General features: G+C 60.0%; 58 protein-coding genes (1 of these 58 only partly in view). 26 read left to right on the top strand and 32 right to left on the bottom strand.

Going from position 1 to position 41629, the window contains the following annotated elements:
* Positions 1 to 1007, bottom strand: a 1007-nt coding sequence (locus BFQ04_RS11235) for a ribonucleotide-diphosphate reductase subunit beta (protein WP_065950881.1), incomplete at its 3' end; no start/stop codon positions are given.
* Between the two features lie 302 nt (positions 1008 to 1309).
* Here BFQ04_RS11235 and BFQ04_RS11230 point away from each other — a divergent pair.
* The 3 genes from BFQ04_RS11230 to BFQ04_RS11220 all read left to right on the top strand — a co-directional run bounded on the left by BFQ04_RS11230 (position 1310) and on the right by BFQ04_RS11220 (position 3110).
* Complete coding sequence (locus BFQ04_RS11230) at positions 1310 to 1828, top strand: sigma-70 family RNA polymerase sigma factor (RefSeq protein WP_065950880.1); 519 nt, start codon at positions 1310 to 1312, stop codon at positions 1826 to 1828.
* Positions 1825 to 2733, top strand: coding sequence for a FecR domain-containing protein (locus tag BFQ04_RS11225; protein ID WP_065950879.1), 909 nt, complete (start codon positions 1825 to 1827; stop codon positions 2731 to 2733). Before BFQ04_RS11230 ends, BFQ04_RS11225 begins: the two co-directional genes overlap by 4 nt.
* Before the next feature lie 161 nt (positions 2734 to 2894).
* Positions 2895 to 3110, top strand: coding sequence for a TOBE domain-containing protein (locus BFQ04_RS11220; RefSeq protein ID WP_057725249.1), 216 nt, complete (start codon positions 2895 to 2897; stop codon positions 3108 to 3110).
* A gap of 20 nt (positions 3111 to 3130) precedes the next feature.
* On the opposite strand, the gene BFQ04_RS11215 is transcribed toward BFQ04_RS11220, so the two are convergent.
* Both BFQ04_RS11215 and BFQ04_RS11210 read right to left on the bottom strand, forming a co-directional pair.
* Positions 3131 to 3778 carry a hypothetical protein gene (locus BFQ04_RS11215; protein ID WP_065950878.1) on the bottom strand — a complete coding sequence of 216 codons (648 nt, stop codon included), beginning with the start codon at positions 3776 to 3778 and terminating at the stop codon, positions 3131 to 3133.
* 123 nt (positions 3779 to 3901) lie between these two features.
* Positions 3902 to 5047: a MalY/PatB family protein gene (locus BFQ04_RS11210; protein ID WP_065950877.1), complete on the bottom strand. Its 1146-nt coding sequence runs from the start codon at positions 5045 to 5047 to the stop codon at positions 3902 to 3904.
* 190 nt (positions 5048 to 5237) lie between these two features.
* On the opposite strand from BFQ04_RS11210, the gene ggt reads away from it, so the two are divergent.
* Together ggt and xth are read left to right on the top strand one after the other, a co-directional pair.
* Positions 5238 to 6962: a gamma-glutamyltransferase gene (ggt, locus tag BFQ04_RS11205; RefSeq protein WP_065950876.1), complete on the top strand. Its 1725-nt coding sequence runs from the start codon at positions 5238 to 5240 to the stop codon at positions 6960 to 6962.
* 75 nt (positions 6963 to 7037) lie between these two features.
* Positions 7038 to 7832: an exodeoxyribonuclease III gene (xth, locus tag BFQ04_RS11200; RefSeq protein WP_065950875.1), complete on the top strand. Its 795-nt coding sequence runs from the start codon at positions 7038 to 7040 to the stop codon at positions 7830 to 7832.
* Here the strand turns inward: xth and BFQ04_RS11195 are convergent.
* From BFQ04_RS11195 to BFQ04_RS11185, 3 genes are all read right to left on the bottom strand, one after another.
* A complete protein-coding gene (locus BFQ04_RS11195; RefSeq protein WP_065950874.1) occupies positions 7829 to 8365 on the bottom strand; it encodes an AAA family ATPase in 537 nt (178 codons plus the stop codon). The genes xth and BFQ04_RS11195 overlap by 4 nt on opposite strands.
* On the bottom strand, positions 8362 to 8925 hold the full coding sequence (gene pnuC, locus BFQ04_RS11190; protein ID WP_065950873.1) for a nicotinamide riboside transporter PnuC: 564 nt from the start codon (positions 8923 to 8925) through the stop codon (positions 8362 to 8364). The genes BFQ04_RS11195 and pnuC overlap by 4 nt, the downstream gene beginning before the upstream one ends.
* Before the next feature lie 241 nt (positions 8926 to 9166).
* A complete protein-coding gene (locus BFQ04_RS11185) occupies positions 9167 to 10801 on the bottom strand; it encodes a methyl-accepting chemotaxis protein (protein ID WP_065950872.1) in 1635 nt (544 codons plus the stop codon).
* A 228-nt stretch (positions 10802 to 11029) separates the two neighbouring features.
* Between BFQ04_RS11185 and BFQ04_RS11180 the strand changes: the two genes are divergently transcribed.
* Both BFQ04_RS11180 and BFQ04_RS11175 read left to right on the top strand, forming a co-directional pair.
* Entirely contained in the window at positions 11030 to 11860 is an 831-nt protein-coding gene (locus tag BFQ04_RS11180; protein WP_065950871.1) for an undecaprenyl-diphosphate phosphatase, read from the top strand.
* On the top strand, positions 11857 to 12240 hold the full coding sequence (locus tag BFQ04_RS11175) for a DUF1294 domain-containing protein (RefSeq protein ID WP_065950870.1): 384 nt from the start codon (positions 11857 to 11859) through the stop codon (positions 12238 to 12240). The genes BFQ04_RS11180 and BFQ04_RS11175 overlap by 4 nt, the downstream gene beginning before the upstream one ends.
* Here BFQ04_RS11175 and BFQ04_RS11170 read toward each other — a convergent pair.
* Together BFQ04_RS11170 and BFQ04_RS11165 are read right to left on the bottom strand one after the other, a co-directional pair.
* A complete protein-coding gene (locus tag BFQ04_RS11170) occupies positions 12223 to 12585 on the bottom strand; it encodes an MmcQ/YjbR family DNA-binding protein (protein WP_065950869.1) in 363 nt (120 codons plus the stop codon). The two genes, BFQ04_RS11175 and BFQ04_RS11170, sit on opposite strands and share 18 nt — an antisense overlap.
* A complete protein-coding gene (locus tag BFQ04_RS11165) occupies positions 12582 to 13490 on the bottom strand; it encodes a LysR substrate-binding domain-containing protein (RefSeq protein WP_065950868.1) in 909 nt (302 codons plus the stop codon). Before BFQ04_RS11165 ends, BFQ04_RS11170 begins: the two co-directional genes overlap by 4 nt.
* Before the next feature lie 125 nt (positions 13491 to 13615).
* Here BFQ04_RS11165 and BFQ04_RS11160 point away from each other — a divergent pair, with 125 nt between their 5' ends.
* Together BFQ04_RS11160 and BFQ04_RS11155 are read left to right on the top strand one after the other, a co-directional pair.
* Positions 13616 to 14227: an FMN-dependent NADH-azoreductase gene (locus BFQ04_RS11160; RefSeq protein WP_065950867.1), complete on the top strand. Its 612-nt coding sequence runs from the start codon at positions 13616 to 13618 to the stop codon at positions 14225 to 14227.
* A gap of 190 nt (positions 14228 to 14417) precedes the next feature.
* The gene (locus tag BFQ04_RS11155) at positions 14418 to 15458 is read left to right on the top strand and encodes an alpha/beta hydrolase family protein (protein WP_065950866.1); all 1041 of its coding nucleotides are present in this window, start codon (positions 14418 to 14420) and stop codon (positions 15456 to 15458) included.
* Here the strand turns inward: BFQ04_RS11155 and BFQ04_RS11150 are convergent.
* From BFQ04_RS11150 to BFQ04_RS11130, 6 genes are all read right to left on the bottom strand, one after another.
* Positions 15452 to 16624, bottom strand: coding sequence for an MFS transporter (locus BFQ04_RS11150; RefSeq protein WP_065950865.1), 1173 nt, complete (start codon positions 16622 to 16624; stop codon positions 15452 to 15454). The two genes, BFQ04_RS11155 and BFQ04_RS11150, sit on opposite strands and share 7 nt — an antisense overlap.
* A 217-nt stretch (positions 16625 to 16841) precedes the next feature.
* Positions 16842 to 18428 carry an ABC-F family ATPase gene (locus BFQ04_RS11145; protein WP_082632055.1) on the bottom strand — a complete coding sequence of 529 codons (1587 nt, stop codon included), beginning with the start codon at positions 18426 to 18428 and terminating at the stop codon, positions 16842 to 16844.
* 20 nt (positions 18429 to 18448) lie between these two features.
* The gene (locus tag BFQ04_RS11140; RefSeq protein WP_256544578.1) at positions 18449 to 19573 is read right to left on the bottom strand and encodes a tyrosine-type recombinase/integrase; all 1125 of its coding nucleotides are present in this window, start codon (positions 19571 to 19573) and stop codon (positions 18449 to 18451) included.
* Positions 19483 to 19827 (bottom strand): hypothetical protein, encoded by a 345-nt coding sequence (locus tag BFQ04_RS29980; protein WP_256544577.1) that lies wholly within the window; start codon positions 19825 to 19827, stop codon positions 19483 to 19485. The genes BFQ04_RS11140 and BFQ04_RS29980 overlap by 91 nt, the downstream gene beginning before the upstream one ends.
* A 2-nt stretch (positions 19828 to 19829) precedes the next feature.
* Complete coding sequence (locus BFQ04_RS11135; protein ID WP_065950863.1) at positions 19830 to 20051, bottom strand: hypothetical protein; 222 nt, start codon at positions 20049 to 20051, stop codon at positions 19830 to 19832.
* 45 nt (positions 20052 to 20096) lie between these two features.
* Positions 20097 to 20429, bottom strand: a complete 333-nt coding sequence (locus BFQ04_RS11130) for a hypothetical protein (protein WP_065950862.1) — start codon at positions 20427 to 20429, stop codon at positions 20097 to 20099.
* Positions 20430 to 20589: 160 nt separating this feature from the next.
* Between BFQ04_RS11130 and BFQ04_RS11125 the strand changes: the two genes are divergently transcribed.
* Positions 20590 to 20910, top strand: coding sequence for a hypothetical protein (locus BFQ04_RS11125; protein WP_065950886.1), 321 nt, complete (start codon positions 20590 to 20592; stop codon positions 20908 to 20910).
* A gap of 64 nt (positions 20911 to 20974) precedes the next feature.
* On the opposite strand, the gene BFQ04_RS11120 is transcribed toward BFQ04_RS11125, so the two are convergent.
* The 3 genes from BFQ04_RS11120 to BFQ04_RS11110 are packed head-to-tail and all read right to left on the bottom strand — an operon-like array spanning position 20975 to position 22667.
* Positions 20975 to 21658 (bottom strand): hypothetical protein, encoded by a 684-nt coding sequence (locus BFQ04_RS11120; RefSeq protein WP_065950861.1) that lies wholly within the window; start codon positions 21656 to 21658, stop codon positions 20975 to 20977.
* On the bottom strand, positions 21655 to 22221 hold the full coding sequence (locus tag BFQ04_RS11115; protein WP_065950860.1) for a hypothetical protein: 567 nt from the start codon (positions 22219 to 22221) through the stop codon (positions 21655 to 21657). The genes BFQ04_RS11120 and BFQ04_RS11115 overlap by 4 nt, the downstream gene beginning before the upstream one ends.
* Positions 22221 to 22667: a hypothetical protein gene (locus tag BFQ04_RS11110; protein ID WP_065950859.1), complete on the bottom strand. Its 447-nt coding sequence runs from the start codon at positions 22665 to 22667 to the stop codon at positions 22221 to 22223. The genes BFQ04_RS11115 and BFQ04_RS11110 overlap by 1 nt, the downstream gene beginning before the upstream one ends.
* Positions 22668 to 23138: 471 nt before the next feature.
* Here BFQ04_RS11110 and BFQ04_RS11105 point away from each other — a divergent pair, with 471 nt between their 5' ends.
* Positions 23139 to 23336 (top strand): hypothetical protein, encoded by a 198-nt coding sequence (locus BFQ04_RS11105; RefSeq protein ID WP_083217963.1) that lies wholly within the window; start codon positions 23139 to 23141, stop codon positions 23334 to 23336.
* A 403-nt stretch (positions 23337 to 23739) separates the two neighbouring features.
* Here BFQ04_RS11105 and BFQ04_RS11095 read toward each other — a convergent pair whose 3' ends face one another.
* Positions 23740 to 25902 carry a DNA cytosine methyltransferase gene (locus BFQ04_RS11095; RefSeq protein WP_065950856.1) on the bottom strand — a complete coding sequence of 721 codons (2163 nt, stop codon included), beginning with the start codon at positions 25900 to 25902 and terminating at the stop codon, positions 23740 to 23742.
* Between the two features lie 44 nt (positions 25903 to 25946).
* Between BFQ04_RS11095 and BFQ04_RS11090 the strand changes: the two genes are divergently transcribed.
* The gene (locus tag BFQ04_RS11090; RefSeq protein ID WP_065950855.1) at positions 25947 to 26594 is read left to right on the top strand and encodes a hypothetical protein; all 648 of its coding nucleotides are present in this window, start codon (positions 25947 to 25949) and stop codon (positions 26592 to 26594) included.
* A gap of 76 nt (positions 26595 to 26670) precedes the next feature.
* Here BFQ04_RS11090 and BFQ04_RS11085 read toward each other — a convergent pair whose 3' ends face one another.
* The 14 genes from BFQ04_RS11085 to BFQ04_RS11025 all read right to left on the bottom strand — a co-directional run bounded on the left by BFQ04_RS11085 (position 26671) and on the right by BFQ04_RS11025 (position 35054).
* Positions 26671 to 27231 (bottom strand): hypothetical protein, encoded by a 561-nt coding sequence (locus BFQ04_RS11085; RefSeq protein WP_065950854.1) that lies wholly within the window; start codon positions 27229 to 27231, stop codon positions 26671 to 26673.
* Positions 27232 to 27586: 355 nt separating this feature from the next.
* Complete coding sequence (locus BFQ04_RS11080; protein ID WP_065950853.1) at positions 27587 to 27913, bottom strand: hypothetical protein; 327 nt, start codon at positions 27911 to 27913, stop codon at positions 27587 to 27589.
* A 69-nt stretch (positions 27914 to 27982) separates the two neighbouring features.
* Positions 27983 to 28384, bottom strand: a complete 402-nt coding sequence (locus BFQ04_RS11075) for a hypothetical protein (protein ID WP_065950852.1) — start codon at positions 28382 to 28384, stop codon at positions 27983 to 27985.
* Positions 28381 to 30006 carry a YqaJ viral recombinase family protein gene (locus BFQ04_RS11070; protein WP_065950851.1) on the bottom strand — a complete coding sequence of 542 codons (1626 nt, stop codon included), beginning with the start codon at positions 30004 to 30006 and terminating at the stop codon, positions 28381 to 28383. Before BFQ04_RS11070 ends, BFQ04_RS11075 begins: the two co-directional genes overlap by 4 nt.
* On the bottom strand, positions 30003 to 30788 hold the full coding sequence (bet, locus tag BFQ04_RS11065; protein ID WP_371914496.1) for a phage recombination protein Bet: 786 nt from the start codon (positions 30786 to 30788) through the stop codon (positions 30003 to 30005). The genes BFQ04_RS11070 and bet overlap by 4 nt, the downstream gene beginning before the upstream one ends.
* Before the next feature lie 174 nt (positions 30789 to 30962).
* Positions 30963 to 31217 (bottom strand): hypothetical protein, encoded by a 255-nt coding sequence (locus tag BFQ04_RS11060; RefSeq protein WP_065950850.1) that lies wholly within the window; start codon positions 31215 to 31217, stop codon positions 30963 to 30965.
* Complete coding sequence (locus BFQ04_RS11055; RefSeq protein ID WP_065950849.1) at positions 31214 to 31417, bottom strand: hypothetical protein; 204 nt, start codon at positions 31415 to 31417, stop codon at positions 31214 to 31216. Before BFQ04_RS11055 ends, BFQ04_RS11060 begins: the two co-directional genes overlap by 4 nt.
* Entirely contained in the window at positions 31414 to 31605 is a 192-nt protein-coding gene (locus BFQ04_RS11050; protein WP_065950848.1) for a hypothetical protein, read from the bottom strand. The genes BFQ04_RS11055 and BFQ04_RS11050 overlap by 4 nt, the downstream gene beginning before the upstream one ends.
* Positions 31602 to 32039: a hypothetical protein gene (locus BFQ04_RS11045; protein ID WP_065950847.1), complete on the bottom strand. Its 438-nt coding sequence runs from the start codon at positions 32037 to 32039 to the stop codon at positions 31602 to 31604. Before BFQ04_RS11045 ends, BFQ04_RS11050 begins: the two co-directional genes overlap by 4 nt.
* A gap of 19 nt (positions 32040 to 32058) precedes the next feature.
* Positions 32059 to 32298 carry a DUF551 domain-containing protein gene (locus tag BFQ04_RS11040; protein ID WP_065950846.1) on the bottom strand — a complete coding sequence of 80 codons (240 nt, stop codon included), beginning with the start codon at positions 32296 to 32298 and terminating at the stop codon, positions 32059 to 32061.
* Positions 32295 to 32471, bottom strand: coding sequence for a hypothetical protein (locus tag BFQ04_RS29655; protein WP_175413277.1), 177 nt, complete (start codon positions 32469 to 32471; stop codon positions 32295 to 32297). Before BFQ04_RS29655 ends, BFQ04_RS11040 begins: the two co-directional genes overlap by 4 nt.
* 21 nt (positions 32472 to 32492) lie before the next feature.
* Complete coding sequence (locus tag BFQ04_RS11035) at positions 32493 to 32735, bottom strand: hypothetical protein (RefSeq protein WP_065950845.1); 243 nt, start codon at positions 32733 to 32735, stop codon at positions 32493 to 32495.
* A 259-nt stretch (positions 32736 to 32994) separates the two neighbouring features.
* Positions 32995 to 33501 carry a hypothetical protein gene (locus tag BFQ04_RS11030; protein ID WP_139111919.1) on the bottom strand — a complete coding sequence of 169 codons (507 nt, stop codon included), beginning with the start codon at positions 33499 to 33501 and terminating at the stop codon, positions 32995 to 32997.
* An 815-nt stretch (positions 33502 to 34316) separates the two neighbouring features.
* The gene (locus tag BFQ04_RS11025; protein WP_083217962.1) at positions 34317 to 35054 is read right to left on the bottom strand and encodes a S24 family peptidase; all 738 of its coding nucleotides are present in this window, start codon (positions 35052 to 35054) and stop codon (positions 34317 to 34319) included.
* A gap of 83 nt (positions 35055 to 35137) precedes the next feature.
* Between BFQ04_RS11025 and BFQ04_RS11020 the strand changes: the two genes are divergently transcribed.
* From BFQ04_RS11020 to BFQ04_RS10960, 14 genes are all read left to right on the top strand, one after another.
* Positions 35138 to 35377 (top strand): hypothetical protein, encoded by a 240-nt coding sequence (locus BFQ04_RS11020; RefSeq protein ID WP_065950843.1) that lies wholly within the window; start codon positions 35138 to 35140, stop codon positions 35375 to 35377.
* Between the two features lie 28 nt (positions 35378 to 35405).
* A complete protein-coding gene (locus tag BFQ04_RS11015; protein WP_034120602.1) occupies positions 35406 to 35606 on the top strand; it encodes a hypothetical protein in 201 nt (66 codons plus the stop codon).
* A 19-nt stretch (positions 35607 to 35625) separates the two neighbouring features.
* Complete coding sequence (locus tag BFQ04_RS11010) at positions 35626 to 35832, top strand: hypothetical protein (RefSeq protein WP_065950842.1); 207 nt, start codon at positions 35626 to 35628, stop codon at positions 35830 to 35832.
* An 88-nt stretch (positions 35833 to 35920) separates the two neighbouring features.
* Positions 35921 to 36721, top strand: coding sequence for a hypothetical protein (locus BFQ04_RS11005; protein ID WP_065950841.1), 801 nt, complete (start codon positions 35921 to 35923; stop codon positions 36719 to 36721).
* Complete coding sequence (locus BFQ04_RS11000; protein ID WP_065950840.1) at positions 36721 to 37518, top strand: hypothetical protein; 798 nt, start codon at positions 36721 to 36723, stop codon at positions 37516 to 37518. The genes BFQ04_RS11005 and BFQ04_RS11000 overlap by 1 nt, the downstream gene beginning before the upstream one ends.
* Entirely contained in the window at positions 37515 to 38315 is an 801-nt protein-coding gene (locus tag BFQ04_RS10995) for a replication protein P (protein ID WP_065950839.1), read from the top strand. Before BFQ04_RS11000 ends, BFQ04_RS10995 begins: the two co-directional genes overlap by 4 nt.
* Positions 38312 to 38869 (top strand): hypothetical protein, encoded by a 558-nt coding sequence (locus BFQ04_RS10990; protein ID WP_065950838.1) that lies wholly within the window; start codon positions 38312 to 38314, stop codon positions 38867 to 38869. The genes BFQ04_RS10995 and BFQ04_RS10990 overlap by 4 nt, the downstream gene beginning before the upstream one ends.
* Positions 38866 to 39069, top strand: a complete 204-nt coding sequence (locus BFQ04_RS10985; protein WP_065950837.1) for a hypothetical protein — start codon at positions 38866 to 38868, stop codon at positions 39067 to 39069. Before BFQ04_RS10990 ends, BFQ04_RS10985 begins: the two co-directional genes overlap by 4 nt.
* Complete coding sequence (locus tag BFQ04_RS10980) at positions 39066 to 39530, top strand: recombination protein NinB (protein WP_065950836.1); 465 nt, start codon at positions 39066 to 39068, stop codon at positions 39528 to 39530. Before BFQ04_RS10985 ends, BFQ04_RS10980 begins: the two co-directional genes overlap by 4 nt.
* Positions 39527 to 39844 carry a hypothetical protein gene (locus tag BFQ04_RS29250; protein WP_139111918.1) on the top strand — a complete coding sequence of 106 codons (318 nt, stop codon included), beginning with the start codon at positions 39527 to 39529 and terminating at the stop codon, positions 39842 to 39844. Before BFQ04_RS10980 ends, BFQ04_RS29250 begins: the two co-directional genes overlap by 4 nt.
* Complete coding sequence (locus tag BFQ04_RS10975; RefSeq protein ID WP_065950835.1) at positions 39841 to 40446, top strand: recombination protein NinG; 606 nt, start codon at positions 39841 to 39843, stop codon at positions 40444 to 40446. The genes BFQ04_RS29250 and BFQ04_RS10975 overlap by 4 nt, the downstream gene beginning before the upstream one ends.
* A complete protein-coding gene (locus BFQ04_RS10970; RefSeq protein ID WP_065950834.1) occupies positions 40443 to 41024 on the top strand; it encodes a hypothetical protein in 582 nt (193 codons plus the stop codon). The genes BFQ04_RS10975 and BFQ04_RS10970 overlap by 4 nt, the downstream gene beginning before the upstream one ends.
* Before the next feature lie 202 nt (positions 41025 to 41226).
* Complete coding sequence (locus BFQ04_RS10965; RefSeq protein ID WP_003175039.1) at positions 41227 to 41565, top strand: hypothetical protein; 339 nt, start codon at positions 41227 to 41229, stop codon at positions 41563 to 41565.
* On the top strand, positions 41562 to 41629 hold the beginning of the coding sequence (locus BFQ04_RS10960; RefSeq protein ID WP_065950833.1) for a hypothetical protein. Its footprint extends 277 nt past the window's final position; only the first 68 of its 345 coding nucleotides appear in the window; the start codon lies at positions 41562 to 41564; the stop codon falls past the right edge of the window. The genes BFQ04_RS10965 and BFQ04_RS10960 overlap by 4 nt, the downstream gene beginning before the upstream one ends.

Below are 41629 nucleotides of genomic sequence, written 5' to 3'. Positions count from 1 at the left end.
TCCAGCTGCGTCCCCTGCAGGATCATCTGCGTTGCTTCTTCCTTCATCTCGGCATCCCACAAGTGCGGGTTTTCGATTTTGATCTGGTTGATCACGTCGATACCGAAGTTCAGGTGCATCGATTCATCGCGCAGGATGTACTGGAACTGCTCGGCGACGCCGGTCATTTTGTTGCGGCGGCCCATGGACAGGATCTGGGTGAAGCCGCAGTAGAAGAAGATGCCTTCCAGGACGCAGTAGTAGGCGACCAGGTTGCGCAGCAATTCTTTGTCGGTGTCGACGGTGCCGGTTTCGAACTTCGGATCGGAGATCGAACGGGTGTACTTCAGGCCCCAGGCGGCTTTTTTCGCGACCGATGGAATCTCGTGGTACATGTTGAAGATCTCGCCTTCATCCATGGCCAACGATTCGATGCAGTACTGGTAGGCGTGGGTGTGGATCGCTTCTTCGAAGGCCTGGCGCAGGATGTACTGGCGGCACTCGGGGTTGGTGATCAGGCGGTACACGGCCAGCACCAGGTTGTTGGCGACCAGGGAGTCGGCGGTGGAGAAGAAGCCGAGGTTGCGCATGACGATGCGACGTTCGTCGTCGGTCAGGCCTTCGGGGTTTTTCCACAGGGCGATGTCGGCGGTCATGTTGACCTCTTGCGGCATCCAGTGGTTGGCGCAGCCGTCGAGATACTTTTGCCAGGCCCAGTCGTACTTGAAGGGCACGAGTTGGTTGAGGTCGGCGCGGCAGTTGATCATGCGCTTTTCGTCGACGGCGACGCGGGCGGAGGCGCCTTCGAGTTCGGCGAGGCCTTCGGCGACGTCGAGTTTGTCCAGTTCGGCCTTGGCGCGCGCGATGGCAGCGGAGTCATTGGCGGTGACGGCGCGCGCTTCGATGGCGGCGGCAGCGCCGGCCCCGTCGAGGCGGTCCATGTTGGCTTCGGTGGCGTGGCCGGCGTTGGCGCCTTTGACGACCGCTGCAACGCTGTCTTCGTTGTCGACTTCATCCCAACTCAGCATTGAAATACTCCTTCCTGATCTGTTCTGACGGTGTGCGGAACCGTCCAAAAAATATGCGGTTTGCAGGCTTCAGGCATTGAAATACTGCGCATAGTGTGGTCGGAAAATACCGATACTGCACACTATGTAGTGGTCTGTTCTGTTTGTGGGCACACTATATGGTGTGTAACAAGGTAGGTCAACGCGCAAGAAGATTGTCTGAATGTTTAAATATCGCGTTGAAAATATCGTGGTATAGCGCCTCAACATTAAATAGAATGAATCTCATTTGAGACTCAGTCGCGCCGCGCAGGTCGCTTGCCATGAATGATGCCGTTGTACCGACCCACGCCCCCGAACTGACCGTGTCGAGCCTGTACCGCGACCATCACAGCTGGCTGGAAAGCTGGCTGCGCCGGCGTTTGGGCAATGCCTGGGATGCCGCGGACCTGAGCCAGGATACGTTCCTGCGCGTGCTCGCCAGCGCGCAGCCAATCGGGCAGATGCAGGAGCCGAGGGCGTATCTGGTGACGGTCGGCAAGCGCTTGCTGGTCAATTTCCATCAGCGACGCAGCCTCGAACAGGCTTATCTGAATGCCTTGGCAAGCCTGCCGCAGGCCTGTGTGCCTTCACCAGAGCAACGCTGGTTGTTGCTGGAAACCTTGCACGCCCTGGACGACCTGCTTGAGGGGCTACCGATGCAGGTGCGCCGCGCTTTTCTGTGGAGCCAACTGGAAGGCCTGGGCTATCGGGAGATCGCCGCACGCCTCAACGTGTGCGAACGCACGGTAAAGCGCTACATGGCCCAGGCCTACGAACACTGCTTGCTGGTGAACCTGTGAACCGCGACGTTGCCCGCGCCGCCGCCCAATGGCTGGCGCTGCTGGAGTCAGGCGCGGCCACCGAGCGCGATCACGCCGCGTTGCAGCGCTGGCGTGACAGCCATCCCCAGCATGAGCAGACCTGGCAAAGCGCACAGGCCCTGCGCCAGCGTTTCAGCGACTTGCCCCAGGCCCTGGCGATGGCCAGCCTCGATCGCCCGCAACCCGGACGGCGTGCTGTGCTCAAGCGCGCGCTGGGGGTTGCGGCTGTGTTGCCGACGGCCTGGCTGCTCAGCCGGCAATTGCCCATCCAGACCTGGCGCGCCGATCTGCACACGGCCACGGGAGAGCGCAAGCGCTTGGCATTGGCTGACGGCGCCAGCATGCAACTCAATACCGCGACGGCGGTGGACGTCGACCCGGCGCAGCGGCGGATCACCCTGGTCGAGGGTGAGTTGGCGTTGAATGTACCTGCAGCGGCGGCGATAAGCGTACAGACGCGTTACGGCGAGCTGACAGTCAGCCAGGCTGAGGTATGTGTCCGGCAACTGGACACCGGCTGCCTGGTGTCGGTGCTCAAGGGGTCCGTCCGGGTACGCGGTCTGGATGGGCGAACGGCAACCTTGCAAGGAGGGCAGCAAGCGCCGTTGAAAAACAACGGGCTCGGCGCCTGGGTGGCGTTCGATGCGCTGCAACTGGGCTGGCGCGACGGTGTACTGACCGCGCAGAACCAGGCGCTGGGGGATTTCCTGCGGGAATTGACGCGTTATCGGCCGGGCGTGCTGCGCTGGGACCCTCGCCTGGAAACGCTGCGGGTCACCGGCAGTTTTCGTCTGGACGACACCGATCGCATCCTCGACTTGCTGGCTTCCAGCCTGGGGTTGCGCGTTCAGGCGCGGACCCGGTATTGGGTCACACTCTCTTGAAACGCTGACGTCGTAACTGCTGTTGAATGAACACTGCTGCTCATATATCCGTATCGAATAAATAAAGAGTTATATATTCCTTTTATTGTTCTTCTCGATGGCGCATTTTGAGGGCCTGCGCATTCGTGCGGATTGACCCAACAGCCAAAAGGAAAGCCGACATGACCATCAAAGCGATCAATGTGCGCAACCAGTTCAAGGGCACCATCAAGGAAATTCTGCTGGGTGAAGTGGTGTCGGAAATCGACGTGCAGACCGCGTCCGGCATCGTCACGTCGGTCATCACCACCCGTTCGGTGCGTGACCTGGAATTGAAAGTGGGCAGTGAAGTGATTGCCTTCGTGAAATCCACCGAAGTGTCCATCGCCAAGCTTTAAAAGGTGCTGGATGGGTACTGTCAGTCGACGCGATCAAACACTCTGGCGATATCTTCGCGACTCAGTACCCCTTTACCGGTTCCGTCCTGCAACTTGAATGTGCCATCGGCATTGATTGTGATGCCGGCGGAACCGGCCAGGGTCACTGCCGCGCCTGAGCGGCCGTTGAGCAGGTCGCGCAGCGGTTGCTCGCCGTGCAAGGTTTGTCCGATGGTCGTTGCCATGCCTTGCAGGGAGCTTGAGTTGATTCCGCCCACCAGGATGACGTGGCTGTTCTTGTCCAACGATGCCTGCAATGTTTGCATCAACCTTTGAGTCGTGCTGCTGCCAGGGTTCAGCCCCAGCTCCAGGTTGCTGCCGGTCAGGTGCATCAGGGTGCGTTCCTGGTAAGCAGACCCGTTCCACCCGGTAAGCACCGCCAAAGCAGAGCAGTCTGACAGACCACGGGTCGTGAGCGCGTCCCGGCCTTTATGCAGGGTCACTGACTGGCCCATTTCAACCTGCACCGTCTGGGTGCCTGCGCGTGCGTCGGGCGGGTTCGCCAGTGGGTGTTTCAACCCCGCCAAGCGCATGGGCCGCTGCGAGGCGTGGGTGTCAGCGGCGTGTAAGGCCGAGGCGGCTGATGCTGCAGGCTCGCGCAATACCGGGTTCGGCTTGAATGATTCCATGATTGGCACAGGGCCGATAGCGGGAGGGCGTGTCGATAGCATAGCGCGCAATGCTCCGAAGGTTTCAGACGCACAAGGGACTCCCCTGAGTGCTGAAAAAGCCTTTTACGGTTCCCGCCCCATTCAGCGGTTTTTCAGACTGCGCTCCATACGCTGCAAGCCCTCTTCCAGCATGGTCCTCGGGCAGCCGAAGTTCAGGCGCACAAACTGCTGGCTGTCATCGCCAAACTCGATCCCGGCACTCAACCCAACCTTGGCCTGTTCAAGGAAAAACTGTTGCGGGTCCTCCAGGCCCAGGGCGCTGCAATCGAGCCAGGCCAGGAAAGTGCCTTCTGGCGCATGCATCACCACGCCGGGCAGGCGGGTTTGCACGGCGTTGAGCAGGTAGTCCCGGTTACCTTGCAGGTAGTGCACCAGTGCCTGGAGCCAGTCGCCGCATGCGCTGTAGGCGGCGCGGGTGGCTTCCAGGCCCAGGGGGCTGACGCTGTCGACCATGCCGCAACGGGCCTGGTTGAAACGCTCGCGCATCCCGGCATTCTGGACCACCGCGAAACAGGTCTTCAGGCCGGCCACGTTATAAGCCTTGCTGGCCGACATCAGCGTAATGGTGCGCTGCGCAATCTCGGGGCTGAGGCTGGCGGTGGGAATATGGCGGCGGCCGTCAAAGCACAGCTCGGCGTGGATTTCATCGGAGATGATCAGCGCGCCGTTTTCCATGCACGCCTGCGCGATCGCCAGCAGCTCCTGGCGGGGGAAGACCTTGCCGAGCGGGTTGTGCGGGTTGCTCAGCAACAGCGCGCCGGCACCGGCCAAGGCATCGCGCATGGCCGCCAGCGGCGTGTGGTATCGGCCGTCAATCAGCTCGAAAGGCACTTCGATACGTGGCAGGTTCCAGTGGCCGGGCGCCAGGCGAATCGGGCGATAGTTAGGGGTTTGCAGCACCACCGGCTGGCCCGGCTGCACGAACGCGTGCAGCGCCATATTGAACCCCGGCTCGACGCCGGGCAGGAACAACAGCTCATCCGGCTCAACACGCCAAGCGTACTTGGCCCACAGGTCGGCGATGATCGCCTCGCGCACATCCGGGCCGGCGACACTGTAGCCGAGCACCTGCCGGTCGAGGCGCGCATGCAGGGCCTCTAGCACGGCGGGCGGGGCGGCGATGTCCATGTCGGCGATCCACATCGGCAACACGTCTTGCGGGTAGCGGTTCCACTTGATGCTGCCGGTGCCCAGGCGTGGGTGGATCGTGTCGAAATCAAAGCTCATGGGGGGCTCGTATCAGGGGGCGGATAAAGAGTGGCGCTGATTCTAGCGCCATTCGTTTCATAGGCCAGCGCTGAATATTGCGCAGCACCGTTCCATCACCGACAAGCTCTGTCATAAAAACGCCACTGCGCTGGGGATCGAATCAGGGAAGGGCTATTTTGGTGCATCTCAATCACTCGAGTAGTCACGGATGAAATACCAAGCCTTCAACCGCACCTTGATTGCCACTGCCCTGGTGTTGACGGTCAGTGGCGTGCACGCCGCTTCCCAGGCCCCGGTGGCCGGGGAAAATGGCATGGTGGTCACCGCCCAGCATTTGGCAACGCAGGTGGGCGTGGATGTGCTCAAGGCCGGCGGCAATGCGGTGGATGCGGCCGTTGCGGTCGGTTACGCACTGGCAGTGGTGTACCCGGCGGCCGGCAACCTGGGCGGCGGCGGTTTCATGACTGTGCAACTGGCGGACGGGCGCAAGACGTTCCTCGATTTCCGCGAAAAAGCCCCGCTGGCGGCCACTGCCAATATGTACCTGGATAAAGACGGCAACGTCATCGAGGGCTTGAGCACCAAGGGTCATCTGGCCGTCGCGGTGCCCGGCACTGTTTCCGGCATGGAGTTTGCCCTGAACACATACGGCACCCTCAAGCGCGCCCAGGTCATCGCCCCGGCGATCAAGTTGGCAGAACACGGCTTTGTCCTGGAGCAGGGCGATATCGACCTGTTGCACACCGCCACCGGTGAGTTTGAAAAAGATCAGGACATGCGCGCAATCTTCCTGCACAACGGGCAACCGCTGCAGGTCGGCCAGACGCTGATACAGAAGGACCTGGCCAGGACCCTCAAGGAAGTGTCCGCCAAGGGCAGCGATGGCTTCTATAAAGGTTGGGTGGCCAAGGCCCTGGTGGATTCCAGCCAGGCCGGCAAGGGCCTGATCACCCAGGCGGACCTGGACAAGTACAAACCCCGCGAATTGGCGCCCATCGAATGCGATTACCGTGGCTATCATGTGGTTTCGGCGCCGCCGCCAAGCTCCGGTGGCGTGGTGATCTGCCAGATCATGAATATCCTCGAAGGCTACCCGATGGCGGACCTGGGCTATCACTCGGCCCAGGGCTTGCACTACCAGATCGAAGCAATGCGCCACGCGTATGTGGACCGCAACAGCTACCTCGGCGACCCGGATTTCGTGAAGAATCCGATAGCGCATCTGCTGGATAAAAACTACGCGGCGAAACTGCGCGACGCGATCGAGCCGCACAAGGCCGGGGATTCCCAGGCGATCAAGCCGGGGGTATCGCCCCATGAAGGCAATAACACCACCCACTATTCCATCGTCGACACCTGGGGCAACGCGGTTTCCGTCACCTACACCCTCAACGACTGGTTTGGCGCGGGCGTGATGGCAAGCAAGACCGGGGTGATCCTCAACGATGAAATGGACGACTTTACCGCCAAGGTCGGCGTGCCGAACATGTACGGGCTGGTCCAGGGTGAAGCCAATGCCATCGCGCCGGGCAAGACGCCGTTGTCGTCGATGAGCCCGACCATCGTGACCAGGGATGGCAAGGTGGTCATGGTGGCGGGCACGCCGGGCGGCAGCCGCATTATCACCGCGACCTTGCTGACCCTCCTGAATGTCATCGACTACAAGATGAATATCCAGGAGGCCGTGGACGCGCCGCGCTTCCACCAGCAGTGGATGCCGCAAGCCACCAACCTTGAAACCTTTGCGGTCAGCCCGGATACCCGCAAGATCCTCGAAAGCTGGGGCCATACGTTCGCCGGTCCCCAGGATGCCAACCACGTGGCGGCCATCCTGGTGGGCGCTCCGGCCCTGGATGCCAAGCCGGTGGGCAACAACCGCTTCTATGGCGCGAATGACCCGCGTCGCAATACCGGGCTGTCGTTGGGGTACTGACACCGACCCGTTCGCGCATGGAACATCTGCGGCCTTTCCGGGCTCTACCCCAAGAGCCCCGAAAGGACCCCAGCCATGAAAGCGCTGAAAATCGCCACCTTCAACATCAACGGCATTCGTGCCCGGCTGCCTAACCTTCTGCACTGGCTGGCGCGCGAGCAGCCGGACATCGTTTGCCTGCAGGAACTCAAGGCGCCGGAGAGGCTGTTTCCCTATGCCGATTTCGAGGCGGCCGGCTACGGCGCGATCTGCCTGGGCCAGGCCTCGTGGAACGGGGTGGCGATTCTGGCCAGGGACGCGCAACCGCTGGAAAGCCGGCGCGGTCTGCCCGGCGACGACAGCGACGAGCAAAGCCGCTATATCGAAGCGGCCGTGCATGGCGTGTTGGTCGGTTGCCTGTATCTGCCTAACGGCAACCCGCAACCCGGACCAAAATTCGATTACAAACTGGCCTGGTTCGAACGCCTGATCGACTATGCACAGGCGTTGCAAGCCAGTGATCATCCGGTGCTGCTGGCCGGGGATTTCAATGTGGTGCCCACCGACCTGGACATCTATAACCCGCGCTCCTGGCTCAAGGACGCGTTGTTGCAACCCGAGAGCCGGGCCTGCTATCAGCGCCTGCTGGAACAGGGTTGGACCGACGCGGTGCGGCATTTGTACCCTGAAGAGCGGGTGTATACGTTCTGGGATTATTTCCGCCAGCACTGGCAGAAGAATTCAGGGCTGCGCATCGACCATCTGTTGCTCAACCCCGCGCTCAAGCCCTATCTGAAGAATGCCGGCGTCGATGCCTGGGTGCGCAACGAAGCGCATGCCAGCGACCATGCACCCACCTGGATTGAGCTCGGCACGCGCAAGAAGCGTTAATCGGTCGTTGCAGACGCGAGCAAGCGCTCGACGGCGGCAAACGCCGCCTCCCGGCGCGCGTGCCAATCACCCCTGATCACCGCCACCGGCTGGTGCTGCACGTGCATCCAGTCCAGGCTGGCCTGGAAGAACGCCCGGCGGTCTGCCAGTTGCGGTTGGCAGCGCTGGCCGTCGGCGCTCCATTCCACGTCTTCCGGGGACAGCAGCAGATGCAGGTCGTAGTGACGGGCCAGCAGTTCGCTGTCGAGCCAGCCTGGGTAATCGCCAAACAGCGTCTGGCTCCAGAGCCGGTTGGTCAGCAGGTGGGTGTCGAGGATCAGCAGCGCCGGGCACTTGGCGCGCGCCGCATCCTCCCAGGCCAACTGGCCCCGGGCGATCGCCGGGATATCCGCCAGGCAGGTATCGCGTTGATGTGCGTCGATGAAAGTGCGCACGTATTCCCCCACCATGAGCCCGCCGAAGTGCGCATGAAGCTGCGCCGCCAGCCAGCTTTTACCGCTCGATTCCGGGCCTGCCAGCACCACCACCTTCATGCGTGCAACGCCGGGTCGGCGCGCCATTCACGCCAGCCTTGCACGGCAATCATGGTAAACAGCGCATACAGCGCGGCGGTGAGGTAGAGGCCTTTGTAGAGGAACAGCCCGACGAAAATCACATCCACCGCGATCCACAATGGCCAGCACTGCACGCGCTTTTGTGCCATCCACAGCTGCGCCACCAGGCTGAAGCCGGTGAGGGCCGCGTCGAGCCAGGGCTGGGCGGCGTCGGTCCAGTGAGCCATGGCGGCGCCGAGCAGCAGGCTGCCGACAGCGCCCACCAACAGGCTGACCATGACCGCAGGCATTTCCAGGCGGCTAACCTGGCGTCCCTGCCTGACCGCGCCGGCGCGGGTCCATTGCCACCAGCCATAGAGTTGCAAGGCGGCATACACCACTTGCAGCAACATGTCGGAGTAGAGTTTTACGTCGTAGAACACCCAGGTGTAGAGCAATACCATCACCAGGCCGATGGGCCAGCACCATGGGTTCTGCTTGACCGTCAGCCATACGGCAATCACCCCCAGTGCGGCGGCGAACAGTTCAAGCCCGGACATGGCGGTTCCTTGGGGGAGTGGGAGAGGGCGGTGATTGTACCCAGAGGTGGCCAATCCTCAAAACACAGGCGGGCAAATGTGGGACGGGGCTTGCCCTGGCTTTTTGCAGGAGCGAGCTTGCTCGCGAAAAACTCACAGGCACCGCGTTCATTCAGGAAGCACGCGTTATCGTTGACGTTTTTCGCGAGCAAGCTCGCTCCTACAGGTTAGGGCTTGCCCCGTCCCACAATTTAACTCAGGGCTAGATGCGGAACTGACGCAACAACCCGTCAAGCTGCTCGCTCAAACCCCGCAACTGCGCGCTGGCCACGCTCGACTGCTCAGCCGCCAGCGCGGTGCTGTGGGACAGCCCGGCCGCCTGGGTGACGTTCTGGTTGATGTCTTCCACCACATGGGCCTGTTGCAGGGTGGCACTGGCAATCGAGGCATTCAGGCCGTTGAGATTATGCAGTGCCTGGCCGATGGCATTGAGGCTCGCACCGGCCAGGCCGGCTTGCTCGATGGTCAATTGCGAGGCGCTGTGACTGTCGCTGATCACCTTGACCGCCGCTTCCGAATGCCCTTGCAGGCGCTCGATCATCGCCTGGATTTCAGCCGTGGATTTTTGCGTGCGCTGGGCCAGCAGGCGTACTTCATCGGCCACTACTGCAAACCCACGGCCCTGCTCGCCGGCGCGCGCGGCTTCGATAGCGGCGTTGAGGGCGAGCAGATTGGTCTGGTCGGCAATCGAGCGAATCACTTCGAGCACGCCGCCGATCTGGGTGCTTTCGCTGGACAGGGTGCGGATCACCTCCACGGCCTGGCTGATGGTGCCCGAGAGCTGGTCGATCTGCTGCAGGCTGCTGTCGATGTTGACCTGGCCTTGCTGCGCCTGGGCCTGGGCATCGCGCATTTCGCTGGCGGCGTGCTCGGCATTCTTGGCCACGTCCTGCACGCCGTAGGTGACTTCATTGATGGCGGTGGCCACCAGTTCCATCTGTTGCGACTGCTGCTGGCTGCGGTCATGGGCCTGGCTGGCGTTGTGGCCCAACTCGGTCGACGACTCGCCCAGGGCGTTGGCGCACACCTGCAAATGGCCGACCACCTGGCGTAATTTGGCGGTGAAGGTATTGAAGTGCTCGGACAGTTGGGTGACCTCGTCGCGCCCATGAGTGTCGAGGCTGCGGGTCAGGTCGCTTTCGCCGCTGGCAATGTTGCCCATGGCATTTACCGCAGCCTGCAACGGCTGCACGATACTGCGCGCGATCAACAGCACCAGCAGGGTCATGACCAGCGCAATGGCCAGACCGATAGCGGAGGCTTTCCACACCTGGCCGGTGAACTCGGCCTGCACGTCGTCCACATAGACGCCCGAGCCGATGATCCAGCCCCAGGGTTCGAACAGTTGGATGTAAGAGGTTTTCTGCACCGGCGCATCGGCCCCCGGCTTTGGCCAGCGATAATTGACGATGCCGGCGCCCTTGGCCTTGGCCAGGCTCACGAATTCATTGAACACGGCAAACCCGTCCGGGTCGCGGATCGCCGAGAGGTTCTGGCCGTCCAGCTTGGGGTTGGCCGCATGCATGATCATCACGGGGGTGAGGTCGTTGATCCAGAAGTAGTCGTCGTGGTCATACCGCAGGCCGCGCACCGCGCTCAGGGCTTGTTGCTGCGCCGCCTCACGGGTGAGCACCCCGGTCTTTTCCAGGTTCTGGTAGTAGCCGAGTACGCCGCTGGCGGTTTGCACCACGTGCTGGGTCTGTTGGCGCTTGGCCTGGTAGAGGTCGTCATGGATCTGTTTGAGCATCAAGGCGCCCAAGGTCAGCAGCATCAGCACGGCGACTATCAGGATCAGCCAGAGGCGCCGGCTGATCGACATATTGCGCAAACTGTTCATCGTCCTGTCACTCCGAGCCTTTTATAATTGTGGGTGTTGCATCGACTTTTGCGGCTTGTCTGATAGGCTTTCGGCCCGGAATCGAAAAACCTGAGTACTGCCTGATTTTTCACGGAATTTTTGCAGTCCGGCATTGAGAATCAACGCCGGGCGCTGCAGTGTGCTCGTTGTCAGTGAACTTTAAAAAACACTAAGAGGCACGCCAGGCGCGTGACCTTTGGAGAAAGCATGGATTTTTGGACCGCCATACAGGCACTGATTCTTGGCGTGGTCGAGGGGCTGACGGAGTTTCTGCCGATCTCCAGCACCGGCCACCAGATCATCGTCGCCGACCTGATCAACTTCGGCGGCGAGCGTTTCGAGGCATTCAATATCATTATCCAGTTGGGCGCGATCCTCGCCGTGGTCTGGGAATTCCGGCGCAAGATCCTCGACGTGGTCATCGGCTTGCCCACCCAGCGCAACGCCCAGCGCTTCACCGTGAACCTGATCATCGCGGTGTTGCCGGCGGTGGTGCTGGGGGTGATTTTCGCTGACCTGATCAAGCATTACCTGTTCAACCCGATCACCGTGGCCACGGCCCTGGTGGTGGGCGGTGTGGTCATGTTGTGGGCGGAACGTCGCCAGCATGCGGTGCATGCGCAAACCGTCGACGAGATCACCTGGAAGGACGCGCTCAAGGTCGGCATGGCCCAGTGCCTGGCCATGATCCCGGGCACTTCACGCTCCGGCGCGACGATCATCGGCGGCCTGTTGTTCGGCTTGTCGCGCAAGACCGCCACCGAGTTTTCATTCTTCCTGGCCATGCCGACCATGGTCGGTGCAGCGCTGTACTCGGGCTATAAATACCGCGACCTGTTTCAGCCGGCGGACCTGCCGGTGTTCGCCATTGGCTTTGTCACCTCGTTCATCTTCGCGATGATCGCGGTCAAGGGCCTGCTCAAGTTCATCGCCAACCACAGCTACGCGGCCTTTGCCTGGTACCGCATTGCGTTCGGCCTGGTGATCCTGGCGACCTGGCAATTCGGCTGGATCGACTGGACCGCCGTCAAGCCATGAACATTCAGCACCCACGCTTGAAGACGTTGCTCTTCGTGCTGCTGTGCGCGGCGCCGTTGCTGGGTTCGGCGCTGCTGTGGCATCGCGGCGAGACCATGATCCCGCTGGCAGCCTACGGGGTGGTCAGCATGGTGGCGTTCTTTATGTACTGGAGCGACAAGCGCAAAGCGCAGACAGAGGGCCGGCGCATCCCGGAAAACATCCTGCACGCCGTCGAGCTGGCGGGCGGTTGGCCGGGGGCATTGATCGCGCAGCAAGTGTTCCGGCACAAAACACGCAAGGTGTCCTACCAGGTGCTGTTCTGGGTGATTGTGCTGTTGCACCAGGTGTTCTGGCTGGACCAGCTGTTTCTCGGCGGCACGCTACTGTCGATCCTCTAGCCACAACCCGACCTGCGTGCGCTTGGGCAGCTTGCCCACCACCAACTGGTGCGAGCGCTGCAACAAGCCACGCAGTTCGTCGGACCCAAGCGGGTAGGGCGTGTTCATGATGATCCACTGCGCACGTGCCAGGTACGGCGCCGGGTGGATGCCCGGCCGGTCGACGTGGCCGAGGAACAGTGCCTTGTCGACCTTGAACGCCAGCGACTCACCGCGCAAGTTCTGCAGGGCGAACATCTTGTTGCCGGCAATCGAGAACACGCGTACACCGCCCCATTTGTAGTCCTCGCGCGCTCCTGGCAGGCCCAGGCAGAATGCCGCGACTTGTGCTTCGCTCATGCTCATAACGTACGGTCTCCACAGCCTTTGAAGCCTTCTTCCAGGTAGTCGATCCAGGCCCGGATGGCCGGCAGCACGCCGCGCCGGTGCGGGTACACGGCCTGCAGCCAGCCGCCGGGTAGCGACCATTGCGGCAACAGTTGCACCAGCCGGCCGCTGGCCAGTTCCTCTTCGCAATACATCATCGGCAGCACCGTGAAGCCCACGCCCATGAGGGCGCTGGTCTTGCGTACGATAAAGTCCTCGATGCCCAGGCGGGCCTCCATGACCAGCTCATGGGCGTTGCCCTGGGGGTCGATGATGCGCTGGTGCACCATGCGGTCCGCCTCGAGTGCGCCCATGATCGGCAATTGCCTGAGGTCTTCCAGGGTCTCTACCCGACGGTCACGCAGAAGTGCCGGGCTGGCCACCAGCACGGTCTGGGCCTGGCGCAAGCGTTTGGTGACCAGCAACGGGTCTTCGTCGCCCAGTTCGCGTACGCGCAACGCCACGTCGATGCCTTCGGCCACCAGGTCGACGCGACGGTTGACCAGGGTCATGTCCAGTTGCACCAGCGGGTGCGCGGCGAGAAACCCGGCCACCAGTTCCGGCAGGATCTGCTGGGCCAGCCCGACCGGGCACGTGACGCGCAGGCGCCCTCGGGGCTCGGTGGACATGCTGGCCACGGCCTCGTCGGCCATCTCTGCCTCCAACAGCATGGCCTGACAGTGGCGTAAGTAACGCTCGCCGACGGCGGTCAGGGTCAGTTGCCGCGTGGTGCGTTGCAACAGGCGCGCGCCCAGGCGCTCCTCCAGCTCGGCAATGCGCCGCGACAGCCGCGACTTGGGAATCCCCAATAGACGCCCGGCGGCGGCGAAACCGCCGGCTTCGACGACTTTGGCAAAGTAATAGAGGTCATTGAGGTCTTGCATGCTCGGCCTATTGTCCTGTCAGTGGGACAAACTATCGCATTTAAGCTGGCTTATCGACTATTGGTTTCATGCGTAGCATCACCACCATCTGATCGCCCCTGTCGATCCCACCTCGGAGATCCACCATGAAACTACTGCATATCGATTCCAGCATTCTCGGCGACAACTCGGCGTCCCGTCAGCTCAGCGCTGGCGTGGTCAAGGCATGGCAAGCCGCCGAGCCGGGTGTGGAAGTGACGTACCGTGACCTGGCCAGCGAAGGGATCAACCACTTCTCCGGCGCGACCCTGGGCGCGTTGGGCACCGCCGCCGAACTGCGCGACGCGGCGCAAAAGCATGAAGCCGAACTGAGTGCATCGTCGCTGGCCGAATTCCTCGCCGCCGATGCCGTGGTGGTGGGTGCGCCAATGTACAACTTCACCATCCCGACCCAGCTCAAAGCCTGGATCGACCGCATCGCCGTCGCCGGCCAGACCTTCCGCTACACCGAAGCCGGTCCTGAAGGCCTGTGCGGCAACAAGAAAGTCATCATCGTCTCCACCGCTGGCGGCCTGCATGCCGGCCAGGCATCCGGTGCGGCCCATGAAGGCTACTTGAAGCTGCTGTTTGGCTTCCTCGGCATCACCGATATCGAAATCGTACGCGCCGAAGGCCTGGCCTATGGCGACGAAGTGCGCAGCAAAGCGTTGAGCGACGCCAATGTGCTGATCAGCGAGCAATTGTTCGCTGCCGCGTAAGGCTTGTGTAAATGTTCGCTTTGCCCGGTTTCAATCTGAAGCCGTGCGCCTAAACTCTGTATTCTGATCGCCTGAGCGCGAGCGGAGTACGGAGTTTTCCCGTTATGGCCCAGGTTATGCAGACGTGGGTTCAATACCCGGGAATTTTTAGACGGCCTGCCGGTTCTCATGCAGCAAAGGTGGACATCCCATGATGCGTCTCTGTGCTGTTTTGGTTCTTTCCCTGTGCAGCGGCCTGCTTTCAGTGCAGGCCGCGCCTGCGCCGCACCCGCATTGGAGTGTGGGCTTTCATCGCATGAGCATTCTCGACCCGCTGGATTCTCAGCCGATGAAGGCCATTGCGTTTTACCCGTCCACCGACGCCGAGCACACCACCACATTGGGCGGCGCCTACCATGTGGCTGCGGGCGAAGACGCCAAGGTTGCCATCGGCCGTTTCCCGATGCTGATGTTGTCTCACGGCAACACCGGCACGCCGCTGGCCCTGCATGACCTGGCCACCTCGCTGGCGCGCAAGGGCTTTGTGGTGGTGGCGGTGCTGCACCCCGGTGACAACTACAAGGACCACAGCCGCCTGGGCACCGTGAGCAATTTGTATGGTCGGCCGATCCAGATTTCCCAGGCGATCACAGCGGCGTTGAACGACCCGATGCTGTCGCCCTTCGTTGATATCGACCAGGTGGGCGTGATCGGCTATTCGGCCGGCGGCGAAACCGCGTTGATCCTGGCAGGTGCCAAACCGGATTTCGAGCGCTTGCGCCGCTATTGCCAGCAGCGCCCGGAGGACCGTGACGCCTGCACCACCAAAGGCGAGTTGGTGGTCGACCGCGACGACTTGCAGCCCCAGGCCGATCCGCGCATCCATGCGCTGATGCTGATGGCGCCGCTGAGCCTGATGTTCGGTCGTCACACCCTGGCCGACGTGCACGTGCCGGTGCTGCTCTACAGCGGCGATGGTGACCAATTGGTGGCCGTGGACAAGAACGCCGCCGCCCTGGCGCGTAAACTGCCGGAGCCGCCGGACTTCAAACTGCTGGCCGGGGCAGGGCACTTCGTGTTCATGGCGCCGTGTGACAGCGATCAATTGGCGACGATGCCGGCCATCTGTACCGATGCCGATGGCGTCGACCGTGAGGGCATCCACCGCGACCTGGTCTCCGAAGCCGGGCGCTTTTTCAGTCACACACTCGGCGAGGCGACGCGCGCCGGGCTACAGACCGCTGATCAGTAAGCGCGACGCTTGAGCTGCACGGTCAGTGCCAGCGCGGTCACTGACAGCAGCGCCGCGCAGAAGAAGATCCAGCCGTAGCCGAGGTTCAGTGCCACGGCGCCCATCAACGGCCCGGCAATCGCCAGGGCCAGGTCGAAAAACACCGCATACGCACTGAGCCCCGCGCCCCGGCTGCTGTCCGGCACACGCTTGATGGCTTCCACGCCAAGCGCCGGGTAGACCAGTGACAGACCGACGCCGGTCAACCCCGCGCCAATCAACGCCACGCCGGTCGACGGCGCCAACCACAGCAGCGTGAGGCCCAGGGTTTCGATGAGCATGCAGGCGATGGCGGCGGTAAAACCACCCACGCGGGTGATGGCGGAAATAAACACCAGGCGCGACAGAATGAAACATGCGCCGAACACCGTCAGGCAGTACGCCGCGCCGGTCCAGCCGCGATTCAGGTAATACAGGGTGATAAAGGTGGTCAGCGTGCCATAGCCAATCGAGGCCAGGCACAGGCTGGCGCCAAACGGTGCGATACGGCCGAACACCGCCCAGAACGGCAGGCGCTCGCCGCGCACCACCGGTACCGAAGGCTTATTGCGGATCAGCACCAGGCCCAGCGCGGCCAACCCTGCCAGTGCCAGGCCCAGGCTGGCGAAGCCGTAATCAGCCACCATCACCACCCCCAGCGGCGCGCCAATGGCGATAGCGCCGTAGGAGGCGATGCCGTTCCAGGAGATCGAGCGGGCCGTATGCTCGGTACCGACCGCGCCCATGCACCAGCTGATGGTGCCTACGCCAATCAGGCCCTGGGCCACGCCCAGCAACAGCCGACCAACGATCAGGATAGCCAGGCTCAGCGCCGGCACGTGCTCAAGCAGTACGGCGATAAACGTCAGTACCCCACTGATCAGAATACCGGCCAGGCCCAGCACAATCGCACGCTTGGTGCCGACGTTGTCCGACATGCGCCCGGCCATTGGCCGACTGAGCAAGGTGGCCAGGTACTGCGAACCGATGGTGACGCCGGCAATGACCGCACTGTAGCCCAGATGCTCGTGCACATAGCCTGGAATCACCGCAATCGGCAGGCCGATGCAGATAAACGCGATAAAGGTGTAGAAGACGATGGAGACGATCTGCAGCGTGATCGACAGGGAGGAGGGGGCGGCGGGCATGAATAGTCAATCGCTGGCGGGCGGTAGAAGCATCATGGCATATCCCGCACGACTGTAGGAGCGAGCTTGCTCGCGAAGAACGTCAACGATAATGCGGGTTGCCCGATTCTGCGCGGTGCTCTGAGGTTTTTCGCGAGCAGTAGTGTGCATGAAAAAAGCCCTGTCACAGGGACAGGGCTTTTTCTTGCAGCTTGCAGCTTGCAGCTGAGTGCTGCTCTTAGAACACCACACCCTGGCTGCGCAGGTAGTCGTCATAGGTGCCGCTGAAGTCGATCACGCCGCTGGCGCTCAGCTCGATGATGCGGGTGGCCAGGGACGATACGAACTCACGGTCGTGGCTGACGAAGATCAACGTGCCCGGGTAGTTCTCCAGCGCCAGGTTCAGCGCTTCGATGGATTCCATGTCCAAGTGGTTGGTCGGTTCGTCCATGATCAGCACGTTCGGCTTTTGCAGGATCAGCTTGCCGAACAGCATGCGACCTTGTTCACCACCGGAGATGACTTTTACCGACTTCTGGATTTCGTCGTTGGAGAACAGCATGCGGCCCAATGTGCCACGAATCATCTGCTCGCCCTGGGTCCACTGGCCCATCCAGTCGAACAGGGTGACGTCGTCTTCGAAGTCATGGGCGTGGTCCTGGGCGTAGTAACCCAGTTCCGCAGCGTCGGTCCACTTGATGCTGCCGGCGTCCGGGGTCAGTTCGTTGACCAGGGTGCGCAGCAGGGTGGTCTTGCCGATACCGTTCGGGCCGATGATCGCCACGCGCTCGCCGGCTTCAACCTGGAAGCTGAAGTCTTTGAACAACGGCTTGCCGTCAAAACCTTTGGCCATCTTCTCGACCATGACCGCCTGACGGTGCAGCTTTTTGTTCTGTTCGAAACGGATGAACGGGCTCACGCGGCTCGACGGCTTGACCTCGGCCAGTTGAATCTTGTCGATCGCCTTGGCACGGGAAGTGGCCTGCTTGGCTTTCGAGGCGTTGGCCGAGAAGCGGCTGACGAAGGATTGCAGCTCGGAGATCTGCGCCTTCTTCTTGGCGTTGTCCGACAGCAGTTGCTCGCGGGACTGGGTCGCCACGGTCATGTACTCGTCGTAGTTGCCCGGGAACAGGCGCAGCTCGCCGTAGTCCAGGTCAGCCATGTGGGTGCACACGCTGTTCAGGAAGTGACGGTCGTGAGAGATGATGATCATCAGGCTGGAGCGCTGGGTGAGGATGTTTTCCAGCCAGCGAATGGTGTTGATGTCCAGGTGGTTGGTCGGTTCGTCGAGCAACAGCACTTCCGGATCGGAGAACAGCGCCTGGGCCAGCAATACGCGCAGCTTCCAGCCGGGCGACACTTCGCTCATCGGGCCGAAATGCTGTTCCAGCGGAATACCCAGGCCCAGCAGCAGCTCACCGGCGCGGGATTCGGCGGTGTAACCGTCCATCTCGGCGAACTCGGTTTCCAGCTCGGCCACGGCCATGCCGTCTTCTTCACTCATTTCCGGCAGCGAGTAGATGCGGTCACGCTCGGCCTTGACCCTCCACAGCTCCTCGTGGCCCATGATCACGGTGTCGAGCACGGTGAATTGTTCGTAGGCGAACTGGTCCTGGCGCAGCTTGCCCAGGCGCACGTTCGGCTCCAGCATGACCTGGCCGCCGGACGGCTCGAGGTCGCCGCCGAGGATTTTCATGAAGGTCGACTTGCCGCAACCGTTGGCACCGATCAAACCATAGCGGTTGCCGGCGCCGAACTTGACCGAGACGTTCTCGAAGAGCGGCTTGGCGCCGAACTGCATGGTGATGTTAGCTGTGGAGATCAATTACTTTACCTATCAATAGCTTAGGGTGCGCTTATTTGAGCTGGGACCAATTTGGGACCAATCTGGAGCTTTTCCATTTCGCTCCAGTCCGAGCTTGAGTTGATCCAACGCGCATAAGTCGAGAGCAGCATCTGCACACTATGGCCGAGCTGCTGGGAAATGAAGGCGGGGTTCATGCCAGACATAATGCATATTGTCGCATAGGTGTGACGACAGTTGTATGGCGGCCGACGACGGATATTCAGCGCTTTTAGCGTCGGAACCCACTGTTTGTGTAGGTCAGATGTCTGTTTCACGTACTCCGCGTTTTTTGAAGGCGGAAAAATGAAAGGCGTTTCTAGCACCTTGCCTTTCCCTTTTTTCCGACGTTCTGCGTACTCCCTGGCAAATTGCAGAGCGTGCATGGCGCGGTCATTCAACAAAACGAAGCGATCTCCGCCAGTTTTCGTACGTTCCACCACTTCCCCCAAGGCGATCCCGCGACACACGTGGGCCGTCCTCTTATCTTCGTCTACCGCATCCCAGCGCATAGCCAGGGCTTCGGACAGACGCATTCCTGTAAAAAACACAAACTCAAAAAACGCCGCATAGATCGTGCTGGGCCAGTGGTCGTGCTGATACATCTTCGCGATGATCTGGTTTGCTTCTTCAAGCGTGAAGGGATCAATTTCCTTTTTGCTGCGCTTGGGCAGCTCAAGGATTGCCGCTGGATTCTTTGGGATCAGTTCTTCAGATACGGCTGAATTCATGATGGTGGACAGCTTCGAGATGGCATTGCGCTTAACGCCTGGTGACTTCCACTCGCTGGCGGCCATTACCCGGCGGAGCAGGGTGGTAGTGATCAGGTCGATCCGCACCAGGGCCAGCCCCGGCATCCAGTACCTGTTCAGTGCTCCCTTGTAGTTCGCCTTCGTGCCGACCACCACCTCACGGCTGTCCAGCCAGAGCTGCGCGTATTCGCCGAAGTTGATCTTCCCGCCGGCGAGGTTGCTGGAACTCGGGAAAAGCTCGGCATATTTGTCGTCGTCGAGCAGCCCCAGCTTTATCAAGCCTCTTACTTGATCAACAACCTGTGCGGCAGACTTGATTCCTTTCTGTGTCGGGGGATAGGGGAGCGTTTCACTCCGCCGGCTGCCGTTCCACATAAAGCGGATGCGGATCGATCCGTGGTGGAGGTCCATTCCTGCGGGCAAACCCATTGGCTTTCGAGCCATTCGTAATATCTCCTGATGCTGTAGATGATCCTGCCGCAATGGGTGTTCCAGACACCTTCAGGTATCTGCTTTCTGGCACGCTTGGAGCGCAGGGCGGCGAGGGTGGTGCCCAGGATCTCGGCCATTTGTGCCTCGGGCACCTTGTCGCCAGTGATCCCGTCTTTTAGCTGTTCTGCTGCTGCCATACCTACCTCCCGCCGCCCACAGTGGGCCGCGCTGTCTTGATGATGTGGATTGCCAGGCCAAAGGTAATCAGCAGCCAGGCGCAGGTGCCGGCGAATGCGTAGGTCAGTGCCTCGGTGTCGCCGGTGTCCAGCAGGTAAGGCACTGCCCAGAAGAACCAGCCGAGTGTTCCTACCAGGTACAGCAAAGCGCCCAGCAGAATCAGGGTGAGTTTCATAGCGAACATGGGGTGTCCTTGCCGCGCTGGGCGGCAGAAGGTGGGTGTGAGTGGTCAGTCCACCTGGTACCAGATGGAGTGGGGGATGCCGTCGGCCTTGAGGGATTTGCTCATGGCCTGGACGCCGGCGTAGCGACGACTACCTTGGCCGTTAAACGGCGCTGGCAGATGGAAGCCACGGCTTCGGTAAGTGCTGGCCGGCTGCATGTAGCCTTCGATGCCGGCGCCGAGCAACGTTTTCTCGCGTGTGCCTTTCAAGTCGCACAGATAGACGCGATCAAGGTTCGCACTACCGCCGTCATCTGGCGCAGCTGCAGCGGCTGCCTTGCCGGCTTCGACCGCACGCGATACCGCAGCGGATAGTTCCTGGAGCTGATCTTTGGTCATAGGGATACCTCTGCCCGCCGCTCACCGGCAGGCATGTAGGGGGGGGTGCAAGGCTGGGGAGTGCCGCCAAATTTGCAGAAGGTTCAATAAGATTGAGTTAAATCACTTATCCGCCTGAAAAAGGAGTACAAGTGCGGACTCTTTAATGCGGGCCAACGTCATGTTTGTGAAGAAACGAGGGCGGGTGTTTTGGGATTGGTCTGACTGCGAGCTTCATGCCCGGTGTCACGATGGCTTGCTTCCAGATGGGGGACAGATCGACGTTCAAGTTCGCACCTCTCGAACAGGTACAGTTCAGTTATTTGTGAGCGCTTACAGCGGAAGTGGCAGCATCCTTTTTGAGGAGTACTACAAAGAGCGACCGGGGGAATCTATGACCACAGCCCTGGCCTTTGGTGTGGCAAGAGCAATGATGCTTACAGCGACGAAGCTGTCGCCTATCCCTTCCACCATGCGCCTTGGCATCTACCGCAACGTTTGACTTCTTGCGTTCGCGCACGCTTGCCCTTTGTAGATGAAGACGTAGGCGAACCAGAGGGTGGCGGTCACGGTGTCACCTGCTTGAACTCGACCACCCAGACCCACGGGTTGGAGTTCCACGACTCGGCGCCGTTGATCCCTACCCACAGTTCGCGCCAGGCGTCGAACGGGTCAGTCCAGTTGCCTGGGCCTGGCTCGGACTTGAAGGGGTGGGAAGCATAATCGCCGTCGCCCTGATGGATTCGGTTGATGCCCTCGGCGATGTAGCGGCTTTCGAAGGCCGTCTCACCTTCGCCGTCCTGCAACCGCTCGACGCGCACTGCTGTAATTTCCAGCAGGATGCGGCTGACCCAGCGGGGCATATGGATGGACGGGCGGCCCTTACCTGGCTTGATCATCGCGCATCCGGTTTGCCTGGCAGCCCCGTCCGCTGCGTAATGAATCGGTTCGCCTTGGCTCAGGTCTCGCGGCGCGACCGCGTCGACCTGTGCGTCTGCCGCCCAGGTCTCGCGCACCCACAGCCGGTCACCGGGCTTGCCAAAGGGGCAGCAGCTGTTGACGAAGTGCTTGGTTACAGGCTTGCCGTAGCCGTCCTGGCCGTAGTTGGAGTTACCTACGCAGAAATTGCCACTGGCATCAATGTGCGGCTGAACCTTGACCGGTCGCCGCGTTACCGTCTTCCGGCCTTCCAGAATGGCGCGCACCATCGGTGCTGCAAACAGGACGGGGCGTTCTTTGGTAGCAATCATGGGTTCACCCGCTGGCCGAGCATCACGTCGGAGACAATTTCCCAGAGCTGGGCCGGTGACCACTGGTATCGATCAAAGTCGGTGTCTGGTTCCACGCCGTAGGTGCAGGTCGAGTGGGCGCCCGCCGGATAATCTCCGCGCTTTGCCATGATCGTAGCCACCCGACCATCGCCGCCGGGCTCGGTGCGGTGGTACTGGTAGGCCTGCGTGTTGTAATCGTTGCCAGCCACGATAACGCCGGAGTAGGCGCGCACGAGATTTGCCCGACCATCCGGTGTCCACGGCCGGCCGCCACCGGCAGTCCGAGCACCCTCGTGTAGGTACAGCATGAATTCGCCTTCGTCATGGCGCTGCAGGTCATACTCGTGGTTGATCTGTGCACCGACGATCACGCGGGAGGTAAAGTTAAACCGGTGATCATGGATTGCCGAATCCTTGAAGCACGCCCGGCGGGGCAGTTCTGGGTGCCAGACGTGCAGGCGTTGATTACCTTCCAGCTGTACCTGCACAAACCCAAGGCCGTGCAGGGTGATTTTGTCGGTCATTACGTCGTCGATGATCATCAGTAATCCTCCCAGTTCAAGCCCTGGATGTATTCGTTCGGGATGGTCACGACCGCGGCAGGTATCTCGCTTTCGGCCCGGCCATCGCCGAAGTACCCGATAGCCGCCTGGGCCCGCTCCATTGACAGACGAGCGTGTCGCAGCTGCCAGGCCTTGCGTGCCTTGTAAGAGCGCAGTGCCAACGCCTTGTCGGTGTAGGCGAATCGACGGCCCCAGTTGCCACCGTCTTTCAGCACGCGCTTTCTGCGCTTCTTAACCGCCTCAGCTGTCCAGCTGTATTGCGGGCCTTTGACCAGGTCGCAGGTATGGGTATCGCCGATGTAGAAGCACTGCGCGGTTTCGCCGATCACCTGATAGGTGATGCAGTGCACCTCCAAACCTTCCGGGCCAATGGTATCGATGTAGCGGTAGTGATCCGGCCAGGCTTTTTGAGTTTCTTCAGGCATGACTTCGTCCTTGCCGCTATAGCGGCTGACTTTGAAGGGGATTGAAGGGACAGATATTTTTGCTTACAGCTATGTGTGGTCCAATCCAAACCGCATAATCGCCTCCTCACCATCATGGCGGTTCAAATGAGAAATCGAGGCAAGGTTTACTGCGAATGGGCTAATTCTGCTATTCACTGCCGTTCTGTTGACGAACGACAGGCTGACGGCGCCCAAATCAATGTCCAAGTCAGGATGTCGCTCCTTGGTCGAACACAGTTATTCGTGGGCGTCTACGGCATCACAGGAACGATGATTTATGAAGAGGCTTTCGATTCGCTCAGTTCTTACACTATGACGAATGCTCTCGCCTGGGGGTTGGAGACAGCCAGACTGAAGGTGCCTGCGGGCTCTGTCGCTACTGCCGTTACACGCCGATCTACAAGATCGGGCGGTCGGTCAAGTAAGCTATAAATCATCAAAGGCGAGATTTTGAAAGATTATCGCGCTGAGGTAGACCACCTCTTAGAAGAGCTCGAGCTGGCCGCCAATGAGCTGATGCTGATGATTGCAAAAAACCAAATGACTGGTGCGACGTGGCTTGATGCCACCCGTCGACATTTCAATGCTACAGAAGCATGGGACGGCTTTTTGAGAAGAGCGCAAGCGGCGTCCGAGAGTTATCACTAAAACCTACCGTTCATCTCTCTCTTTGAGTATTTTCTTTGACCCGCGAGTCATTGCAGTAAGAGCTGACCAAGACAGGTCTCACTTTTGAGCTTCCTTTTTAGCAAAGGGCCTTAGATATGAGCAGCATTGAAGAATTTCGTTATAAATCACATGAACTCTTGATTGAGCTAGACGCCGCTACTACGCGGATGATGAAGCTGGTATCGATGAAAGAGGTTACCGGGCCCGTTTGGGATGAGGCTTCTAAGAGTCACCGCGACGCTTATAACTCGTGGAATGATTTCGTCAACTCAGCTCCAAAGTCTGTGTTGACTGATAGTTAAGCCGGTAATGGGAACGCTCAGGTAAATCCGTTTCACGGGGAGCCCTTGATGGGCCATGCCCGGGCGGTGGAGTGGTGGAGTTACGCGGCGTGTGATTGGCGTTGCTCGCCGCGCCATGGGTCGTTGGCCCTGGCCAATGCAGCCATCGGTGGCGGGCTGACGCTGTTGCCGCACATGTGCACCTGCTGGGTCTTAGTGAACGGCTTGCCGTCGGCGCCGTAGTTGATGATGTAGTCGGCTGGAAAGCCCTGGGCCTTGTACAACTCGGCCGGCTTCAGCATCCGCAGGCAGATGTCGACGATCACGTAGGGCGTGCCCTTGACCATAACGGTGACCATGGCCAGGCGGTCCTTGGTGGTGATTGTCGGCGCGGGCGCATCGCAGGCGCTGATGTTCTCGGTTCCGTAGTAGCTGATCAGGAAGGCGGCAACCCGAAGGGCGCCTGCTTCATGCTCTGGCGAGAGGGTGAGCGACACCAGCGAACTCTTGCCGCCACCACCGGCGGTGATGGTCGGCGCTGGATCATCGAGGCCCTGGCCAATGCTGCCGCCGAATGCCCGCTCCATGAATGCGCTGACCAACCCGTGGTGCTGGCCGCCGGCGCTGACGGTGTGCAGCGGGTCATTGACGTTCCGGGCATCGCAGTTGCCGCGCAAGTGCACCAGGTTCGCCGCCACCAGCTGTTGCTGGCTGCCGGTGTTGGTCACCGTGGTCATCGGGTCTTCGATGCTCTTGGCGTCGGTGGCGTTGAAGCCGCCATTCATCTGGGCCATGAACACCGTGGATATGCCCATGGCGTGCGCGGCCCCTGCCGGGCGCTGATAGTTGCCGCCGCTGGTGATGGTCGGCAGTGGTTCGTCCAGCGCCTTGCCCGCGTCGTTGAATCGAAACTTCACCAGGTGCGCTGCTGCGATCGCGCGGTGACTGCGAGTCATGAGCGTGCCGACTGGTTGATCTATTGTAACTGGGTGACCGGCATACTCTGGCCCACCAGCCCCCACCAGGATTGAGCTGGTCAGTGCGTGTTTAACGCCGCCGGCAACCACCGTGCCCAGTGGCTGGTTCAGGCCTGGGACTCGCGGCTCTTGCCCTGGTCGCTCACCGTAGCCCGACTGAATCAACGTAGGACTGATCAACGTCAGCTCGCCACGGTTTGCACAGGTCACGGTGGGCAGCGGCTCAAGCGGGTCATTGATGCGGTCGCTGCCCTGGTGTGTAGCCGGGGCAATAATCGGGCTGACCATCGAAAAGGCGCCGCCCTTTGGGTAGGAGGTGATCGTGCGCAGTGGCTCGCCGGCCGACTGCACCGTTTCTCCTGACCAGTTGGCGATCGGCACAATGAACGGTGCCGCGCTGTCGATGACGAATTTCTTCATGCCCTTGGCAACGCGGCGCAGGGTGGCCGGTGCCAGGTCTTTCTTGCGGCCGAAGATGCTTTTGCCCAGGTCGGTAAAGTCGATGCAGTCAGCGGCCGTTTTCCACTTCTGCTGGCCCTTGGCGGGGTTCTTGGCGTGGGTCGGCTCAGGCCACACGATCGGCTGGCCGTCGCACCGGGCAATCATGAACAGGCGTTCCCGGCTGGTCGGTGCGCCGAAGTCGCAAGCCTTGATCACCTTCCACTCAACGACGTAGCCCATTCCTTCCAGAAGGGCCACGAAGCGGCGCCAGGTGCGGCCGCGCTGCTTTGGATCGGGAATCAGGAACTGCTGGCCAACCGGCACAACCTCACCAGGCGCAGCAACGTCGCCGCCGAGCTTCACCACGCGGCCGGTGGCCTTGTCGCGCTTGGCGATCAATCGGCCCCACTGCAGGATCTGCTTCACGTTCTCCAGGCTGATCACCCGGGGCCGCTTCTTGCCTGCCCACTTCAAGCCGATCCACGAGAGGTTGCGGATCTCGCGCTTGCGCGGCTGGCCGCCGGCTGCCTGGGAGTGGTGCGTGCAGTCCGGCGACATGTGGAACCATCCGACGGCCTTGCCGCCGCACTCGGTGCCTGGATCACCCTCGAACACGTCGGTAGTGAAGTGCTGTGCGCCGGGGTGATTCACTGTGTGCATGCTGATCGCTTGCGGGCTGTGGTTCTTCGCCACGTTCACCGCGCGGCCCAGGCCCATTTCCAGCCCGGTACCGGCGCCCCCTCCACCACAGAAGAAGTCGACAACGATCTCATCGTCCTGAGGGTTGAAGCCGAGTCCGTATTGGGTTTTGAAATCGAAGGGGTGTTTCTTTTGTTGTGCGGACATAAGGTATCCTCTACGAAATATCGAGTGGTTTCCAAGGAGGCAATTTGAAATCGGATACTGTGGTGTGGATTGGTTGTATTCTTATATTTATGGCTGGCGTAGTTTGGTCTCCGATATTGCTAAGTTCTAAAGATGGTGTCTCCGGGTTCGGTTCCCTCAAAGAATCTTTGGAGTGTATTAGCTATGTCGCTACTGTCGCTGCCTGTGTAGCGGCGATTCTTGCGCTTAAAAGTTGGAGGACACAGTTCCGGCATAGTAAGAAGTTTGAATGCTTGGCGCGGCTGAAACTGGCGTCTGACAATATTCAGTGCGCCGGCAGACATGTGCGGTTTTTTACAAGGAATCAAATTAGAATTAACGGTTTAATCGCAGGGCAATTTCCAAAAATGGAGGAGCGAGCCTCAGAGGCAGAACAGGCGTGGGTTTCAGCGGATACAGAAATGGGACGCGCAATTGATGAGTGCGAACTGTTTGTTGTAACTAAATTTCAGCGAGAACTATTTCTGTTGCACGATGAGCTTTCGCAGGTGATTAGAACCTATGAATATAAATTTTTTGACTTGCTTGAGGATAAAGTTGTTGCAATGCAATTAATTCATGCCGCTGAACGAACTGCATATGCACAATGCGATGAGATAGTCGGAAAAATAAAAAGCCTTACAAAATCGATACGTTCTAAAGAGTTCTCATAAACCATGACGTGGCGAAATTCGCGCTGGCGTGATTCGTTGATATGGGGTATTACGGGTGACCGGCGTGCTGGACGGTTTACGCGGCCTGGCGCTGTCCCAGCACTCGCTGGCGTGCGGCTTCAAATTCGCTACCCAGAATTTCGGCGGCGCCCTCGATGTTCTCGTTTCCGTCCTCAAGACGTAGGCCGAGGTTCAGGTACACGACCCCGTCCAACTCGAAGAACACACCGCCGCACATCCACAGCGCGCCGGGGTTCAGGCCGATCGCCTCCCATGCCTCGTCCATGTCGATACTGGCGGGGCAATGCTCCTTCCACAGTGCCGAAAGGCGCTCATGCTCGACGACCTGGACGGCGCGCGCTTCCTTTGGTGTTCCTTTCGCCGGCTTGGCGCTTGAACGCAGGGCGCGGTAGTCGTACTGGTCGGGGCGGCACCAGTGCACGTCTAGTTCGCGGCTATCACTGATCTTCACGCCGCCGACGTAGCTTCGATTACCTGACCTCATCGGCGAGGCCGCACCCCCGAACACCTGGCCAAGTTTGGCGCGCTGGGCGTCCCACTCTTTGCGCTTGGTTTCCCAGGTGATGACCGCCGCAACCACGGCTGGGGCGGTGGTCTTGTACATGTAGTTGCTCATGGACTATCTCCAGTCAGGCGCCGCCCTCCGGTGGCCGGTGGTGGCAATTTGGTTTGGGTTGGGGTATTACGGGTGGCCGGCATGGGGCCGGATTAAGGAGAATTGATGGATCTTTCAAGCGTGAAGCACACGGTTAGATTGAGCACGGACGAGCACTCAGGCTGTCCATTTTGCGGTCACTCATTCGGAACAATGATTGATTGGGATATCAATCATCTACTCCAACAGCATGACGGCTTGCTGCTGCATGTCGGAGCGGAATCAATAAACGGAGCTGACGAGCCCTCTTATTATTCGACGGTAGCTGTTGTTGGATTCTCTATATCCCCGCCAGAGCGAACGCCATCGGCAAGATTCAGTCCGCGAAATCCTCCTCAAAGTTAAAGGCCTGGATAACCTGTCGCTGATATGCCAGCTCCAACTTCCGCGACACGTTTTCGCTTATCGTGATTTCGTGTCGCGGCGGCGCAAGAAACTGCGCCGACTCCACTGGACCCAGGCCGTGCAGGTGGTGAATCATCAGCGTCATGGCCTCGCCCTGTTCCTCAATTCCGTTCCAGGCCATCAGGTCAGCCAAGGCCTGGCGGGTGCCGGCCATGGTGTGGAGTCGCAATTCTTCCTCGCCGCGAGTCTTTCGCCTCGCCGCAGTCTTTGCCGATCGTTCTTTCTGCGCGGCAGCCATGGCCTACCTCTTCTATTCCGCTGGCCGGCAGTGCGAGCCAGGTTTGACGTTTGCGTTGCTGGGTGCGGGCTATGCGGCGCATCGTTTTCCGCCTGGAGCCGACAATGGATAGTCGATCGCGTGATTTGCGAGGATGCGGGCCAGCGTCTTCGTGTTGATCCCGAGCTTCCCGCAGACCTTCCGGCGGCTGATGCCGAGCTCCATCACCTTCGCCAAGCGTTGCTTGCGCGCTTCGATCTGCTCTTCAAGCTTGGTGGGCAGCCTTTCCGGTACCGGTTCGACGCGGCGGCGCACGAATGGCTTTGGCGCGGGCGGCATCTGGTTGCTGTAGGTGATGGGCTTGGGTTTGTAGTTGTAAGCCGGGGCCTGCTCGATCTCGCCGCCGACTGCCACGAACTCGGCGACCTGGGCCGCCAGTTCATCCGAGGCCGGGCGCAGTGCCTCGACCAGGCTGAGGTGGTTGCTGATCATGCTGCCGCCTTGGCCAGCGTCACCCCGGCCATGCTGAAGGTTGATCCCTGCGCCGCGACCATCGCGTCTAGCGCTTCCCAGTTGACCAAGAGGACGGTGATCGGCGCCTGACCATATGCCACGGCTTTCACCAGGGCCTCGAAGTCTGTCACGTTGGCCTGCAGCGCTACCTGCTCCACGGTGTGGCTCGCCGCAGGCTTTGTGGCCTGGCCGACGGGTGCCGCCTGTACCGGAGCGGTGCGGACAGGCTCTGGTGTCGCCACCTTCTCCACGACCGGCTCTGGCTTGATGGCCGCCAGGCGCTGGGCTTCCTGTTCTTCAGCAATGCGCTTCGCGTCGGCCTTTTCCTTCTCCGCCTTCTGGTGTTCGGAGATTCGGAATTTGATCAGCGTAACAAGGTCATCGTTGGCTTTGGTGACCAGCTGCTGCACGTCGCTGAACAAGAAGGCGTAATCAACGGCGAGCTCCGCCAGGCTGGTCAGGTTCAATCGAATGCTGTCCGCTGCCTGACTTGCGTCGATCTTTGCCCGGGCCAGTTCGGTATCGGCCGCGTCTTGGAGACTGGCGATGGTGCGCTTGTTTTTCATTGCGCTAGCGAAGTCGACTTGCACCTGAGGCAGCGCCACCTGGCCCAACGTCCTGTTGATCCCGGCGATGTGTTCCGCAAGTGCGAGCTCGGCCTTTTGCTTGATGGTGGTCTTCACCAATAGCTCCTGGGCCTGCACGAGCTTATTGACCTTCAAGCGCGTCTCGCGGGCGTGGGCACTGATACGATCCAGCGACGAGAACAGTTCGTCGATGCTTTGTGTCTGCGACAGGGCCTGCTTCTTGGCGGTAGCGACAGCCTCTTCAACGTCACCACACCATTTGACGGCCTTCTTCGCGTCGGCGAAGTCCTGGTCGGTGGAGAGTGTAGTTTTCACCGTGTCGATGACCGCCAGGGCCGAGTCTTCAAACACCTTCAGGTTGCTGGCGGTGACCATGCCGGTCAGTTCGATACGCAGGGCTGGCAGCTCATCAGGCGCCTTGCCGACTACGATTGAAGGCGCGTCGGCCATTTCGAAGTTGGCCAGGTCTGCCTCGAACTGTTTCCAGCCTTCGATCAGCTGTGCCGCGCGCCCGGCCACCGGCCGGTATTCCATGTGCACGAAGTTCTCCGGCGTGCCGTCCGAGCAAACAAAGATGGCCCGCTCAGCGCCGCTCACCAGCAGTTGCTGCTCAAGCTGCCAGTAGTAATGCGGAGCCAGGTCGCCGGCTTTCACCTGGGCTACGACCGACTCATTCCACAGTTTGTGCTCGAACAGTGTCTCGCCGAGCATCGTTGCGCCGTCCATGGAGGCCAGCAGGTTGCCCTCGGTGGCAACGATTGGATACAGCTCTTCGCCGATCAACGCTTCAGTCAGTGGGCGGGCCAGGGCTTCAGTAGCGTGGCCCTTGTCGAAGATGAACTGCTGAGACGGCGTGACATCGGGCGTGATGCCGGTCTTCTTGGCCGCCAGCAAATCGGTCCGGGTTTGGTACTTCGAAGCGCCCATCATTGCCGGGGCTTCGGAGGCGGTGCGGTACTGGGCGCGGAGGGCAAGCCACTCGGCGGAGCCTTGGGCTACGTTGTGAATTTTCATGCTGCGTCTCCATCGAGGGCTTTGAGGTTGGTGATGGTTTCGATCTGGTCATCGCGCAATGAGTACTTGCTGATGACATTGGAAATAATGTGCTCCGGACTGGTACGGCCGGCGTCGATCAGCGGCTGCCACTTCTCGATGTTTTCAGTCATCAGTTCGTCGGGGTAGGCAGGCTTGGCGTCTGGTTTTGGTGGAGCCGGCCGCGCCGGCGAGACGTCTTTGGCGGCCTCCTCGAACGACTTTCCTTCCATCTCGTCAGCGGTAGGGGCGGACCCGACTTCAGGGAATGCTTTGCGCAAGGCCTGCGCTTCGGCGCATTTGGCAAGTTGTGCAAATGCGCGGCGCTTCCACATAGAGTTGGGCGCAGCGCTGTCCTTGCTCGCAGTCGCGTAGTTTTCGAGCCAACGCTCGTTGGCGGTGAACTCGGCAACAAGTCCGTTCGACATTTGGCGCTTGACGGTGACCCGGCACCACTCCGGGTAAGTGACGTCGACACCGGCCAGCTTCGCAGTGATCGACGGCCCGTACTCGGGATCGCTGATCCCGGCGTATTGCCCTGTGCGCGCTGCCTGGATGCGGTACAAGCCAATACCAGGCATCACCACATCGACCATGCCGCGGCCCTTCTGGTAAATCGGGACGATGTGCACCGGCTTAAGCATCGGATCAAGCTGAGCCGCCTTGCAGTACGCCAGCACCATCACGACAGAGTTGTGCGCGGCGCCGGGGTACAGGCTGCCGCTCAGAACCTCGACGAGTGCGTCCTCGGAGATCGCCGGCATGTGCTCGGCGTGTTTAATTACTGCGGACACAGTGACTCCCTGCCGCGATGCTCGCAGCGATTGAAGGTGTTGGTTATTGGGTGATCAGGCCGCCGATGGCCGGGCCCAGGAATACAACTGCGATGAAGGTCAGGCCGACGATGGCCGAGGTCAGGCGGATGGCTTGGCGGGTCGTCATGGTATGCACCGCTCGCTACCGCCGCAGTAGCTGTAATCGGGGTTGAACTCACGCGCATCGCAGTCGAACACGTAGTCATTCCCGCACGATCTGCACTCTGCTTTCCAAACTTTGCCGATCCGCTGCAAACCCTCGGGCTCCCGCCCCTGAGAAGCTTCGTTACGGTAGTTGCGCTCGATTCGATTATTGCGTTTGCTCTGCGCTGCGCGAATGCGCGCGGCGTCAGTCGCGTCGAACCTTCTGAGCTTCATACCTTCACCTCATAAGCGACAGTCCACTCACCGCACATGCAGGCCCGGCCGCTCCAGGCATGGACATTTGGGATGCCTGCGTCATGTGCCAGCGACAGTGCGCCCAGCCACTTGGTGTGAGTGAAGGCCAGGATCATGCGGTCGGCGGGCAGCTCTTCGATTTGCTCGTCGATCAGCGTTTTCACTATTGGCGTGGTCATGCAGCCTCCTTGCGCTGCCGGCTGATCTTCAGCAGCCAGGCGCTGTAGTGGTGGAACTCTTCGGCGTTGATGGCGCCGGAAGTGAAGTGGCGGACAATCAGGCCCTCAGTCAGCGACTCGGCCAGATCTGTCGTGTCCGGATGCTCAAGAGCGAGAAGGGCGGTGGTTATCGCGACGTGCGGGCTCACAGCTCTGCATCCACGTCGTCTTCGGCCGCTTCCCGCTCGGCCGCTACAGCTTCGGCGGCGTAGGGCCTGAGCAGGTCCATGGCGATCTTCTCTGCGGCTTCGATGGGGCGGGGCTGGCCGATAAGGTCAGCTGCATGTCCGCGTGAATCTGCCTGGCCGCCGAGGATCGACGATAGGAACAGCCGGGCAAGTGAGTCGCGCTCGTCCAGGCCGTCGATCTGGCGTTGGTTCAGGTGGCCTTGCAGGTAAGTGCAGAATCGGTCAAACGTAACCACTTGCGGCTGGCCGTGGCGGCGCTTCCACTTGATATCGACGCCGCACACCAGCTGTTCCGCCGAGTGTTCCAGCCACTCCTGCTCCGGATTTGCCTCGCTGATCTCTGGAGGCAACTGAGCGTCGAAACGCTCTTGGCATATCTTCAATGCTGCGTTCATGGTCGCCTCCATGGTGGCGTTAGTCGGTGGGCGGGGCGGGGAGGGGCTGCCAGTGGGTTATTCCAAGAAGCTCGCGGGAAATAGCTACTGTCTGATACCAATGATCTTCGTAGGGGCTGTCTTCATCCCTGAAGTCACGCTGGATGCTGCATAACGTGGCGGTTGTGTAATTCTTCTTTTTGGTCATTCCCATAGCGAACACCAGAACGTTGACGCCATGTTCTGGCAGCCTGTCGCTGCACTTAATCCAATCGCTCATGGCGGCCTCCAGTGTTCCAAATCCAGCCAAAGGTATTCGACATGCTGTCCCGGCCCGTGCTGGGCGTAGACGCGGTCGCGGTGTTTTAGGTTGACGTGCAGCTTTGCCTTCTTCCGCTTGGGCCAGGCACTGCCGCAGATCTTGCAAACATGAGCTACAAGCTCTTCGGCCATGGCGACCTCCAGTGTTTGGGGTTAGGCGGATCGGGCGGCGAGCATGGCGTCGGCAAGGCCGTAGGACTCTCGAGCAATAAAAGCGTTGTCGCAGTCAGCTCCTGGACCGCTTGCACAAATACCCTGCAGAGCCTTTGCCGCGAAGTAGTCGCGCAGGCTCATCCCGGACAGATCACGCTTCGTTTCGGCGACTGTCTTCGGCTCAAAAACCATGTGGTCGTAATCCGCGACCGGGAAGGCTGGGCCTCCGTCTTGAATGCTCATGACTCTCTCCATTCGTTGGCTCACCTGTATTCGTCAGCACACATACCTCCCGATGGTTGCCGATGGGCGCGGGGTGTGTGCTGACGCAATAGAGGCGCATAAAAAAGCCCGAACATTGCCCGGGCTTTTACCTTCGTACGTGACTGCCGGGCGCATGTGGCGTCGGGCAGCTATTGGCTAGTCCATGATAGTGATCCTCGATTGTGCGGTTGTTTTCCCGATGCCCACCGCTCTGGATGGGCATCAGTGAAAAGGTCCGTCATTTGTGCGCTTCGGGATCTTTGAGGTGCTTGTCGAACAATTTCTTGTGCCGGCGGGCGAACCGAGCCACAAAAGCGACCGCAACAAGTGTCATGGCGGCCATGACGACTGGGTAAAGCTTGATAGCGAGGAAGACCGCGAGAGGTGAGAAAAAGAACAACCCAAGAAACGGCAGCAGAACCTCCGTTTGCGTTGAGTCCTTTTTGTCTTTCCACCATTGGTAGCCATTGCCCTCCGTTGTATACGGCGTCCATCCACGCATCCGCGCCATAAACTCCAGAACCGGGTTGCGCCCGGCCTCCGCATCGTCAATCCAGGCCCAGGCCTTTCGCCACACAAGGCCAACGAGGACGGCACCTATAAGCAAGCCTGCCACTGGAAACCCGAGCATAAATACAGCCATCAGCTGTTCGGGTAAGTTCTCAAATTTTCCCATCTCACTACCTCCGTTGATTTTCCGGATGACCCTGTCGCCAAGGTCATCGAGGAAATCTGTTGTCTCCACCACGCGCTGGTCCGAGTCGTCTCTCACCGGCGTTAGCACATTTCGTGTTCGATGCTTTGCCGGTTTGTGCGTGGTTTCGCGTACTCACATGAGGGAGTACGGCAGCTATCCAGAGGCTGCATGGGCGGCGATTTAGCTTCTTCCGACCCAGGTAATGGCCTGGGTACGTCGCGGTGGTCACGTCAGACTGTTAAAGAGCGGTCAGGCCCTGAGGCCCTGGCGAGTCCCTGTTGGGTGACTCGATGGGGCCAATATGTACCAATGGTTCATATTGGTCAAGTACCAAAAGTACATATTTTTATTGGAGGCACAAAAAAGCCCGCTCAATGGCGGGCTCAGTTACGCGCTGCGCTGGTCAGGTCTTGCGCACTCGATCTGTAAATCTGTCAGCAATGCTTCTAGGCCCATTCAGCCGATTCACAATTTCTGTCCACGAGTCGCGCTCACATTCGGCGCATATAGCAGCATGTCGCTTTTCAACGCCTGTGGTGTTCTCGGCAATGTGTCGTATGACAAGGAGAAACCTGTGGAAATCAGATCCGTTTGTGTGGATAGGACCTATTTCGGAAGCCATCATCGAAGTTGTTGCCATGCGATCAGAAAATGCAGTGCAAGGTATCCATATGCCCTGCCACGCCTCCCTGATTATAGTTGGCGGTCGCTTAGACCTGTCCCAGTGGGTATCACCATGCCTTTCGAGAATTCTAAAAGGAGTACGCAGTTGCATAGTGGCGCAGAACTTGAAGTGAGTTACTAAATCAGTAGCTGGCCAATCCTGTGTGCTAGCCTTGTATTCCATTACAAACCTCTTCGATTTACAGCATCCCGCCGCGCCAAACCACACGCCCGATGATGCGAACCTCATTTATCTCCCCATCACGCAGGGTCTCGTCGCCGTAGCGCGTCTTGTCCGGGTTGTCGCTTCGAATGATCCAACCTTCGAAGTCCGACTTCACTAAGCGTTTCACAATCGTTCCCTTCGATTCGCTCTGCATCGCGAATATCTGACCGTCCTTCGGCTCAACCCTTGACTCATCCACCAGCAGTACGTCGCCGTCGTTGATGGTCGGCTCCATGCTGTTGCCGCTGGCGTAGATCACATCCAGGTGCTTCTGGTTTAGGTTGTTTGCGCGCAGCCAGGCCGACTTGAATGCCATGACGCCGCGGATCTCGACATGCGGGTTGTCGTCGCCATCACCGGTTGATCCGCGCGCCGTCAGCTGGAGGACGCCGGTATAGCCGGGTTCGTCGTTTAGATCGAAGCTGCGCGGGGGAGTGCGGCCTTCATCAGTGACAGCGACAGGCGACTCGCGCATTTCGCCGCGGCCGTATTCCAACCACTCAACCCTTACGTTAAGCGCCGTGGCCAAGGCGAGCATCTTGGCGCCCCCAGGCATTGATTCTCCGTTGAGCCACTTACTACAGGCCTTCGGAGTCACCTTCGCCATTTTTGCTAGGCGAACACCCGCCCCCCACTCTGGAATCCCGGCCTCAGACAGGGATTGCTTTAAGCGCGCTACGAACGAATTTCGAATTTCTTCTATTTGAACCATGGGTTCATGTTCTCACGCGCTTGCATGTACTTTCAGTTCCGACATAAGATGTACCGTAAGTTCATATTTGACTCGGAGGCCTTATGCGGCCGCTCAAGAAATCGATTGATGATGCTGGTGGTGTTCCGTCCGTGGCGTTGGCCTGCGGGAAGACTCCGCGCGCTATCTACAAATGGCTTGTTGCCGACGCCTTGCCGCGCACCGAGTACACCGGCGAAACCCAATACGCCAAGAAGATTGCAGAACTGGCTGCCGCCAATGGCAAGCCGTTCGAACCCGCCTGGCTGCTTGCCGAGGCGCACCCAAAAAAATCAGCCGCTTAACCCATTCATCAGCCAGGAGAACAGAAGCATGTACATGGACCCCAATCAAAAGCGCGCCATTCCGGTGAAGGTTCGTTTCGAACCAGTGCTTGATCGGATTCTGCGCAAGGCCGCAAGCAAGACCCGTATGCAGCACGCCACGTATCTCTACGAAATCATCGAGTGGGCAGTTTCCAACGGTGTCATCGAAGAGCTCATGCAGGACAAACAAGAAGATATCGCGGGCTAGAGGCCTTTTGGAGGCCCGAATGAGCATTGAGCTTGAAAAGTTGCCGCCTAAAACGCGGCTAGCAGTGGAGGGGTTGATGCGCCAGAACGGGTGGAGTTTTGCCCAGGCCATCAACGCAATGATGGAAACATCAATCGCAAGTGGGGCGCTTTCAGAAGTCGGCAGGAAGAAGGCGAAGGTCCTTCAGTTGGTTACCCCAATGAGGGCCTCTGGCAGGGACTCTTAAGGGTAATCCAGAGGGCCTCTGCCAAATTCAAGGCAAAAAAAAGCCGGGGTAGTGACCCGGCTCTCTTCAACACGTTGTGGAGCAAATCATGCACCATCAAACAGAAACGATCAATACCCCAATCGATTCCGCGCCACGTTTTTCGATTGCTGAAAACGTGGCGCGCGAAAAGATGAGCAGCTTTGACCTGCTCGACCTAGTCAATTCAGCCCGCGCTCAGTTCGGCGAAAGTGAAGTTCGCAGAAATGATTTCACCGCGCGGTGCCGGGATGAGCTCGACGGCGAATACTACGAAACTTTCGTAGTAAGGAATCAGCGCGGGCCGGCCTCCGAAGGGCTGATGCTGACGAAGGACCAGTGCCTATTGGTATCCATGCGCGAGTCGAAGGCAGTTCGCCGCAGCGTAGTCGCCAAGATCAATGCACTGGAGGCGCCCGAGCTCTCCACCATCCAAATCCTGCAGATCGCCATGGAGTCTGAAAAGGCCCGCTTGATGCTCACCGCCCAGGTCGAGCAGCAGGCCACGAAGATCCACTCGCTGGAGAACCTGTTCAAGGAAGGGATGACCCACACCCAGTTCTGCAAGGGCCTCAATGGGGTCAACGTCATGCAGGTGGGCAATTACCTAGAAGGGCGTAGCTGGCTCTACAACGAGAGCAAGTCCGGCACCCGCCACCGTGTTGGCTCGTACGCCCGCGACAAGTACATGACCGAGCACCAGGTCGAAGTCACCCCGCACGGCAAAGAACCGTTCATCTCCTACACGCCCGTCCTGCTGAAGAAGGGTGCTGCACGCCTGTACGACCTGTACCTGGCCGGCGAGCTGCCCATGAAGAAGACCTGGGACGGCCTGTTCACCCACGACAAAGCATTCAAGGGGGCCGCGTGATGGCTCGTTCCAGAAATATCAAGCCAGGGTTCTTCTCGAACGAACACCTGGCAGAGGTGGATTTTGCCACCCGCTTGCTATTCATCGGCATGTGGACCGAGGCTGACCGTGAGGGGCGTCTTGAGGATCGCCCGCGCCGCCTGAAAATGGCCCTGTTCCCGGCCGACAATGTGGACATCGAAAAGATGCTCGCTGACCTGGATCATTTGGGATTCATCACCCGGTACACCGTTGGATCATTCAACGCCATCCAAATCGTGAACTGGGCGAAACACCAGAACCCGCACCTCAAGGAAGCCAAGAGCACCATCCCTGAAATGCCCGAGCCAGAGCCTTGCCCGGTAAAGGTTGGTGCAGGCACGATGCAAGCACCAGACAAGAACAGTTCTTTCCCGGCTGATTCCCTCTCTTCTGATTCCGGATTCCTGATTCCTGATTCCCTTCCTCCGTCGCCTGCTCCGGTGGTGGTGGAAGACCTTTTCCCAAAGTTCTGGAAGCTCTATCCGCGCAAGGTCGGGAAGGACAAGGCGGAGAAGGCCTGGGCCAAGCTGAAGGTCACCCCGGAGCTGTTAGAACTGATGGTGAAGGCGCTGGGCAAGCAGGTGCTGACGCCCGATTGGCTCAAGGAGAAGGGCCAGTTCATCCCGCACCCGTCGACCTGGCTGAACGGCAAGCGCTGGGAAGACGAGATCCCTGAAGTACCTAGCAACGTTCACCCGTTTGCGCCTCGTCGCCAAGCCAACGGCCCTGACGTCAATGACTTGAGTTGGGCTGAAGACCTCGGCGGTGCGCTATGAGCAGCAAGCCAAAACCGCCCCGCAGCGCTGCACAGCTGATGAAATCTGCCGGTGCAATCTCGGACTTGCCTGCCGCTATTGCCGAGTACCAGCCGCCGGCTTTGCCGGTAATCCCGAAGACGCTGCCGCCTGGCACCGCCAAGGTGGTGAACGCCTTGTTCATTGAGCTGATGGCCGTATTCCCAGCGTGGAAACAGGCCTGGCCGGATGACGCCGCCCTGGGTGCTGCCAAGCGCAGCTGGATCAAGGCGTTCATCGTCGCGGAGATCAACACGATTGAGCAAATCCGCTTCGGTATTGAGCGGTGCCGGACTCTGGGCCGCCCGTTCGCGCCAAGCGTTGGTGAGTTCATCGCCATGTGCATGCCGACGCCGGAGATGTTGGGGATCCCAAGTCACGACAAGGCTTTCCGCGAAGCGTTGGTGAACGCCCATCCAAGCCGGTTCGGCAATCGCGTCTGGTCGCACCAGGCCGTGCGCCACGCCGCGCTTCAGTGTGAGATGCACAACCTGGGGGATCTGATCCCGGAAAAGGCCAGCAAGGTGTTCGACAGGGCCTATGACATCACGATCCGCCTGCTGATGCAGGGCAAGCCGCTGGAAGACATCGCCATAGGCATTGGGCACGACAGCCAGAAGACCGAGCTGGAGTTGGCAGAGGAATACGCCAGCCAGCGCCAGGCGCGTCTGTTAGCGCTTCAGTCGATCCCCGCCAGTGGTGCTGCCGCCCGCGAGCTGCTGTTGGCGAAAATGAACATCAAGCGCGAGCCGGTGTGCGGCGCGGAGAAACGGACATGACCGACTACACCGAACTGAAGCGGCTGGCCGAGGCAGCCCAGTATGAAAATTGTGAGTTTCAGCATGAGCTCGTCGCAGCAACGAAAGCGTTTTTCGTCGGGTGCATCCCCGAGCAGATCCTGGCCCTGATCGCCGAGAACGATCGGCTGAACACGGAATGCAAGCAACTGATCCTGCTGGAGCATAACGGCGGTACGGTCGAGGCCGCGACAAACCTGCTGGCCGAGCGCGACCATTTCCGCGCCCAACTCGCCGGCCTCAAGACCGGCTACGAAGCCTACGAGCGGGTGAATGCTGAGCTGAAGGCTGATGCGGGGCGACTGACTGCATTAGTAGGAAGCCTCGTCATTGCATCAGGTGCTCCCTTGCAAGCCGACCTCACCGAATTTTTGGAAGCTCTGCGCAAGGATGCAGCCCGTTACGAATGGCTCCGCCAGGCGCGCAGCGGCTATATCGAAGTAGTGGAGTGGATCGGCCCGCACGCAACCGGGATGACCGGAGAAGACTTGGACGCACTACTCGATGCTGCCATGGGCAAGGGAGAGCGGTCATGAAGACTCTGAAGCAGTTGAACATGCGGTCATTCAGCGAAACCTATCGGCGCGCCCTGAAGGGATGGCCTGGCGCCTTAACAGACCTAGCTCGATCTATTGCTGATGTGGCGATTAACCTGATTGCTATCACCATGCCGATCACGGCTCCTGTGGTTTGGGGTTTGGCTTATGCCTATCGCCAGTTGAGGGCCAAGCCATGACCAACGTCATCCACAAGCCTCGCCACTTCTGGTCGGCTGGTCCGTCGCGCGTCCGTGAAGTCCTGCGACTGGCCTATCTGTTCGCTACCGAGCTGTCCGTCAGTGGCGCAGTAGAGATCATCGTCCGCCCGGTGAAGTCCCGCCGCACCTTGGAGCAGAACGCCAAGCTCTGGGCAATGCTGGGCGACATCTCTCGACAGGTTGAATGGCCGGTCAATGGCGTCATGCAGAAGCTCGACAGCGAGGACTGGAAGGCACTGATCACTGCTGCTGCTAGGCAGGAGATCCGCATGGCACAGGGCATCAACGGCGGCGTGGTCATGCTTGGCGAAAGCACCAAGCGCATGACCGTGGCCGAGCTGGGCGACGTGATCGAGTGCATGTATGCGTTCGGTGCTGACAAGGGCGTGACCTGGAGTGAGCCCAAGGGCCAGATGCCAGAACAGTGGGAGGCCGCATGAACCATAACTTAAAACCTGGCGACCTGGCGCTGATCGTAGGTTCGTCCTGCGCAGAGAACATTGGCAAAACGGTACGGCTGGTTGAATTTGTGCCAGTTGGCGGCGTTCCCATCGTGAATGGTCAGGCATATGGGCCAAGGCTGCATCCGACATGGGTTGTTGAAACGCCAGGCGGGGAGGCATCCCTCATCGTGCCAAGGGTCTCGACAGGGCGATTGGAGAGCGTATCTGTTGGTGCTTGCCGCGAATCATGGCTGATGCCTTTGCGCGGCGACTTCACCCATGAGCAGCAGAAAGCCAAGGAGGCTGTATGACCATTGAGCGGAAGCCGCCCAGGCCGAAGAAGTGCCGCATTGCTACGTGCAGGGCATTATTCGTACCTGCGCGAATGGGGCAGGCGGTGTGCAGCCCGGCCTGCGCAATGATCGACGCGCCCAGGCATGAGCCGAAGGCCCGCAAGGCGCTGGCCGACATCGAGCGCAAGGACATCAAGGTCCGCAAGGAGAAGCTGAAGAGCAGGGCGGATCACCTGCGCGAAGCCCAGGCGGCGGTGAACGAGTACGTGCGCCTGCGTGACGCTCACCTGCCGTGCATCAGCTGCGACTCGACGCCAAACGACAGCGACCTCATGACCGGCAGCCGCTGGGACGCAGGTCATTACCGATCCGTGGGCGCCTGCCCAGAGCTGCGCTTCGAGCCGCTGAACATCCACCGGCAGTGCGTGAAGTGCAACCGCAACCTTTCCGGCAACGCCGTGGAGTACCGCATTCGCCTGGTGCTGCGCATCGGCGCCGAGAAGGTCGCTTGGCTGGAAGGCCTGCACCCGCCCTGCAAGTACACCGTGGATGAGATCAAGGCCATTAAGGCCAAATACCGGGCAATGGCCAGAGAACTGAAAAAGGGGCAGGCAGCATGAAGATCAACTCAGCGCGCCAGGCTTGGCATGACTGCAAATACAACCCGTCCCCCGGCCAAACCTCTGACGTGGTGCAGCTGGGCGTGGTGGTGCAGAACACCGAGCGCGGGCCAACGGCAAACCACGCGGTGCACGGGGCGTTGGCTGGGCATATCCAGTCGGCAATCGCCCGACTACACCCGCAGATCCGCGTCTTCGGTGACTTCATGTACGCCGCCGAGCAGAGCGACGACATCCGCGAGGCGGCGGAAGAGGTCGTGTTCCTGCTGGTGCAAAACCGGTCTCCGCGCATGACGGCGGCAAAACGCGAGAAATTGGAGTTCGTGGTGAAGGGGGTGATGCGCCGGTACCAGCACATGCACCAGGGTGGGCAGTCGTCGAACGAAGATCCGCTGGCCAACGCCGAGAAGTTCCGGGCATGGATGTGGCAGGTCTATGAAGTTCGCTTGGAGTCGTGCAACTGGGAGCGGGATTGGGGTGGTGTGCTGCAGCTGATCTTCGAGTGCTGCGAGGATCTGGACCGGCGCGCACTCAGCCCTGTGGCAGCGGTAATTTACGAAATGCGCGAGGCCGCTTGAGGGACTATTGCGTTCCCGTGCGGCTCGTGGCATGATTTCGCCACTGTTAGAGTTTTGCCTTCGGCAACTTACTCGAAAGCCAACAAAGCCTCGCCATCGTGCGGGGCTTTTTCGTTTTCGGCTCCACCACACCCATTGCTCCGAGCTGGGAGTGCTGTGTGAGCCGATTCAATTCCCAAACATGCCCCACGGAGTAGAGCGCATGGAGTATCTACAGCGCCTGCTCGACAAGATCGACAGGTTCGAATTGTTGATTGCGGGCCTCATTGGGGCTGTCGTTGCTAGCTGGTGGCACAAGGACGACTTGTCAGACTGGCGCGCTTGGATGGTGTTCTTGGTCACTGGGGTGGCCTGCTCGCTGTACCTGACGAGCATGGTCAGTGCCTACCTGAATGTCACTGAGCCCAAGATCGTCGCCGGCATCGGTTTCTTGCTGGGCACGTTCGGCGGCTCGCTCCTGGCAGCAATCAACCGAGCCATCAAAGCCGCTGACCTCTGGGCGCTTATCCGCCAGCGGTTCGGGGGAGGCAATCCACCATGAATCTTGAACTGATCAACTCCATCGCCTGCGGCCTTATCGCGCTTTGGGCTGCCTGGTGCGTACT

Source organism: Pseudomonas sp. 37 R 15 (genome assembly GCF_900004865.1).
Taxonomy (GTDB): Bacteria; Pseudomonadota; Gammaproteobacteria; order Pseudomonadales; family Pseudomonadaceae; genus Aquipseudomonas; species Aquipseudomonas fluorescens_AM.
The sequence above is the reverse complement of the archived record's forward strand: the minus strand, read 5'-3'. Positions and strand labels throughout refer to the sequence as shown.

Bases quoted from the DNA above. Each gene is read 5' to 3' on its own strand.
- BFQ04_RS11230 (WP_065950880.1), top strand. From the start codon at position 1,310: ATGAATGATGCCGTTGTACCGACCCACGCCCCCGAACTGACCGTGTCG.
- BFQ04_RS11220 (WP_057725249.1), top strand. From the start codon at position 2,895: ATGACCATCAAAGCGATCAATGTGCGCAACCAGTTCAAGGGCACCATC.
- BFQ04_RS11215 (WP_065950878.1), bottom strand. From the start codon at position 3,778: ATGGAATCATTCAAGCCGAACCCGGTATTGCGCGAGCCTGCAGCATCA.
- BFQ04_RS11210 (WP_065950877.1), bottom strand. From the start codon at position 5,047: ATGAGCTTTGATTTCGACACGATCCACCCACGCCTGGGCACCGGCAGC.
- ggt (WP_065950876.1), top strand. From the start codon at position 5,238: ATGAAATACCAAGCCTTCAACCGCACCTTGATTGCCACTGCCCTGGTG.
- xth (WP_065950875.1), top strand. From the start codon at position 7,038: ATGAAAGCGCTGAAAATCGCCACCTTCAACATCAACGGCATTCGTGCC.
- BFQ04_RS11195 (WP_065950874.1), bottom strand. From the start codon at position 8,365: ATGAAGGTGGTGGTGCTGGCAGGCCCGGAATCGAGCGGTAAAAGCTGG.
- pnuC (WP_065950873.1), bottom strand. From the start codon at position 8,925: ATGTCCGGGCTTGAACTGTTCGCCGCCGCACTGGGGGTGATTGCCGTA.
- BFQ04_RS11185 (WP_065950872.1), bottom strand. From the start codon at position 10,801: ATGAACAGTTTGCGCAATATGTCGATCAGCCGGCGCCTCTGGCTGATC.
- BFQ04_RS11180 (WP_065950871.1), top strand. From the start codon at position 11,030: ATGGATTTTTGGACCGCCATACAGGCACTGATTCTTGGCGTGGTCGAG.
- BFQ04_RS11175 (WP_065950870.1), top strand. From the start codon at position 11,857: ATGAACATTCAGCACCCACGCTTGAAGACGTTGCTCTTCGTGCTGCTG.
- BFQ04_RS11170 (WP_065950869.1), bottom strand. From the start codon at position 12,585: ATGAGCATGAGCGAAGCACAAGTCGCGGCATTCTGCCTGGGCCTGCCA.
- BFQ04_RS11165 (WP_065950868.1), bottom strand. From the start codon at position 13,490: ATGCAAGACCTCAATGACCTCTATTACTTTGCCAAAGTCGTCGAAGCC.
- BFQ04_RS11160 (WP_065950867.1), top strand. From the start codon at position 13,616: ATGAAACTACTGCATATCGATTCCAGCATTCTCGGCGACAACTCGGCG.
- BFQ04_RS11155 (WP_065950866.1), top strand. From the start codon at position 14,418: ATGATGCGTCTCTGTGCTGTTTTGGTTCTTTCCCTGTGCAGCGGCCTG.
- BFQ04_RS11150 (WP_065950865.1), bottom strand. From the start codon at position 16,624: ATGCCCGCCGCCCCCTCCTCCCTGTCGATCACGCTGCAGATCGTCTCC.
- BFQ04_RS11140 (WP_256544578.1), bottom strand. From the start codon at position 19,573: ATGTGGAACGGCAGCCGGCGGAGTGAAACGCTCCCCTATCCCCCGACA.
- BFQ04_RS29980 (WP_256544577.1), bottom strand. From the start codon at position 19,827: ATGGCAGCAGCAGAACAGCTAAAAGACGGGATCACTGGCGACAAGGTG.
- BFQ04_RS11135 (WP_065950863.1), bottom strand. From the start codon at position 20,051: ATGTTCGCTATGAAACTCACCCTGATTCTGCTGGGCGCTTTGCTGTAC.
- BFQ04_RS11130 (WP_065950862.1), bottom strand. From the start codon at position 20,429: ATGACCAAAGATCAGCTCCAGGAACTATCCGCTGCGGTATCGCGTGCG.
- BFQ04_RS11125 (WP_065950886.1), top strand. From the start codon at position 20,590: ATGTTTGTGAAGAAACGAGGGCGGGTGTTTTGGGATTGGTCTGACTGC.
- BFQ04_RS11120 (WP_065950861.1), bottom strand. From the start codon at position 21,658: ATGATTGCTACCAAAGAACGCCCCGTCCTGTTTGCAGCACCGATGGTG.
- BFQ04_RS11115 (WP_065950860.1), bottom strand. From the start codon at position 22,221: ATGATCATCGACGACGTAATGACCGACAAAATCACCCTGCACGGCCTT.
- BFQ04_RS11110 (WP_065950859.1), bottom strand. From the start codon at position 22,667: ATGCCTGAAGAAACTCAAAAAGCCTGGCCGGATCACTACCGCTACATC.
- BFQ04_RS11095 (WP_065950856.1), bottom strand. From the start codon at position 25,902: ATGTCCGCACAACAAAAGAAACACCCCTTCGATTTCAAAACCCAATAC.
- BFQ04_RS11085 (WP_065950854.1), bottom strand. From the start codon at position 27,231: ATGAGCAACTACATGTACAAGACCACCGCCCCAGCCGTGGTTGCGGCG.
- BFQ04_RS11080 (WP_065950853.1), bottom strand. From the start codon at position 27,913: ATGGCTGCCGCGCAGAAAGAACGATCGGCAAAGACTGCGGCGAGGCGA.
- BFQ04_RS11075 (WP_065950852.1), bottom strand. From the start codon at position 28,384: ATGATCAGCAACCACCTCAGCCTGGTCGAGGCACTGCGCCCGGCCTCG.
- BFQ04_RS11070 (WP_065950851.1), bottom strand. From the start codon at position 30,006: ATGAAAATTCACAACGTAGCCCAAGGCTCCGCCGAGTGGCTTGCCCTC.
- bet (WP_371914496.1), bottom strand. From the start codon at position 30,788: ATGCCGGCGATCTCCGAGGACGCACTCGTCGAGGTTCTGAGCGGCAGC.
- BFQ04_RS11060 (WP_065950850.1), bottom strand. From the start codon at position 31,217: ATGAAGCTCAGAAGGTTCGACGCGACTGACGCCGCGCGCATTCGCGCA.
- BFQ04_RS11055 (WP_065950849.1), bottom strand. From the start codon at position 31,417: ATGACCACGCCAATAGTGAAAACGCTGATCGACGAGCAAATCGAAGAG.
- BFQ04_RS11045 (WP_065950847.1), bottom strand. From the start codon at position 32,039: ATGAACGCAGCATTGAAGATATGCCAAGAGCGTTTCGACGCTCAGTTG.
- BFQ04_RS11040 (WP_065950846.1), bottom strand. From the start codon at position 32,298: ATGAGCGATTGGATTAAGTGCAGCGACAGGCTGCCAGAACATGGCGTC.
- BFQ04_RS29655 (WP_175413277.1), bottom strand. From the start codon at position 32,471: ATGGCCGAAGAGCTTGTAGCTCATGTTTGCAAGATCTGCGGCAGTGCC.
- BFQ04_RS11035 (WP_065950845.1), bottom strand. From the start codon at position 32,735: ATGAGCATTCAAGACGGAGGCCCAGCCTTCCCGGTCGCGGATTACGAC.
- BFQ04_RS11025 (WP_083217962.1), bottom strand. From the start codon at position 35,054: ATGGTTCAAATAGAAGAAATTCGAAATTCGTTCGTAGCGCGCTTAAAG.
- BFQ04_RS11020 (WP_065950843.1), top strand. From the start codon at position 35,138: ATGCGGCCGCTCAAGAAATCGATTGATGATGCTGGTGGTGTTCCGTCC.
- BFQ04_RS11015 (WP_034120602.1), top strand. From the start codon at position 35,406: ATGTACATGGACCCCAATCAAAAGCGCGCCATTCCGGTGAAGGTTCGT.
- BFQ04_RS11010 (WP_065950842.1), top strand. From the start codon at position 35,626: ATGAGCATTGAGCTTGAAAAGTTGCCGCCTAAAACGCGGCTAGCAGTG.
- BFQ04_RS11005 (WP_065950841.1), top strand. From the start codon at position 35,921: ATGCACCATCAAACAGAAACGATCAATACCCCAATCGATTCCGCGCCA.
- BFQ04_RS11000 (WP_065950840.1), top strand. From the start codon at position 36,721: ATGGCTCGTTCCAGAAATATCAAGCCAGGGTTCTTCTCGAACGAACAC.
- BFQ04_RS10995 (WP_065950839.1), top strand. From the start codon at position 37,515: ATGAGCAGCAAGCCAAAACCGCCCCGCAGCGCTGCACAGCTGATGAAA.
- BFQ04_RS10990 (WP_065950838.1), top strand. From the start codon at position 38,312: ATGACCGACTACACCGAACTGAAGCGGCTGGCCGAGGCAGCCCAGTAT.
- BFQ04_RS10985 (WP_065950837.1), top strand. From the start codon at position 38,866: ATGAAGACTCTGAAGCAGTTGAACATGCGGTCATTCAGCGAAACCTAT.
- BFQ04_RS10980 (WP_065950836.1), top strand. From the start codon at position 39,066: ATGACCAACGTCATCCACAAGCCTCGCCACTTCTGGTCGGCTGGTCCG.
- BFQ04_RS29250 (WP_139111918.1), top strand. From the start codon at position 39,527: ATGAACCATAACTTAAAACCTGGCGACCTGGCGCTGATCGTAGGTTCG.
- BFQ04_RS10975 (WP_065950835.1), top strand. From the start codon at position 39,841: ATGACCATTGAGCGGAAGCCGCCCAGGCCGAAGAAGTGCCGCATTGCT.
- BFQ04_RS10970 (WP_065950834.1), top strand. From the start codon at position 40,443: ATGAAGATCAACTCAGCGCGCCAGGCTTGGCATGACTGCAAATACAAC.
- BFQ04_RS10965 (WP_003175039.1), top strand. From the start codon at position 41,227: ATGGAGTATCTACAGCGCCTGCTCGACAAGATCGACAGGTTCGAATTG.